50 protein-coding genes, 3 rRNA genes and 1 riboswitch (2 of these 54 running past the window's edge) are annotated in these 57,671 nt (G+C 45.5%); of the genes, 19 read left to right on the top strand and 34 right to left on the bottom strand.

Going from position 1 to position 57,671, the window contains the following annotated elements:
- Together MHI14_RS26590 and MHI14_RS26595 are read right to left on the bottom strand one after the other, a co-directional pair.
- On the bottom strand, positions 1 to 478 hold the 5' portion of the coding sequence (locus tag MHI14_RS26590; RefSeq protein WP_249913841.1) for an ABC transporter ATP-binding protein. Its footprint begins 1,094 nt before the window's first position; the window shows 478 of its 1,572 coding nt (coding positions 1-478); it begins with the start codon at positions 476 to 478; its stop codon lies beyond the left edge, outside the window.
- On the bottom strand, positions 479 to 1,072 hold the full coding sequence (locus MHI14_RS26595) for an ECF transporter S component (RefSeq protein ID WP_341131628.1): 594 nt from the start codon (positions 1,070 to 1,072) through the stop codon (positions 479 to 481). It lies immediately after the preceding gene.
- A 691-nt stretch (positions 1,073 to 1,763) separates the two neighbouring features.
- Here MHI14_RS26595 and MHI14_RS26600 point away from each other — a divergent pair.
- Positions 1,764 to 2,717 carry a copper amine oxidase N-terminal domain-containing protein gene (locus MHI14_RS26600; RefSeq protein ID WP_341131629.1) on the top strand — a complete coding sequence of 318 codons (954 nt, stop codon included), beginning with the start codon at positions 1,764 to 1,766 and terminating at the stop codon, positions 2,715 to 2,717.
- Positions 2,718 to 2,897: 180 nt separating this feature from the next.
- Here MHI14_RS26600 and MHI14_RS26605 read toward each other — a convergent pair whose 3' ends face one another.
- Positions 2,898 to 3,566, bottom strand: coding sequence for a pectate lyase (locus tag MHI14_RS26605; protein ID WP_341131630.1), 669 nt, complete (start codon positions 3,564 to 3,566; stop codon positions 2,898 to 2,900).
- A gap of 349 nt (positions 3,567 to 3,915) precedes the next feature.
- Positions 3,916 to 4,791, bottom strand: a complete 876-nt coding sequence (locus MHI14_RS26610) for a radical SAM/SPASM domain-containing protein (protein WP_133386456.1) — start codon at positions 4,789 to 4,791, stop codon at positions 3,916 to 3,918.
- Between the two features lie 181 nt (positions 4,792 to 4,972).
- Positions 4,973 to 5,075: riboswitch (TPP riboswitch) on the top strand.
- A gap of 157 nt (positions 5,076 to 5,232) precedes the next feature.
- Between MHI14_RS26610 and MHI14_RS26615 the strand changes: the two genes are divergently transcribed.
- The 7 genes from MHI14_RS26615 (at position 5,233) to MHI14_RS26645 (ending at position 12,605) form a co-directional block, all read left to right on the top strand.
- The gene (locus MHI14_RS26615; protein WP_341131631.1) at positions 5,233 to 5,997 is read left to right on the top strand and encodes an ABC transporter ATP-binding protein; all 765 of its coding nucleotides are present in this window, start codon (positions 5,233 to 5,235) and stop codon (positions 5,995 to 5,997) included.
- Positions 5,987 to 6,817 carry an ABC transporter permease gene (locus MHI14_RS26620; protein WP_091034710.1) on the top strand — a complete coding sequence of 277 codons (831 nt, stop codon included), beginning with the start codon at positions 5,987 to 5,989 and terminating at the stop codon, positions 6,815 to 6,817. Before MHI14_RS26615 ends, MHI14_RS26620 begins: the two co-directional genes overlap by 11 nt.
- A 163-nt stretch (positions 6,818 to 6,980) precedes the next feature.
- Entirely contained in the window at positions 6,981 to 8,054 is a 1,074-nt protein-coding gene (locus tag MHI14_RS26625) for an ABC transporter substrate-binding protein (protein ID WP_341131632.1), read from the top strand.
- Between the two features lie 992 nt (positions 8,055 to 9,046).
- Positions 9,047 to 9,859: a hydroxyethylthiazole kinase gene (gene thiM, locus MHI14_RS26630; protein ID WP_341131633.1), complete on the top strand. Its 813-nt coding sequence runs from the start codon at positions 9,047 to 9,049 to the stop codon at positions 9,857 to 9,859.
- Complete coding sequence (gene thiD, locus MHI14_RS26635) at positions 9,856 to 10,668, top strand: bifunctional hydroxymethylpyrimidine kinase/phosphomethylpyrimidine kinase (RefSeq protein WP_133386451.1); 813 nt, start codon at positions 9,856 to 9,858, stop codon at positions 10,666 to 10,668. The genes thiM and thiD overlap by 4 nt, the downstream gene beginning before the upstream one ends.
- A complete protein-coding gene (gene thiE, locus MHI14_RS26640; RefSeq protein WP_341131634.1) occupies positions 10,668 to 11,333 on the top strand; it encodes a thiamine phosphate synthase in 666 nt (221 codons plus the stop codon). The genes thiD and thiE overlap by 1 nt, the downstream gene beginning before the upstream one ends.
- 528 nt (positions 11,334 to 11,861) lie before the next feature.
- Positions 11,862 to 12,605, top strand: coding sequence for a MerR family transcriptional regulator (locus MHI14_RS26645; RefSeq protein ID WP_133386449.1), 744 nt, complete (start codon positions 11,862 to 11,864; stop codon positions 12,603 to 12,605).
- Between the two features lie 566 nt (positions 12,606 to 13,171).
- On the opposite strand, the gene MHI14_RS26650 is transcribed toward MHI14_RS26645, so the two are convergent.
- The 9 genes from MHI14_RS26650 to MHI14_RS26690 form a co-directional block, all read right to left on the bottom strand.
- On the bottom strand, positions 13,172 to 13,654 hold the full coding sequence (locus tag MHI14_RS26650; RefSeq protein ID WP_289391195.1) for a hypothetical protein: 483 nt from the start codon (positions 13,652 to 13,654) through the stop codon (positions 13,172 to 13,174).
- Positions 13,655 to 13,982: 328 nt separating this feature from the next.
- Positions 13,983 to 14,639: a deoxynucleoside kinase gene (locus MHI14_RS26655; RefSeq protein WP_036672670.1), complete on the bottom strand. Its 657-nt coding sequence runs from the start codon at positions 14,637 to 14,639 to the stop codon at positions 13,983 to 13,985.
- Positions 14,636 to 15,259 carry a deoxynucleoside kinase gene (locus MHI14_RS26660; RefSeq protein ID WP_091034729.1) on the bottom strand — a complete coding sequence of 208 codons (624 nt, stop codon included), beginning with the start codon at positions 15,257 to 15,259 and terminating at the stop codon, positions 14,636 to 14,638. Before MHI14_RS26660 ends, MHI14_RS26655 begins: the two co-directional genes overlap by 4 nt.
- A 184-nt stretch (positions 15,260 to 15,443) precedes the next feature.
- Positions 15,444 to 15,560 (bottom strand): 5S ribosomal RNA (gene rrf / locus MHI14_RS26665).
- A 74-nt stretch (positions 15,561 to 15,634) separates the two neighbouring features.
- Positions 15,635 to 18,562: ribosomal RNA gene (locus tag MHI14_RS26670) — 23S ribosomal RNA — on the bottom strand.
- A 316-nt stretch (positions 18,563 to 18,878) separates the two neighbouring features.
- Positions 18,879 to 20,431, bottom strand: a 16S ribosomal RNA gene (locus tag MHI14_RS26675).
- The 16S, 23S and 5S rRNA genes sit together here, the layout of an rRNA operon.
- Before the next feature lie 700 nt (positions 20,432 to 21,131).
- The gene (locus MHI14_RS26680; RefSeq protein WP_133387309.1) at positions 21,132 to 22,307 is read right to left on the bottom strand and encodes a YhgE/Pip domain-containing protein; all 1,176 of its coding nucleotides are present in this window, start codon (positions 22,305 to 22,307) and stop codon (positions 21,132 to 21,134) included.
- An 80-nt stretch (positions 22,308 to 22,387) separates the two neighbouring features.
- On the bottom strand, positions 22,388 to 22,807 hold the full coding sequence (locus tag MHI14_RS26685) for a MarR family winged helix-turn-helix transcriptional regulator (protein WP_341131635.1): 420 nt from the start codon (positions 22,805 to 22,807) through the stop codon (positions 22,388 to 22,390).
- A gap of 177 nt (positions 22,808 to 22,984) precedes the next feature.
- Positions 22,985 to 23,152: a DUF3934 family protein gene (locus MHI14_RS26690; protein WP_074093608.1), complete on the bottom strand. Its 168-nt coding sequence runs from the start codon at positions 23,150 to 23,152 to the stop codon at positions 22,985 to 22,987.
- A 313-nt stretch (positions 23,153 to 23,465) separates the two neighbouring features.
- On the opposite strand from MHI14_RS26690, the gene licT reads away from it, so the two are divergent.
- The 3 genes from licT (at position 23,466) to MHI14_RS26705 (ending at position 27,861) form a co-directional block, all read left to right on the top strand.
- A complete protein-coding gene (gene licT, locus MHI14_RS26695) occupies positions 23,466 to 24,326 on the top strand; it encodes a BglG family transcription antiterminator LicT (protein ID WP_133387310.1) in 861 nt (286 codons plus the stop codon).
- Between the two features lie 184 nt (positions 24,327 to 24,510).
- Positions 24,511 to 26,409 carry a beta-glucoside-specific PTS transporter subunit IIABC gene (locus tag MHI14_RS26700; protein ID WP_341131636.1) on the top strand — a complete coding sequence of 633 codons (1,899 nt, stop codon included), beginning with the start codon at positions 24,511 to 24,513 and terminating at the stop codon, positions 26,407 to 26,409.
- Positions 26,410 to 26,451: 42 nt separating this feature from the next.
- Positions 26,452 to 27,861 (top strand): glycoside hydrolase family 1 protein, encoded by a 1,410-nt coding sequence (locus MHI14_RS26705; RefSeq protein ID WP_074093605.1) that lies wholly within the window; start codon positions 26,452 to 26,454, stop codon positions 27,859 to 27,861.
- A gap of 100 nt (positions 27,862 to 27,961) precedes the next feature.
- Here MHI14_RS26705 and MHI14_RS26710 read toward each other — a convergent pair whose 3' ends face one another.
- The 6 genes from MHI14_RS26710 to pbp4 form a co-directional block, all read right to left on the bottom strand.
- Entirely contained in the window at positions 27,962 to 29,182 is a 1,221-nt protein-coding gene (locus MHI14_RS26710; protein ID WP_091019627.1) for an MFS transporter, read from the bottom strand.
- Between the two features lie 32 nt (positions 29,183 to 29,214).
- On the bottom strand, positions 29,215 to 29,814 hold the full coding sequence (locus MHI14_RS26715) for a TetR/AcrR family transcriptional regulator (protein WP_091038948.1): 600 nt from the start codon (positions 29,812 to 29,814) through the stop codon (positions 29,215 to 29,217).
- Positions 29,815 to 30,008: 194 nt separating this feature from the next.
- Positions 30,009 to 30,182 carry a hypothetical protein gene (locus MHI14_RS26720; protein ID WP_341131637.1) on the bottom strand — a complete coding sequence of 58 codons (174 nt, stop codon included), beginning with the start codon at positions 30,180 to 30,182 and terminating at the stop codon, positions 30,009 to 30,011.
- A gap of 39 nt (positions 30,183 to 30,221) precedes the next feature.
- On the bottom strand, positions 30,222 to 30,398 hold the full coding sequence (locus MHI14_RS26725) for a hypothetical protein (RefSeq protein WP_176873166.1): 177 nt from the start codon (positions 30,396 to 30,398) through the stop codon (positions 30,222 to 30,224).
- A gap of 151 nt (positions 30,399 to 30,549) precedes the next feature.
- Complete coding sequence (locus MHI14_RS26730) at positions 30,550 to 30,966, bottom strand: VOC family protein (protein WP_133387314.1); 417 nt, start codon at positions 30,964 to 30,966, stop codon at positions 30,550 to 30,552.
- 229 nt (positions 30,967 to 31,195) lie between these two features.
- Positions 31,196 to 33,283, bottom strand: a complete 2,088-nt coding sequence (pbp4, locus tag MHI14_RS26735) for a penicillin-binding protein PBP4(5) (protein WP_341131638.1) — start codon at positions 33,281 to 33,283, stop codon at positions 31,196 to 31,198.
- Between the two features lie 177 nt (positions 33,284 to 33,460).
- Between pbp4 and MHI14_RS26740 the strand changes: the two genes are divergently transcribed.
- The gene (locus tag MHI14_RS26740) at positions 33,461 to 33,865 is read left to right on the top strand and encodes a CBS domain-containing protein (protein WP_047840578.1); all 405 of its coding nucleotides are present in this window, start codon (positions 33,461 to 33,463) and stop codon (positions 33,863 to 33,865) included.
- A gap of 114 nt (positions 33,866 to 33,979) precedes the next feature.
- Here MHI14_RS26740 and MHI14_RS26745 read toward each other — a convergent pair whose 3' ends face one another.
- The 7 genes from MHI14_RS26745 to MHI14_RS26775 form a co-directional block, all read right to left on the bottom strand.
- Complete coding sequence (locus MHI14_RS26745) at positions 33,980 to 34,420, bottom strand: hypothetical protein (RefSeq protein WP_133387315.1); 441 nt, start codon at positions 34,418 to 34,420, stop codon at positions 33,980 to 33,982.
- Positions 34,417 to 34,866 (bottom strand): hypothetical protein, encoded by a 450-nt coding sequence (locus tag MHI14_RS26750; RefSeq protein WP_339312213.1) that lies wholly within the window; start codon positions 34,864 to 34,866, stop codon positions 34,417 to 34,419. Before MHI14_RS26750 ends, MHI14_RS26745 begins: the two co-directional genes overlap by 4 nt.
- A gap of 25 nt (positions 34,867 to 34,891) precedes the next feature.
- On the bottom strand, positions 34,892 to 35,368 hold the full coding sequence (locus MHI14_RS26755; protein ID WP_133387317.1) for a GyrI-like domain-containing protein: 477 nt from the start codon (positions 35,366 to 35,368) through the stop codon (positions 34,892 to 34,894).
- A 216-nt stretch (positions 35,369 to 35,584) separates the two neighbouring features.
- The gene (locus tag MHI14_RS26760) at positions 35,585 to 36,652 is read right to left on the bottom strand and encodes a hypothetical protein (RefSeq protein ID WP_133387318.1); all 1,068 of its coding nucleotides are present in this window, start codon (positions 36,650 to 36,652) and stop codon (positions 35,585 to 35,587) included.
- Positions 36,649 to 37,512, bottom strand: a complete 864-nt coding sequence (locus tag MHI14_RS26765; RefSeq protein ID WP_341131639.1) for an ABC transporter ATP-binding protein — start codon at positions 37,510 to 37,512, stop codon at positions 36,649 to 36,651. The genes MHI14_RS26760 and MHI14_RS26765 overlap by 4 nt, the downstream gene beginning before the upstream one ends.
- Complete coding sequence (locus MHI14_RS26770) at positions 37,505 to 38,353, bottom strand: hypothetical protein (RefSeq protein ID WP_133387320.1); 849 nt, start codon at positions 38,351 to 38,353, stop codon at positions 37,505 to 37,507. Before MHI14_RS26770 ends, MHI14_RS26765 begins: the two co-directional genes overlap by 8 nt.
- Positions 38,328 to 38,900, bottom strand: a complete 573-nt coding sequence (locus tag MHI14_RS26775) for an RNA polymerase sigma factor (RefSeq protein WP_240768323.1) — start codon at positions 38,898 to 38,900, stop codon at positions 38,328 to 38,330. Before MHI14_RS26775 ends, MHI14_RS26770 begins: the two co-directional genes overlap by 26 nt.
- 274 nt (positions 38,901 to 39,174) lie before the next feature.
- On the opposite strand from MHI14_RS26775, the gene MHI14_RS26780 reads away from it, so the two are divergent.
- Positions 39,175 to 39,741, top strand: a complete 567-nt coding sequence (locus MHI14_RS26780; RefSeq protein ID WP_133387321.1) for a hypothetical protein — start codon at positions 39,175 to 39,177, stop codon at positions 39,739 to 39,741.
- Between the two features lie 240 nt (positions 39,742 to 39,981).
- A complete protein-coding gene (locus MHI14_RS26785; protein WP_165980440.1) occupies positions 39,982 to 42,222 on the top strand; it encodes an S-layer homology domain-containing protein in 2,241 nt (746 codons plus the stop codon).
- A gap of 143 nt (positions 42,223 to 42,365) precedes the next feature.
- Here MHI14_RS26785 and MHI14_RS26790 read toward each other — a convergent pair whose 3' ends face one another.
- From MHI14_RS26790 to MHI14_RS26800, 3 genes are all read right to left on the bottom strand, one after another.
- Positions 42,366 to 43,352, bottom strand: a complete 987-nt coding sequence (locus MHI14_RS26790; protein ID WP_133387323.1) for a phosphotransferase enzyme family protein — start codon at positions 43,350 to 43,352, stop codon at positions 42,366 to 42,368.
- A gap of 405 nt (positions 43,353 to 43,757) precedes the next feature.
- The gene (locus MHI14_RS26795; RefSeq protein WP_133387324.1) at positions 43,758 to 44,306 is read right to left on the bottom strand and encodes a hypothetical protein; all 549 of its coding nucleotides are present in this window, start codon (positions 44,304 to 44,306) and stop codon (positions 43,758 to 43,760) included.
- Positions 44,307 to 44,310: 4 nt separating this feature from the next.
- A complete protein-coding gene (locus MHI14_RS26800; RefSeq protein ID WP_133387325.1) occupies positions 44,311 to 45,894 on the bottom strand; it encodes an ArnT family glycosyltransferase in 1,584 nt (527 codons plus the stop codon).
- A 173-nt stretch (positions 45,895 to 46,067) separates the two neighbouring features.
- On the opposite strand from MHI14_RS26800, the gene MHI14_RS26805 reads away from it, so the two are divergent.
- The gene (locus MHI14_RS26805) at positions 46,068 to 47,519 is read left to right on the top strand and encodes a CAP domain-containing protein (protein ID WP_133387326.1); all 1,452 of its coding nucleotides are present in this window, start codon (positions 46,068 to 46,070) and stop codon (positions 47,517 to 47,519) included.
- Positions 47,520 to 47,669: 150 nt separating this feature from the next.
- Here the strand turns inward: MHI14_RS26805 and MHI14_RS26810 are convergent, their stop codons facing one another.
- Positions 47,670 to 48,068, bottom strand: a complete 399-nt coding sequence (locus MHI14_RS26810; protein WP_133387402.1) for an iron chaperone — start codon at positions 48,066 to 48,068, stop codon at positions 47,670 to 47,672.
- Between the two features lie 184 nt (positions 48,069 to 48,252).
- Between MHI14_RS26810 and MHI14_RS26815 the strand changes: the two genes are divergently transcribed.
- Together MHI14_RS26815 and MHI14_RS26820 are read left to right on the top strand one after the other, a co-directional pair.
- Complete coding sequence (locus MHI14_RS26815) at positions 48,253 to 48,573, top strand: ArsR/SmtB family transcription factor (protein ID WP_430982072.1); 321 nt, start codon at positions 48,253 to 48,255, stop codon at positions 48,571 to 48,573.
- A gap of 99 nt (positions 48,574 to 48,672) precedes the next feature.
- A complete protein-coding gene (locus tag MHI14_RS26820) occupies positions 48,673 to 49,755 on the top strand; it encodes a saccharopine dehydrogenase (RefSeq protein ID WP_341131640.1) in 1,083 nt (360 codons plus the stop codon).
- Positions 49,756 to 49,901: 146 nt separating this feature from the next.
- Here MHI14_RS26820 and MHI14_RS26825 read toward each other — a convergent pair whose 3' ends face one another.
- Both MHI14_RS26825 and MHI14_RS26830 read right to left on the bottom strand, forming a co-directional pair.
- Positions 49,902 to 51,830, bottom strand: coding sequence for a flagellin (locus tag MHI14_RS26825; RefSeq protein ID WP_341131641.1), 1,929 nt, complete (start codon positions 51,828 to 51,830; stop codon positions 49,902 to 49,904).
- A gap of 111 nt (positions 51,831 to 51,941) precedes the next feature.
- Positions 51,942 to 52,604, bottom strand: coding sequence for a M48 family metallopeptidase (locus MHI14_RS26830; RefSeq protein ID WP_105602145.1), 663 nt, complete (start codon positions 52,602 to 52,604; stop codon positions 51,942 to 51,944).
- 149 nt (positions 52,605 to 52,753) lie between these two features.
- On the opposite strand from MHI14_RS26830, the gene MHI14_RS26835 reads away from it, so the two are divergent.
- Positions 52,754 to 53,521 (top strand): GNAT family N-acetyltransferase, encoded by a 768-nt coding sequence (locus MHI14_RS26835; protein ID WP_341131642.1) that lies wholly within the window; start codon positions 52,754 to 52,756, stop codon positions 53,519 to 53,521.
- A 112-nt stretch (positions 53,522 to 53,633) separates the two neighbouring features.
- On the opposite strand, the gene MHI14_RS26840 is transcribed toward MHI14_RS26835, so the two are convergent.
- Both MHI14_RS26840 and MHI14_RS26845 read right to left on the bottom strand, forming a co-directional pair.
- Entirely contained in the window at positions 53,634 to 56,012 is a 2,379-nt protein-coding gene (locus tag MHI14_RS26840; protein WP_341131643.1) for a GH36-type glycosyl hydrolase domain-containing protein, read from the bottom strand.
- 129 nt (positions 56,013 to 56,141) lie between these two features.
- Positions 56,142 to 56,561, bottom strand: coding sequence for an ester cyclase (locus MHI14_RS26845; RefSeq protein WP_341131644.1), 420 nt, complete (start codon positions 56,559 to 56,561; stop codon positions 56,142 to 56,144).
- A gap of 303 nt (positions 56,562 to 56,864) precedes the next feature.
- Here MHI14_RS26845 and MHI14_RS26850 point away from each other — a divergent pair, with 303 nt between their 5' ends.
- Positions 56,865 to 57,671, top strand: the 5' portion of a protein-coding gene (locus MHI14_RS26850; protein ID WP_341131645.1) for a transglutaminase domain-containing protein. 1,716 nt of this gene lie beyond the right edge of the window; 807 of the gene's 2,523 nt are visible here — the first part of the coding sequence; it begins with the start codon at positions 56,865 to 56,867; its stop codon lies off the right edge, out of view.

The following is a 57,671-nucleotide window of genomic DNA, read 5'->3' on the forward strand; positions in this document are numbered from 1 at the left end:
ATACCTCCGGGTCCATGGCAAGCATCGAAGCAATCGCAAGACGCTGCTTCATCCCCTGAGACATGGACTGGATCAATACACGATTCTGTTCAAAGGATAACCCCACTTGTTTCAGATAATATTCAATCAGAGCCGGCATCTTTTCACGTGGAATATTTCGGTTTTCCAGAACAAATGCGATCTCTTCATCCGTAAAGGACATACAGAACTGGGTATCCGGATCTTGAAAGACCACTCCTGCTTTGGCGGGAACCTGGATATCATCACATTTCATCGGAATCTCAACCGAACGTGGTATCAGACCGCTCAGAATTTGCAATAACGTCGATTTACCGGAGCCACTCGGGCCAAGCAACAGCACTTTCTCTCCTTGACGCACAGAAAGAGACAAGCCTTGAAATACCAAGGCTTTCTCTCCCGGGAACTTGCATCTTAGATTTGTCACACTTACCGCTTGCGAATTCCCCTCTCCGCTCATCTAATCCAACGCCTCATAATCCTGTTTGGATACCGGTCTGAGGGAGCGTGTTACACCGGTCAGTTCCAATGCTTTGGCGAGATAATAAGCAAACACTCCGGCAATCAAGATGCTTCCAATGAAGCGGAATCCGATAAATAACGTATAATTCCAGGCCGAGAGTGAATCAATATACCCGTATTGATAATCCAGCAAAAGCGAAGCCGCTGCGGCTCCTATGGCTGCAAGACAGGTGACAAACAGATTGGTTTTTCGATACAAAAATGCTGCGAAGAATATCTCGGCTCCCAATCCTTGCAACAGACCGTATACAAGTGTGGACATGCCCCATTCACTGCCCAGAAAGGCACTTACCGTTGAAGCCGCAACTTCGGCAAGAATAGCCACGCTTGGTTTACGAATGATAACAAAAGCAAAAGTGCCCGCCATAAACCACATGCCGTAGATCATCTGCTCCGCATGAACGCCAAATGGTTTCATCAAGTCATATGTAGGTCCCCATATCTTGTAAATCACCCCAAATACCACTGCGATCACGATGGTTACCAGAATATCCGTTAGTTTCAATCGCTTGTTGCTTACTGTTGTTGCCATGTTCTCTACGTCCTTCCTCTGTTCCCTGTGAGGGTTGTAAAAGTGTGTGTTCAAAAAGACTGGTTTTCAGTACCAAGAAGATGGGATGAAGCTAGAAATGGAGTAGCGGAGCGTAGGGAAAACTACGCGAGCAACGGACATTTCGGCTGAATTCCATCTTCGATGCTGATGATGCCGTCAGGCATCCTTCGTAATCAAAAGCAGACTTTTTGAACAACCTCTAAAAATAAACGAAAAAGCCTCCCCGGTTCCGGGAAGGCCTTACGTACAGTGTACAATCCTCACAATGATGTAATGGATGGATGTCGAAAATACGGAATATCAACCAGCACCCCTCCGCCCTGGCAGCTACATCACCACAGTTCAAAGAGTCAGATGTTCATCCACGTTCATTCCCCACAATTCACCCTTACATATCGCAAATCCATGTTCTCTACGCTGGCATTACCCAGATCAGATGTACGGTCAGCGGCACAAGGCCACTCTCTCAGCCCAACTTCATTGAGCTCCCGGTTCACTTATTTCATTGCTTCTAATGTACATCAGATGGGTATTTGTGGCAATCCCTTGAAGAATCATCATGCTTCTTTTGGGGTAAATGGGAAGGGAACATCTGATAATTCACTTTCCATAATATGAAACATTTAGGTTATGTAGTCCGTCTTAAACATTAGAAGGGAGATTGATAGTGATGAAAGATTACAACTCTGTTTGGCAGCTTAAAACATGGAAAATGGTCCTTGCCGCTTCGATACTCACCGCAGGCACGGCACCTGCCTTACTCTCATCCACTGTGGCGGAAGCCGCAGCAACCAAACCTAAACCGACAGCTTATATTAACAATGTTCAAGCTCAATATGATGTTGTCATACGGCAGGGTATTACGTACGTGGCATTGACGGAGCTTCAATTCCTCGGCAACTATACGTTTGGTTACAATAACAAAACAAAAGAGATCAGCATTAACACAGGCAGCGATAAGTATGTCCTTACACCTAACAGCAAAACAATGAAGAAAAACGGTCAGAATGCGACATTATCCTCCGCGCCGATTCTGGTGAATGGTAAAGCGATGCTTCCGCTCCGTGCCATCGGTGAAGCTTTTGGTGCCAAGGTGCAGTGGAACCAGAAGGCCAAGGAAGCCTACATTTACACTACCGATGCTACGATTGTAAAAGAATATAACAGTTCCGATCTGACTGTGGCGCGTGAAGCCGCACTGCATCTGCCCCGCTTTTCTGAACTGGGACAAGCACGTCTGGACATTCGCAACCCTTTGGGTCCGGTGGATTCATCCATTGAATACATTTTTGAACAAGACAAAAAAGATCGTTTCTTCGTTGTTGAGGATAACGATCTGATCAGTTATTATATCCTTAAAAATGGAAGTGCACTGCTACAATGGCAGGCTAACATCAGCAAAAATGCCGGAACCATCGGTGACCTGTTCTTTATTAAAACCAAAGCCGTTGCTGAAGCAGGGACTCGTCCTTCCGTAACAGGTCAAACACTCGTATCATTCAAGTACTCTCGCATGCTTGAAGAAACCTTTTACGAAGTCATGAACAAATTGGGCTCTATTGATACCGGTTCTGTTGTCCCCGAGAAAGGCAAAGTCATCGTTGAAGTTCCGGGAGAGAAATAATTTGAGCATCCTCTATAAAACATCACTCAGCAAAACTATACTATGACATCTGCATTACAGAGAGCGCCCTCTAAGTCATTGTCGCAATGACCTTGGGACGCTCTTTTTGGCGTTATATTTTAACTTCGAGTTACAAGCAAAGCTTAAACTTTAACCTACTCCAGCGATTCAATCTCCTGTCTAATATTGCGTGTTCCCAGACTGGCTCGTTTTCCCTGAAGCAAACCCCTTGAACAACGTTGGTACTTTGGAATAACGGGTATTCGTAATTTTGCCTTGTGATGTACTGCTGTCTGTACGCATAATCGAATCTTTCACATTGGAAATGTTAGAGTTATCCAGCGTCATGTTAACTGCGAAGGAAGTCCCACCATTTTGGCGAACCAGTTTGCCAATATCATCTGCACGGAAATTTTTGATGTTAATTGTTCCAGCTGCATTCATCTGGAACACTTTATCATAAGCCTTATACGCTGCCCCACCGGTTATGTTAACCGTTCCGGCAGACTTCAATGTCAGTGCATCCTCGCCCACGTCCTGCCAGACTACATTCGATATATTACAGTTGCCATAACAGTGAACACCATCGGCAGCAGGTGATCCAATATTTACATTTTTGAGTGTGGCCCCTGCCTCCAGGCGGAAGACTGGTTTCTGACCCTCAGCTTGAGATCCGTCGCCCAGTGTGGAAGGATTGGCTACAAATGTTTTACCTTGGCCGTCATAGGTCGTGCCCTTTGGAACCACAATGGTTGAATTTACAACGGTAGGTGCAGCCGCAGCCGGAACGGCACCAAATATAGAAGCAACCAAACCAGCGGACAGCAACAACGTCAATATTTTTTTCATAACTTAATTCCTCCCTTATTCTCTCGTTTTTTGGTAGTGTACAAGTCTGGGCTTGTACTGGAAGTTCGCCAGAGGTGCACCTCTGCCCAAATCACAACCTAATCCTACCAAATAAGGAAGGTAACTAGAATAATCATTAGATCAGATATATCATGACATCGCACAATCCCTGTCATATCGGCATTTTTTGCATACCAGGTCCCTCAAGCAATATGCTGATATCAACCTCAGGTATGCTCATTTGTAACGTTTGTATCCCTAACTTTAATCCCCGATAACAAAGAAAGACCACTACATTTATCTCCAAATGTGTGATCTTGAATGTCTTCTGGCTTGCTGATATAAGATATCAGGCTCCGAATCTCTGACGATAACCGCACTTTCGACACAACTCTTCCACAGCTTCCCGCCTGGAGAAGCCATATACCAGATTGTTCGCTCGCTCACCCTCAATAATCTCCGAGAATGACTTCTCGTGCACGTTACCCAGGTTAATTACACCCTCGCCATCGAGACAGCATGGAACCACCGTTCCATCCACAAGCACAGCTGCCTGACCACGCAATGCATGGCAGAAGCCTTTGCCATCATCTTCAGGTGCATCCAGACTTGGCCACTGGAACTCGTGGTCCTGATTCAGGTATACATTTGGGGCAATTTTGACCCCGCTGCCTGGAACCACTTTTTCCTCAATGCGGAAGTCCAGATTGAACTCACGTTCCAGCACTTCAAGGGTCTCCCGATTTCGATTCATCTGAGCATTCGTGAAGTTATCCTGCGTCAGATTCCACAGTCGGAAAGAGATGATGACATTGTGCTTAACGGCCTCATGTACAAAGGACAAAATATGACGCAGATATCCGTCACGGTCGGTTGAACCTTCATGCCCATCGAAGCTGTGCAGGGAGAAATTCATCTGCCGCAGCGCCGGTTTGCCAAGCAATTTATGCTGAGTCTTGGGCAGCAGTGTACCATTCGTTGTAATGTTCACCTTGAGTCCCTTCTCATGTGCGGAATCAAGCAACAGATCTATTTTGGGATGCAACAAGGGTTCGCCTTTGACATGTAGATAAATATGATTGGTGTGTGGTTTAACTTGTTCCAGTATATTGTTGAAGACTTCAGGGTCAATGAATCCTTTGGCACGCTGCGTCTGCGGACAGAAGCTGCAAGCCAGATTGCAGATACTCGTGATCTCAATATATACTTTTTTGAACGTTTTCAACTCGGGTCCCCATTCTGCCTAGGAGGGAGAACATCCCACCTGCATTTTGTGATCCGGCCAATACGGGCCATCCCTATTATATCGGGTTCATGAGCCGAGGTAAATTGTTCAGTTATCATGCTGCCTCTTTACAGTTCATGTTCAAGTGATATATGCTGAACACACAACTGCATATCTTGAACTTTTGCACTAGGGGAGCCTTGCGGCTGAGACGAATATGACTATTCGGACCCTTTGAACCTGATCTGGATCATACCAGCGGAGGGAAGTGGAGCGGCCTTTTAGTAAGCGGAATTTTTTCATGTATGTGAAGATAAATTGCGGATTTAACTTACAGACCCACTCATTTCTCCGGAAATGGGTGGGTCTTTTTTGTTCTTTTGCAGAGTACAGGATGCCGTTGTTATTCCAGCAGTCTGACATCAAGGGGGTGAGGATCAGATGAGAAACCATGTAACCATTGAGAACGTTAGCTTCGCTTTTCCTGAAAAAAAGGATTCACCCGTGCTCGCCAATGTGTCGCTTCAGGTCCAACAAGGAGAATTTGTCTCGCTCATTGGCTCCAGCGGATCAGGTAAAAGCACGCTTTTCAAGCTGCTCGCAGGCTTGCATGAGCCTACCGTCGGCACCATCGATATTGCTGATGTACCGCAAGGACAACGGCTCGGACGAGTCGCCTATATGCCGCAGAAAGACCTGCTGTTATCCTGGCGTACCGTCATGGAGAACTGCATGCTGCCTGCCGAGCTGGCACCAGGCCGACAGGACAAGGACAAACTACGAGCCGATATCATCGCAGGATTGGCAAGGTTCGGCTTGTCCGGTTATGAGCAGGCCTATCCAGATGAGTTATCCGGCGGCATGCGGCAGCGGGTGGCATTGCTGCGTACCTTGCTTACAGGCGGGCAGCTCATGTTGCTGGATGAACCCTTCGGTGCACTCGACGCCTTAACCAAACGACAAATGCATCGCTGGTTATTGGAGCTGTGGGAGGGCTTTGGCCAAACCGTGCTGTTCATTACACATGACATCGAAGAAGCCCTGCTGTTAAGTGACCGTATCATTCTGTTAACTCCAGGGGGGCAAGGCCAGCAGTTGCGGGAGATGACGGTTCCCTTACCACGCCCAAGGCATTCGGACATGATCTACGAACTGGCTCTCGTGCAGATGAGGCAACAACTGGAGGAACAATTGCATGCAAATTGATAGAGCTGAGGTTAGCGTTTGGACGTGGTGTTCAAAGTGGCTCTCGAGGTCGTTTTCCCAATATGGTTTGTTTATTATGCTCATGTTCTTATCACTGGCGATCTGGGAAGTGATTGTGCGTATGGAATGGGTGCCCTCCTTCATCATTCCAGCACCCACGGCCATCATAGGCTCACTGGTCGAGCATCGTCATCTGCTGTTGACCATCCATCTGCCTGCAACCTTTATGGAGGTTGCCGTAGGTTTTGGATTATCCATAGTGACCGGAATTACGCTAGCGACAGGCATGCATATGAACCGATCGATTGAAAAGGCCTTGTATCCCTTCATCGTGATCAGTCAGACCATACCGCTGATTGCCCTGTCCCCCGTATTTATCCTGTGGTTTGGTTACACGTTGTGGAGCAAAGTCGCGGTGGTATTCTTAATCGCATTCTTCCCCATTGTGGTCAGTACCTACGATGGACTCCGCCAAGGCGATCCAGAGCAGCGTGAACTGCTGCTCACCATGGGCGCCAGCAAGTGGGATATTTTTTGCAAACTCCAGGTTCCGCTGGCACTTCCCTCTTTTTTCTCGGGGTTAAAGATGTCTGTGGTGTACTGCGTGGTTGGGGCAACGATTGGCGAATGGCTCGGTGGCAGCAAAGGTCTCGGATACTTCAGCCGCCGCATGTCCAGCAACATGAACACGGATGCGATGTTTGCTGCTATTGTGCTGTTATCCTTACTTGGGATCGTTTTGTTTGTACTGATTGCCTGGCTGGAGAAACGGTTTAGCATACGGCGTCATCGTCATGGAGGCAAAAGAAAAGTTGGATAATACTTAGACAGAAATTAGAGGTAAATACAGGAGTTACAATCTTCAAAACATACCTTATGCACAATTTCAGCAGCATCTTCAATCAGTTCATTGTCACATTGTCCGTTAACATGCTGCTGTCCATTTTCTACAAACCAAAACGATGAAATGAGGAACTTCATTTATGAATAACAAAGGTATATACTCCCTGCTTCCCATCATGCTCATTAGCCTTTTGCTGATCGTTAGCGGATGCAGCACCACGAATACTAGCAAAAACACGCCAACAACAGACTCTGCAACCAATGCACAACAGACAGACATGTCTGCAACCGAGCCAACATCAGACGCCAAAGATAAACTGTCCATCATGCTCGACTGGTACCCGAATGCAGTACACTCCTTCATCTACGTTGCTCAGGAAAAAGGATACTTTGCAGATCAAGGTCTCGATGTCGAAATTCAGATGCCTGCGGATACCAATGATTCACTCAAACTTGTTGCTGCTGGAAAAATTGATTTGGCTCTAAGCTACCAGCCCCAAATTTTGCTCGCTCGTGGTGAGAACATTCCTGTACGTTCCATTGCTGCTGTTGTTCGCCACCCACTTGTGCATCTGTTGACCGAAGCAAATGGCAACGTGAGCTCACCCAAAGGTCTTGAAGGGAAAACTGTCGGTTATTCTTCGATTCCGCTGTATGAAGCGATGGTTCGTACGATGATTAGCAAGGATGGCGGCAACCCCGACAACATGAATTTGGTCGACGTTGGGTTCGATCTGATTCCTTCGCTGGCTTCCGGACAGGCGGATGCAATTATGGGTGGTTTTATTAACCATGAGCAACTGATTCTGGAGAAAGAAGGACATGCCATGAAATCCATTAACCCCGTCGATTATGGTGTGCCTGATTATTATGAATTGGTTCTGACCGCGAGTGAAGCTGGCATTGAAGCAAAAAAAGACCAACTTACCCGGTTCGTCAAAGCGATCCAGGAAGGACAGAAATATGTAACGGAGCATCCAGAAGAAGCCTTGAATATTCTGCTCGCTCATGAGAATGAAACGTCTCCGCTTGACCCGGAGATTGAAACCAAAAGTCTGGCTATTTTACTGCCACTTATGAATGAAGATGGTCAGATGTTTGGTCGGCAGGAAATGGCGTCCTGGGAGAATGTACGCGCATGGCTCGTTGAACAGGATTTGATTCCTGAATCGGTGAAAGCCGAGGATGCTTTTATTAATCTGCAAGGAGAGTAAATAAAGGAGCGCAACGGGAATAAAGGAAAAGTGACTGAACGCAAGGGAATGAAAGCAAAGTTAGCAAGAACGTGAGGATCGGATGCATGAAGGTTTGTGAAATGGAATTGGCCTGAAGCAAGCATCCGAGGATCAGAATTTATAACAATCCTAAGTGGCTTGATGTGCATCTGGGCAGCTTGATATGCGTTTTGGTGGCTTGATATGCGTTTGGGTAGCTTGTTGATATGTATTTGGTAATGTAAATTTGCGCCTATCTTCAAGCCTACCATGAGCTGAATCGCGCCCTAATATGCCCAGAGTAGAACATGGAGCGAGCGCTAACGAATCTGAGGCGCCCTATTCAAGGATTTGGAGCGGTTGAAGAAATCTAAGGAACCTGAGACATATTATATCGGAAAAAATAGCAATTTATAGTGTTTCGGTCAGGGGAATTTGGGAAATAACGTGTCCTGTGTTCCTTACATTTCATAAAGAGGATCTGACAGCCATATAAGACGTCCTGTGTTCTTTAGAAACATCGTGTGACCTTCGTGCCCCGATCAGTCGGGTATCGACATCCAGGGCTTTAGGACTCTCTTTGAACGCTAACGTCCATCACCGTATCGCTTGCCTGAGTTTGGAGACATACCATGGCTCCACTTTCTTTATTCTGTCTTTTATACTGTTTCGTTTTTTACTGTTTCGTATTTGTACTGTTGCTTTTCGCGAATTTACATTTTATACGGATCCACCTTTTAGCTGTTTCAATCAAGGCTGGATATAGATCAAAGTGATTCAATTTGTCTATATCCATTTACAAAAATCCATTTTTAGGGAGTTATGAAATTGTTTTAGATTTTACGTTTCTGCTTTTCCCGTATTAATGCATCTGGCTGTAGTTATACTTGCGCCCCTACTCAACAAGGAGACTCATATCCTATTATTCTGCTGAGTGACTCCAGATATCAACTTCCGCCGATGGGGTTACTTCAAAACAAGGAGGAAATTATATGTCTTATCTGGAACGTGTTCGTACGCAAAATCCGCTGGTACACAATATCACCAACCTTGTCGTGGCTCCCTTCACAGCCAATGGCCTGCTTGCACTAGGTGCGTCCCCGTTTATGGCCTATGCTCATGAAGAGGTCGCTGATGTCGCCAAGATGTCAGGTGCTGTGGTACTCAACATCGGTACACTCGATGACAAAGTCGTTCAGGCGATCCGTCTGGCAGGCCAATCGGCTAATGCGCATCACGTGCCTGTGGTGCTTGATCCCGTCGGCGCAGGCGCAACCACTTATCGCACGGAAACCGTGCAGATGCTCGTTTGTGAGCTTCGCCTCACGGTACTGCGCGGCAATGTGGCGGAGGTCGCTAATGTCATCGGTGAGAGTTGGAGTATTAAAGGCGTGGACGCAGGATCAGGTGAAGGTGATCGGATCGGCATTGCCGAGCGGGCAGCGCATAAGCTTGGCTGTGTCGTGGTCATTACCGGGAAAGAAGATATCATTACTGATGGACAATCCACATTCCTCACGAGTAATGGACATGCCCTGCTCACTCAGGTCACGGGTGCAGGTTGTCTGCTAAGTTCGGTGATTGGTGCTTTTACAGCCATAGCGGAATCAGGAGCCGATCTTCTAGGCAGTGTTGTTGAAGCGCTTGCGTTTTATGGTATAGCAGCTGAACTGGCGGCAGAGCGGACAGCTCATCAGGGGCCGGGCAGCTTTCAGATTGAATTGTTGAATCAACTGGCACAAGTAACACCCGACCTTTTGGCAGAACGCGCACAGATCCGTCAGATCCGTGGAGGTGCAATATGAGCATTGCTCAAGCGCTAACCATTGCAGGTTCTGATAACGGGGGCGGCGCAGGAATTCAGGCCGATCTAAAAACATTCCAGGAGCTTGGCGTATACGGCATGACCGTTATCACGGCTATTGCTGCCCAAAATACAACAGGTGTGCAGGGCGTTTTTCCCATCCCTTACGATGGCATTGCCCAGCAATTGGACTCGACCGGCGAAGACTTTCAACCAATCGCAACGAAGACCGGCATGTTATATAGTGCCGAGATTATTCGTCTAGTGGCTGAGAAATGGCAGCATTACCGTTGGTCAAATCTGGTCATCGACCCTGTGATGGTAGCCAAAGGTGGCGCCCCCCTTCTCCAGCAGGAAGCTGTACAGGCTTTGGTTACGGAGCTGTTGCCCCATGCCCTGATCACAACACCTAATATTCCGGAAGCGGAATTGCTTACCGAGATGTCCATCACGAATCTGAGTCAGCGGGAAGAAGCCGCAAGACGGATTGTACAGATGGGCTCAACGTATGCTTTGGTCAAAGGTGGTCATGATGAAGGAAGTGGCATGATCGTGGATGTGCTCTACGATGGGCAGTCTTTTCATTATCTGGAGAATGTTCGTGTGGTAACACGTCATACACACGGAACAGGGTGTACATACTCTGCTGCCATCACCGCAGAGTTAGCCAAGGGTTCACCTGTTCTGGCTGCCGTTACGACCGCGCGAGCATTCATTCAGGCAGCCATCGAAGATGAGCTGGGGATTGGGGCCGGACATGGGCCGACAAATCATTTTGCGTATCAACGCAGACAGCGGGGTGAGCAGTGATGCGCCCTTGGGATGCAGAAGCAGTACGACGCGCGATGCAGGTGTATTTGGTGATGGGCAGCGTTAATACAACGCAAGACCCTGTGGAAGTGCTGCACCAGGCCATTGCTGGCGGCATTACGCTGTTCCAGTTCCGTGAAAAGGGAACTGGCGCCCTGGCTCACGAAGCTCGCATCACGCTTGCGATGCGGCTTCGCGAGGTGTGCAGCCAGCACGGGGTCCCGTTCATCGTGAACGATGATGTGGAGCTGGCTGTAGCGGTGGAGGCCGACGGCATGCATGTCGGCCAGGAAGATGCGGACGCCGCGCTAGTACGCGCCCGCATTGGAGATGGGCGGATGCTTGGCGTATCCGCCCACTCTGTGGAAGAGGCGCGCCGTGCCGTGCAGGCGGGCGCCGACTATCTTGGCGTCGGGCCCATGTACCCGACGCGCTCCAAAGCGGATGCCCACGCTGTGCTGGGCCCCGCAGGGGTGGCGGAACTGCGCGCCGCAGGCATCGCAGTTCCGATTGTGGGTATCGGCGGCATTACGCCCGATACCACGGCCGCCGTGATGGCGGCTGGAGCCGACGGCGTAGCCGTCATCTCCGCCATCGCGGGCGCGGCCGATGTGCGCGCAGCGGCTGCGCAGTTCGCTGCCGCAGTGCGTGGGATGCAGGCGTAGCCCTGCTCTCCCTGCCCCGTGGGCTGCACCGAATACATGGTGCAGCACACAACCGCTCACGCTCCTCTCCATAACAGAGGAGCCTCCAAACACCTGCGGCGCGGCAGTCTATGTCTTCGACTTAGAAGCGCATCCGCCCCCCTAAAGTGACTGTATGACACAATAATCTATATAAGTTGAACTAATCATTTACACGATAACGGAAAGGACAGAAAAAAACCTGAAAAAGCGAAGCTAAAAACTTTCTGAAAGAAAGCTGCATCGGAAGCATAGTCTCTCCTCCTTTATCCCGGATTTTCCCTTGAGAAAGGGGAACGAAAAAATCTGGGGACAACAGCGATTGGAATGTTATTCTGTCATCATAGTGTCTGTGTAAATAATCTTTAGTTCAACTTATATAGTCATACTTAGCCACCAGACCATAATCAAGATGCAGCTTCCATGCTCGCATCTTATTTTTTCATTTTCAACGGTTGACTCTCACGTAACGTGACACTGTACAATCGGTGTTGTAAGGTGGTTTCACACATGGCCATGAAGGTAAAAGAAGTTGCCGAGCTTGCCTCGATCAGTGTGCGCACACTGCATCATTATGATGAGATCGGACTATTAACCCCGGACGAAGTGACTTCTGCCGGGTATCGATTATATTCAGATGCCAACCTGGAACGGTTGCAGCAGATATTGTTTTTCAAAGAACTCGACTTCTCTCTGAAGGAGATCAAAAACATTATAACCAACCCCTCCTTCAATCCGGAAGAAGCACTTAAAATGCATCGACTTATACTACTGGAGAAGCGCCAACGCTTGGACCAGATGATTGCTACCATTGATAGAACGGTTTTACACGTGAGAGGAGAAATTAAAATGACAGCCAAAGAACAATTCGAAGGGTTTGATTTTAGCCAGAATCCGTATGAACAAGAAGCGCGGGAACGTTGGGGAGACCATGCCGTCGATCTCGCAAATCAGAAGCTGCACAGTAAATCAACCACAGATCAGAAGGCTCTATCCGATCAAATGAACGAAATCTACAAACATCTGGCTTCACTTCGTCACACAGAACCAGCATCTGCCGAGGCACAGGCCGGTATTCAAGAATGGTACACCTGTCTAAACCAAATGGGAAGTTACTCACCTGAAGCCTTCAGAGGACTTGGTCAGATGTACGTGGACGATGAACGCTTCACGCGTAATATTGATCAGTTTGGCGATGGTTTGGCAGTATTTATGAGAGATGCTATGGCTGTATTTGCTGACCAAAACAAATAATATAGCCCTGTCTTCAACCACATACAGTATTATTCAACTCTCATTGCCGTAAGATATGCGCTTTAAACGATAATCTGGAACTTAGAGCTCTGTCCTCTAGTGGTAAAAGTAATCTCTCATCATCAGCTTTATAGCTGTAAATGGCCATTCGGATATTTGAACCTACCTCCTGGGGTGACCCTATCTTTCTTGTAATTAACCTTATGAACATGCTGGATATTTACTAGGGTTACCTAAGTATACAATTTAAATCGATCCGAGTTATTACATCAGTTATGTGCAATATCCCACCTCCTACCTGGTGGATACACAAAAGGGACGTACACCCTCAGGCGTATCGTCCCTTTTATGTATGCAAGTAACTCAGCCGCAATGTGAACATGCCTAACTGCTGCTCACTCTGAGTACTTTATAAATATCTTTTAAAGCAGATGCTCTTTACTACGTTTTTCTTCTGCTCCCAGTCCTTCGATATAACCTTTTCACAAGTGCTTAGGATGATGAGCGTGAAGTTTCTTCTGTCAAACGTTCTTCATTTTGCTGCCAAGCGTCCACCGTCTATCCGATTAAGCTCTTGGCGCGTGATCCGATGAAGATGCATCCGTAGCTAGACTGGTTCTCGCCATCCGGCCAGGAATCTGCCATGCAGACACAATCGCAAGCACGATGAATAACAAATCAATCGGTTGACTGAAATAGTCCTGGAAGGTTTCTACAAACGCACTGATCATCTCGCTATCAAACACAAGTTCCATCACGCTTACATCACCAAACAGTTCGGAAGTAAAATAAACCACCGTCAGATATTTCCCCAACAAAATGCCTACGAGCGCAAACAGTACGGCAATAATCTTATGTACCGTCGCAATTTGTTTATTGGAGAACAACACAACTGCGTAGCCCGTGAGCGCTCCAATCAAAATCGCAATTAATCCCACCTCATACTCGGTCATTGCAGCAATAGCTGCCCATACGATGCCTCCCAGAATGGCTGCAATTAAGCCACCAATGATGGGCATACCGATTTTAACTCCTTGTTTCTCTTCCACGTTGTCTTTCCCTCCTGAGTCATGCATATGCTTCTTTTCCAGAATTCACCTTTCCTATGAAACCACAAAAAGACCTATTATTCAACATTTTTCTACTTTTGGTGAGCAAATATATTTATATAACATAAAAGATATATTAAGCATCCATTTCCTTATTCGCTCGAATATCATTTTAGTTCTGTCCACAAACAACTCATAATCATTCCCTTGGGATATAAAAAAACATCCCTCCAACAGCATAATAGCCGTAGAAGGGATGTTGTCTATATCTGTATCATAGATATAACCAACGTAACCCAGAAAACTACATCGGAAAGCTCGCTCTATCTTACCTTTGTACTTCCTTGGAAGGCTGAATGACAGCTGCAATCTGTGCCAAAATGGCATCCACCGATGCCGGATCATGCACATCATACTCATCAATGTTCAGACGCAGCACAGGGCAAGCCGTAAACTGATCAATCCACACGGAATAGCGCTCGTGCATATGCTCCCAGTACGAACGATCCGTCTGAATCTCCATCTCGCGTCCGCGTTCCGTAATTCGGTTTAAAATCGAAGGCAGACTGCCTTCCAAATAAATTAGCACGTCTGGATGTGGGAAATACGGTGTCATTACCATCGCTTCAAACAAACTGCTGTATGTCTCAAAATCTGTAGCAGACATGGTTCCTTGATCTGCATGCATTTGTGCAAAAATGCCCGTATCTTCATAGATGGAACGATCCTGTACGAATCCCCCACCCAGTTCAAAAATCTTTTTCTGTTCCTTGAAGCGCTCTGCCAGGAAATAAATCTGCAGATGGAAGCTCCAACGCTCGAAGTCATGATAGAACTTCTCCAAATATGGATTATGATCAACTTGTTCCAGAGAAGTCTTGAAATTCAAACGCTGTGCAAGCGCAGCCGTTAACGTGGATTTACCCACTCCAACCGTACCTGCTACCGTAATTAATGCATTCGTTGGAATGCCATAGTTATTCATATGATATACTCCTTTACGTGATTAACAATTTGCCTGAAGTGTTCAGGATGTTCCACAAAGTCGAGTTGCTCTGCATTGACCTTAATGATTACTGGCGGATTTGAGCTATTTGCCAGATAGTCCATGCCTGTTTTGTAATCAGCAATGAGTTGTTCCATATATGCCGGGTCCATATCCTGCTCAAATGAGCGTCCACGCTTGTTAATGCGGTACATCAACGTATCGAGTTCAGCTTCAATATAGAGCACCAGATTGGGCTTTGGCAGATCATCTGTTAACAGATGATAGATTTGACGATATTTATCCCGCTTCGTTCCCTTTAAGGTACGATCGGCAAAAATCATATTTTTATAAATATGGTAGTCCGAAATGACTGGGGTATTCTGCTCTACATAATGAGCACCCGTGTCTTCCAATTGTTTAAACCGATTACACAGGAAGAACATTTCCAATTGGAAACTCCACTCGTCGATATCCTGATAAAAGGAAGCCAGAAATGGATTCTCTTCTACGATTTCTTTAACTAACGGAAGATTCAATTCATGGGAAAGCATCGTTGCCAGCGTTGTTTTCCCCGCTCCGATCGGACCTTCCACGGCAATAAACGGGGCTGATTTCATCGTGTTCACTGTTCCTCCTCGTACTTATGCGTGTTTCCGTTTTCTATATAGACCTCACCTATTGTATCACAGCTTTAAGGATTGGAACGCCAGTATTTTATGTATATAACAAGTCAAATCGGAACTTATGAATTACAATAAAATAAAAAAAACACACTCGATATCATCAAGTGTGTCTTCTATTGCTTGGCGGCGTCCTACTCTCCCAGGACCCTGCGGTCCAAGTACCATCGGCGCTAGAGGGCTTAACGGTCGTGTTCGGGATGGGTACGTGTGGAACCCCTCCGCCATCGCCACCAAACGCGTAGCTTACATTTCAGAGATCGTTCTCTGAAAACTAGATTCGAAACGAAACATGCGAATTACAACTTGCTATTGGATAAGCCCTCGACCGATTAGTACTGGTCAGCTCCATGCATTGCTGCACTTCCACCCCCAGCCTATCTACCTCGTCGTCTTCAAGGGGTCTTACATACTGGGAAATCTCATCTTGAGGGGGGCTTCACGCTTAGATGCTTTCAGCGTTTATCCCGTCCGTACATAGCTACCCAGCGGTGCTCCTGGCGGAACAACTGGTACACCAGCGGTACGTCCATCCCGGTCCTCTCGTACTAAGGACAGCTCCTCTCAAATTTCCTACGCCCACGACAGATAGGGACCGAACTGTCTCACGACGTTCTGAACCCAGCTCGCGTACCGCTTTAATGGGCGAACAGCCCAACCCTTGGGACCTACTTCAGCCCCAGGATGCGATGAGCCGACATCGAGGTGCCAAACCTCCCCGTCGATGTGGACTCTTGGGGGAGATAAGCCTGTTATCCCCAGGGTAGCTTTTATCCGTTGAGCGATGGCCCTTCCATGCGGTACCACCGGATCACTAAGCCCGACTTTCGTCCCTGCTCGACTTGTAGGTCTCGCAGTCAAGCTCCCTTATGCCTTTGCACTCTTCGAATGATTTCCAACCATTCTGAGGGAACCTTTGGGCGCCTCCGTTACTCTTTAGGAGGCGACCGCCCCAGTCAAACTGCCCACCTGACACTGTCCCCGCACCGGATTACGGTACCAGGTTAGAACCTAGATACGATCAGGGTGGTATCCCAACGTTGCCTCCATGGAAGCTTGCGCTCCCACTTCAAAGGCTCCCACCTATCCTGTACAGATCGTACCCAAATTCAATATCAAGCTGCAGTAAAGCTCCATGGGGTCTTTCCGTCTTGTCGCGGGTAACCTGCATCTTCACAGGTATTAAAATTTCACCGGATCTCTCGTTGAGACAGCGCCCAAGTCGTTACGCCATTCGTGCGGGTCAGAATTTACCTGACAAGGAATTTCGCTACCTTAGGACCGTTATAGTTACGGCCGCCGTTTACTGGGGCTTCGGTTCACAGCTTCGGGATTACTCCCTAACCACTCCCCTTAACCTTCCAGCACCGGGCAGGCGTCAGCCCGTATACTTCGCCTTACGGCTTCGCACAGACCTGTGTTTTTGCTAAACAGTCGCTTGGGCCTTTTCACTGCGGCCCCCTCGTGCTATTCACACTACCGGGGCACCCCTTCTCCCGAAGTTACGGGGTCATTTTGCCGAGTTCCTTAACGAGAGTTCTTCCGCGCGCCTTAGAATACTCTTCTCGCCTACCTGTGTCGGTTTGCGGTACGGGCACCATCACCTGGCTAGAGGCTTTTCTTGGCAGTGTGAGATCATGACCTTCGCTACTACAATTTTCGCTCCCCATCACAGCTCAGCCTTACAATGTGCGGATTTGCCTACACATCAGCCTTACTGCTTAGACGGACATCCATCAGTCCGCGTCACTACCCTACTGCGTCCCCCCATTGCTCATAACGGCTTACGGTGGTACAGGAATTTCGACCTGTTGTCCTTCGACTACGCCTTTCGGCCTCGCCTTAGGTCCCGACTTACCCTGAGCGGACGAGCCTTCCTCAGGAACCCTTAGGCTTTCGGCGGATCAGATTCTCACTGATCTTTTCGTTACTCATACCGGCATTCTCACTTGTATAATGTCCAGCGCTCCTTACGGTACACCTTCAACCCTTATACAACGCTCCCCTACCCCTGATGCAAAGCATCAAGCCATAGCTTCGGTGGTGTGTTTAGCCCCGTTACATTTTCGGCGCAGAGTCACTCGACCAGTGAGCTATTACGCACTCTTTCAATGGTGGCTGCTTCTAAGCCAACATCCTGGTTGTCTGTGCAACTCCACATCCTTTCCCACTTAACACACACTTGGGGACCTTAGCTGATGGTCTGGGCTGTTTCCCTTTTGACAATGGATCTTAGCACTCACTGTCTGACTCCCGGAAGTAAGTCTATGGCATTCGGAGTTTGACTGAGCTTGGTAACCCTTGCGGGCCCCGCACCCAATCAGTGCTCTACCTCCACGACTCTGTTTTCCGAGGCTAGCCCTAAAGCTATTTCGGGGAGAACCAGCTATCTCCGAGTTCGATTGGAATTTCTCCGCTACCCCCACCTCATCCCCGCATTTTTCAACATGCGTGGGTTCGGGCCTCCAGTGCGTGTTACCGCACCTTCACCCTGGACAGGGGTAGATCACCCGGTTTCGGGTCTACGTCCACGTACTAAGTCGCCCTATTCAGACTCGCTTTCGCTGCGGCTCCGGCTCTTCACCTTAACCTTGCACGGGAACGTAACTCGCCGGTTCATTCTACAAAAGGCACGCCATCACCCCTAAAACGGGCTCTGACTTTTTGTAAGCACACGGTTTCAGGTTCTATTTCACTCCCCTTCCGGGGTGCTTTTCACCTTTCCCTCACGGTACTGCTTCACTATCGGTCGCTAGGAAGTATTTAGCCTTGGCAGATGGTCCTGCCGGATTCATACGGGGTTTCACGTGCCCCGCACTACTCGGGATCCGTCTCGGAGGGAACAGACTTTCAACTACAGGGCTTTTACCTTCTTTGGCGGGCCTTTCCAGACCTCTTCGCTTAACCGGTTCCTTTGTAACTCCATGTGAGACGTCCCACAACCCCAAAGAGCAAGCTCTCTGGTTTGGGCTTCTCCGCGTTCGCTCGCCGCTACTGACGGAATCACTATTGTTTTCTCTTCCTCAGGGTACTTAGATGTTTCAGTTCCCCTGGTATGCCTCTACATAACCTATGTATTCAGTTATGAGTAACTGGAAATTACCCCAGCTGGGTTTCCCCATTCGGACACCCCCGGATCAAAGCTTGCTTACAGCTCCCCGAGGCAGTTTCGTTGTTCGCCACGTCCTTCATCGGCTCCTAGCGCCTAGGCATCCTCCGTGTGCTCTTAGTAGCTTAACCATTTTGTTCCGGTTTCGGTCGCTCGCTTCCCTTGGTTTGCTTGCGCAAAGCCAAAAGTCGCTCTCACCCGATACCATCACAAAAGCAATTTGACTACCGTTTTTATTGAAACTTGTTTACACAAGTTCAGCTAAAAAGGAATGTTCTAATTCGCGTTTGTTTCGTTTCGATATCTAGTTTTCAAAGAACAAGCTCCATGCAAAAGCAAGCTGTTTGAGAGTTTGAGCTCTCAAAACTGAGCAACGAGTGAGTAACTAGCCGACCTGGCTAGATTTTATATTTGAATGTTTCCGTTGCAGGAAACGATTCTCCATAGAAAGGAGGTGATCCAGCCGCACCTTCCGATACGGCTACCTTGTTACGACTTCACCCCAATCATCTATCCCACCTTCGGCGGCTGGCTCCTTGCGGTTACCCCACCGACTTCGGGTGTTATAAACTCTCGTGGTGTGACGGGCGGTGTGTACAAGACCCGGGAACGTATTCACCGCGGCATGCTGATCCGCGATTACTAGCAATTCCGACTTCATGCAGGCGAGTTGCAGCCTGCAATCCGAACTGAGACCGGCTTTGTTGGGATTGGCTCCATCTCGCGATTTCGCAGCCCGTTGTACCGGCCATTGTAGTACGTGTGTAGCCCAGGTCATAAGGGGCATGATGATTTGACGTCATCCCCACCTTCCTCCGGTTTGTCACCGGCAGTCTATCTAGAGTGCCCATCCGAAATGCTGGCAACTAAATATAAGGGTTGCGCTCGTTGCGGGACTTAACCCAACATCTCACGACACGAGCTGACGACAACCATGCACCACCTGTCTTGAATGTTCCGAAGAAAAGGTACATCTCTGCACCGGTCATTCAGATGTCAAGACCTGGTAAGGTTCTTCGCGTTGCTTCGAATTAAACCACATACTCCACTGCTTGTGCGGGTCCCCGTCAATTCCTTTGAGTTTCAGTCTTGCGACCGTACTCCCCAGGCGGAGTGCTTAATGTGTTAACTTCGGCACCAAGGGTATCGAAACCCCTAACACCTAGCACTCATCGTTTACGGCGTGGACTACCAGGGTATCTAATCCTGTTTGCTCCCCACGCTTTCGCGCCTCAGCGTCAGTTACAGCCCAGAGAGTCGCCTTCGCCACTGGTGTTCCTCCACATATCTACGCATTTCACCGCTACACGTGGAATTCCACTCTCCTCTTCTGCACTCAAGTCACCCAGTTTCCAGTGCGATCCGGGGTTGAGCCCCGGGATTAAACACCAGACTTAAATGACCGCCTGCGCGCGCTTTACGCCCAATAATTCCGGACAACGCTTGCCCCCTACGTATTACCGCGGCTGCTGGCACGTAGTTAGCCGGGGCTTTCTTCTCAGGTACCGTCACCTTGAGAGCAGTTACTCTCCCAAGCGTTCTTCCCTGGCAACAGAGCTTTACGATCCGAAAACCTTCATCACTCACGCGGCATTGCTCCGTCAGGCTTTCGCCCATTGCGGAAGATTCCCTACTGCTGCCTCCCGTAGGAGTCTGGGCCGTGTCTCAGTCCCAGTGTGGCCGATCACCCTCTCAGGTCGGCTACGCATCGTCGCCTTGGTGAGCCGTTACCCCACCAACTAGCTAATGCGCCGCAGGCCCATCCCCAAGTGACAGATTGCTCCGTCTTTCCAGTTTCCTTCAGGCGAAGGAAACAACTATTCGGTATTAGCTACCGTTTCCGGTAGTTGTCCCAAACTTGAGGGCAGGTTGCCTACGTGTTACTCACCCGTCCGCCGCTAACCATCAGAGAAGCAAGCTTCTCATCAAGTCCGCTCGACTTGCATGTATTAGGCATGCCGCCAGCGTTCGTCCTGAGCCAGGATCAAACTCTCCAATAAAGTATTGAAAAGAGCGATAAGCTCATTTTGAATCTGACGAGATTAAAAATCTCATTTGTGCTCCAGTCGATTCAAGCCAAGGCTTGTTTCCAACTTTCGCGTTCATTCTGCAAGCAGAATGCTTACTCACTCGTTGTTCAGTTTTCAAAGATCAAACTTGTTTCGTTACCGAATGTTGTTCTCTTCAGCAACTCTTATATAATATCATGTCCGAACCAACTTTGCAAGCTCTTTTTTTAAGTTTCTTTCGAAGCTTATTTGATTTGCTTACCGCACCGTGTAAACCGTGTTTTCTTGGCCGGACTAATAATATATCACGTATAGATATTAATTACAATACTTAATTTAATAAAATTCATTTACTACAAATCAACTACCTTTACTGTGTAGCTCTCCTCTATCCCCGTGTAAAGTTTTTATAGCTTAAACGACACTCTTTCTATTCATACATCGCCATACATGTCTAATTGATTTTAAACTTATTAGCCTACATCTCCTCTCATATAATTCAGCTTCATTAATATGCTCAATTTAGGTTGTCCTTTTATCAACGTCTTTCAAGATTACCGGGGTGCTCTGTAAGTTACCACGAGTATAAGTAGAATTACTATAGAAGATAAACAAAAAAAGTGATGCACGCATATTGCTATACGTGAACCACTTTCTTGGGTGTTATTACATTATATATAGAAGGAAACCCTTAATGTTGTGCCTGTGCTGATGCTGGAGGCGTCATCGTCATTTGTCCATTACCTGCTTTTTGCATGCCAACTCGCAGCAACGTAATTCCCCACGTAATAATCGAGATCAACAGAAGATGAACCATGTATCCCCCCACTGCTTCTCCACTATAGATCAAACGCATAAATCCCTGTACCCCATTGGAAGCGGGCAGAAAGTTTCCGATATAACGGTAGAATGGCGCCAGCATCTCGGCTGGAATGATATTTCCTGCAGTCATCAACTGGAGTGGAACCATCGCTACATTAAATAGAGGGCCTGCATTGCCAAACAGGGCAAAACTCATTTGTGTAAAACAGATACAAGCCAGACTCACAAGCACATGATACAGATACAAAGCGCCGAAGGAGCTCGCAACATCCGTGAACTGAAGAGCTACTGTATCCACAATCAGAGGAACGATCACAGCTATACACAATAACAGCAATTGCCGTCCCCAGAAGATCTCCCATTTTGAGTGGTTACGTTTCATGATATTCGACGTAATATTGAACTGAATGTTCATAGTCATCGAAGCAATATAGGTGATAAAACCCAGAATCATGGGCAGCATCGATGTTGCAAAATCACTTACGCTGTTCGTTTTATTAATTTCAGCCTTCACAGGCCCTTCATTCATCTTCGCCATCGCTTGTCCAATGGCTGCACTCAGTTCATCGCTGTTTGTACTATCGTCATTGAGTGTCACTTGAACCTTGGATTCCAGAATCCCTTGTCCCATTTGTGCAGTCATTCCAGTCGCCGCGTGTTCCACAATCGATTTGGCTACATCAGCATTTCCCTGATTGATATAAAAGGACAAGCTTGCGTCTGTACCGCCGCCAATCTGGTCAGCAAACCCATCTGGAATCACAATAACCATCGCGTAATTACCTGCATTCATCTGTTGCTCAGCTTCCTCGGCAGATTCCAGTACATTAACATGGAAAGGCGCGAGCGTTTCAATCTGCTTCTGCACCTCTGTTCCCTGTGTCCCGTCTTCGTTCACCAGAGCAACTTGAAGTTGATCCACTCTCTCCGTGGCTTGATGATAACCCGTCATCCAGATCACAACAAATAACAGCGGAACAATCAATGCAAAAACCAACCCTATTTTTGTCTGTGGCACTTTAAGAAAATCTTTGAAGCTTTTCATTCGTTCACGACTCCCGTTAGTTAAAATTGAAATAATTGCACTACACATATATGCACGTGCACATATTTGCCCAAAAAAATTTATTTCATCTTTTCATAGATGCGATTCATCACATTCATGAATGCTTCAAGCTCTTCAGGGGAACATTCAGCGAGTGCCTCTTGCTCTTGCTGTTTTGCCTTTGGTGTCAGAACGTTATTCATTTCCAGTCCTTCCGCCGTCAAACAAAGTAAAACCGCTCTGCGGTCCTGTGGATCTTCTTCTCTTGTCACCAGACCTTTGCGAATCAACTTGTCTATAATTTTGCCTACCGTTGTCTGGTCCCGCACTGTTAATTCAGCCAGTTTTTTCTGTGATATATGGCTTCCAGCCTTGCTCAATTCATTCAAGACTGCAAATTGTTCCGGCGTAATATCCTGTTCGCTCAGATTTCTGGTTGTTGTTTTTTTGTATGCCAGATACGTCCGTGACAGAATCAGTCCAAGTGGATTTTCATCCATATTAACAGGCATGCTGATGCTCCTTTCTCTATATAGTAGCACTACCATCTAATTTGCGTAAGCTCTATATTATTACCATATCTACAATACTGTCAATTTAATTTTTTATCTTTTCAAGCAAAAAGAGACCCACCCGTTAGTCAGGCAGCTCTCTCCTCTGGCATCGTCAAGCCATACTTACTCGGGCTTGCCACTTGAAGTTTCGGTATCGTCCTTCTTCTTTGTGCCTTTACTTTTATAAGGCTTCGGTGCACTTTTCGCCCGGTTAGCAGCGGCTTGCCAACGGTTCCAGCCTTTTTTACCCGTACCACGGCCGGTGCCGCCTTTTCCTTTTGCATTGCTCATGTTATCACTCCAATAATCCTGTATATGCTTAAAAATGACCGTCCTCGGTAACTTATTATGCAACCCAGCCCATCTAATTCACTTCCAGCATTTCTTATTATACCAAAAATCCACGTCTTTACGTCCATTTCCATAAATCATTGTATTGTTATTCTGTTATGAAAGCGGTATAGTGGACATAATTGAAAGAGGAAGCTGCGTCTTCTTCGGGATTGTTACTGGTAAGCAGGCGATACCCAAACCAAGGCTGTCTATTTAAGCCTTAGTTTGGGTTTTTTGTTATTATTACGACCAATTGAGGTGAAACACATATATGATCATCCGTCAGATTTTTAACAACAATGTCATCCGGGCTGAGAACCAGGTTGGTCACGAATTTGTTGTCATTGGCAACGGTCTTGGCTTCAAAAAGAAAAACGGACAACCCGTGGATGAGGATAAAATTGAAAAAACTTTTGTGCTGAAATCGGATAAAATACCGCAAAAACTCATTGATCTGATTGGAGAAACGTCGGTCGAATATTTGAAGTTGGCGGACGAAATTGTAGGCCATGCCAAAAAGGAAATGGGCGATATTTTTAGTGATAATATCTATATATCATTGATCGATCATATTCAGTTTGCCATTACCCGGTACCGTAAATCCGTCGGGCTGAAGAATTCCCTTTTGTGGCAGATCAAGAAGTTTTACAAAAAGGAATTTGGGATTGGAATGAACGCTGTGGAGCTGATCCAGGAGCAATTCGGCATCCAGATGGATGAACATGAGGCAAGTTTTATTGCCATGCATTTTGTAAACGCACGCCAAGATGCTCAAGGCATGAAACAAACCGTTGAAATTACCGAAGTTATTGATGATATCTTCAATATTGTGACTAATCATTACCAAATTGCCCTGGATGAAAATTCGTTTAATTATTCCCGGTTTATTACTCATCTGCAATACTTTGTCCAGAGAATGCTGAGTAATGAACAGGAGCAATTTGCTTCAGGAGATAACTTTCTGTATGAACAGGTGAAGGACAAATACAGCAAGGCTTTTGAGTGCACACAACGGATCAATCAGTACCTTGAGGAAAAGTTTGAAAGTGCCATGTCCATTGATGAAAAGGTGTATTTAACGATCCATATTCAACGTGTCACTTCCCGTAACGAGTTGCTGGACACGGAATAAAAAAAGCTTGCAAACGATTTCGGCGTCATATATAGTAGGTCTCACAACTTAACGACAAGGATTGTTACTGCTTAAGCAGGCGATACCTAAATGATTGGCAACAGGTCATCTTTCCGATGATCATAGCCATTCGTTTAGGTATTTTTTTGTTTTCAGGCAATCTTAACAACAAAGGAGAATGAACATGGATCATAAAAAAATGGGGGATGACATCGTTCGTCTCGTCGGCGGAGAAGCCAATATCAATGGTCTTGTCCACTGTGCGACCCGGCTGAGATTCGACCTGAAAGATTCGAAAAAGGCCGAACGTGAAACGCTTGAGAAGCATGAAGGCATTATTACCGTTGTCGAAAGCGGCGGCCAGTTCCAGGTGGTCATCGGTAGTAACGTGGCTCATGTATATGCGGAGATCATGAAAAACCGGGATTTCGGAGGAGATTCCTCCTCATCGGCTGAGTCCACAGGAGAAAAAACCTCGCTATTATCCAAAGTTTTTGAAATTATATCGGGAAGTTTCTCGCCGTTAATCCCGGCTATGGCAGGATCAGGTATGCTAAAAGCTTTGCTGACTGTCTTGACGATGCTTGGGTGGATGTCTGATACAAGTGACACATACTTGATTTTGTCCGCTGCCGGCAACGCTGTATTTTATTTCTTGCCCATTTTCCTCGGCATCACACTGGGTATGAAGCTGAAAGCCAATCCTTATGTAGCTGGTGTAATTGGTGCCGCTCTGATGGAGCCGAACTTCACCGGACTGATGGATAAAGGCTCAGATGTATCGTTCCTGGGCATACCGGTTGTCATGATGAATTATTCAGCCAGCGTATTCCCAATCTTCATATCAATTAGCATCTACGCTGTTCTGGATAAGTTACTTAAGAAAATCATTTTGAAAGACCTGCAATTGTTCCTTGTACCGATGATTGCTTTGATGATTATGGTTCCTCTATCCGCTATGGCCTTCGGACCGTTCGGTACTACGGTAGGTGACTGGATCTCCTCCGGCGTAACTTGGCTCATTGGCGTCAGCGGTATATTATCAGGGGTTGTACTGGGTGGATTCATGACCTTCATGGTTGTATTCGGACTCCACTGGGGCTTTACTCCAATCACGATTCAGAATATCGGGCTTGGCGGCGACCCGATCGAAGCCATGGCTGCTGCAGCCGTATTTGCACAAATCGGTGTAGCGTTCGGTATTTTCCTGAAAGCCAAAAAGAACAAAACCCTGCGAACCCTTGCTGGCTCGACCAGCCTTACCGGTTTACTTGCAGGTGTCACTGAACCAATCGTATACGGCCTGATCCTACGTTATAAACGTGTGATTCCTATCGTGGTTATCGCAGGTGCGATCGGCGGTGCCATCAATGGTCACTTTGGTGTTAAAATGAGTGCTTATGTGTTCCACAATATATTTGCCATTCCTGTCTATACACCAACGGTTGTCTACGTAATTGCGATTGCCTGCTCCTTTGCGGTAGCTGCGGTATTAACCGTGATGTTTGGTTATGAAAGCAAAACGAAAGACACAGTTTCCGAGAAAAATGAATCTGTCTCCAGCACATCTGCTGAAAGTACGCCGGTAGAGCTTCCTGTCGTACCTGAGACCAAAACAACAGAAATCAAAAAGGAACAAATATATAGCCCACTTACAGGTAAAGCCGTAGCACTGAGTACCATTAACGACCCAGCTTTTTCGACTGGTGCTATGGGCAAAGGATTGGCGATTGTCCCTGAGATTGGTGAAGTTGTCGCTCCGGTGGATGGTGTTATCACTTCCCTCTTCCCGACTGGACATGCCATCGGGTTAACAACAAACGCAGGAACAGAAATTCTGATTCATGTTGGCATCAACACAGTAGCGCTGAAGGGAAAACATTTCTCTCCTGTCGTTCAGGAAGGGGATATCGTCAGACAGGGCGATCTGTTGATCCAGTTTGACATCGATAAGATCAAGGAAGCCGGATACGAAACCGTAACACCTGTCATTGTTACCCTAACGCAGCAAGAAGTGGATGTGTTCGAAACAAATCAAGAGCAAGTACAGAAAAATGATGTCCTGCTGACTCTCGTTGTCTGACACAACTTATATATTATGAATTCAACTTAGGAGGAACTAACCATGAAACATACTCAACTGAAACCATTTCCTAAAGATTTCTTCTGGGGAGGTTCAACCTCTGCCTATCAGATCGAGGGAGCCTGGAATGAAGATGGCAAAGGTCCTTCTGTCATCGACATGGGCAATCATGTGGAAGGCGTAACCGACTTCAAGGTAACCAGTGATCACTATCATATGTACAAAGAAGATGTGGCGTTGCTCGCCGAAATGGGCTTTAAAGCCTACCGCTTCTCCATCGCATGGACACGCATCTATCCGCAAGGAGCGGGTGAAGTGAATCCGAAGGGGCTCGCCTTTTACGATTCTCTCATTAATGAGTTAATTAAATACGGTATTGAACCCATTGTGACGATGTATCACTTCGATCTTCCTTATGCACTTGAAGAAAAAGGTGGCTGGTCCAACCGTGCAACGATTGATGCTTTTGAACAATATGCCAAGACCCTTTATGAGAACTACGGAGATCGGGTCAAATATTGGTTGACCATTAACGAACAAAATATGCTGATCCTGCATCCCGGCTCTCTGGGTACACTGGATACAACACTTGTTGATCCGCAAAAAACACTATATCAGCAAAATCACCACATGCTGGTTGCTCAAGCTAAAGCCATGGTCCTGTGTCATGAAATGCTGCCTGAAGCCAAAATTGGTCCAGCGCCCAACATCGGCGTAATCTACCCAGCGAGCTCCAAACCGGAAGATACGCTCGCAGCTGATAACTATGCTGCCATTCGTAACTGGCTCTATCTCGATATGGCGGTATATGGACGTTATAATCATATTGCCTGGAGTTATCTCGAAGAGAAAGGATATACACCTGTCATTGAAGACGGAGATATGGATATCCTGGCGCAAGGAAACCCTGACTTTATTGCGTTTAACTACTATACTTCTCAAACGGTTGGTGAAAGTCTGAACGATGGTAATGACTTCTCCCATACAGGAGACCAGCATGAAATCGTAGGTGAACCGGGCGCATATAGAGGATCTGTGAATCCCAATCTGCAAAAAACGGAGTTTGGCTGGGAAATTGATCCGGTCGGCTTCCGCTCCACCCTGCGTCAGATCTACTCCCGTTATCATCTGCCATTGATCGTTACGGAAAACGGTCTGGGTGCCTTTGATAAACTGGAGGAAGGCGACGTGGTTAACGATCCATATCGTATTGAATTCTTCAATAAACATATCGAACAGATTCAACTGGCGATCACGGACGGCGTGGATGTATTTGGCTTCTGCCCTTGGTCTGCGATCGATCTGGTTAGCACACATCAAGGATCAAGCAAACGTTATGGCTTCATCTATGTGGATCGTGAGGAATTCGATATTAAGGAATTGAGACGTATCCGCAAACAGAGTTTCCACTGGTATCAAAAACTGATTGAAACGAATGGAGAAATTCGTTAATACCGTACTATTAAAAAAGTCGACTGCACATGTTTCATGTGCAGTCGACTTTTTTGGTGTTGATGCATTGATATGGATGCTTTCTTTTCCAATTATAAAATTACATTTCAGCCTTCGGTTGTTTTACCGCTTTGGCCCCTCTGAGTACTCGTAGGGATAACAGGAAACAGATCGCCAGAACGGCAGCTGCCGAAACATAAGGATAGTTAATATTCACATCGAACAGTGCTCCAGCTACGATTGGACCTGCGATATTCCCCAAACTGGTATACGCCGAGTTCAGTCCGGCCACAAAGCCCTGTTGTTCTTGTGCCAGTTTGGACATCTGTGTACTGATCGCCGGACGTAAAATATCCATACCCAGAAAGACGATAAACGTTACGACGAGAATCATCCAGTACGTACTTACAAACAAGGTCAACAATACAAATACGGCTACAAATAACAGACAGACCGAAATGACCATCTTTTCACCAAACCGGTTGAGCAACCAACCGATCAGAGATACTTGTACAACTGCACCCGCGATGGAACCAAAAGTAATAATGAATGCAATGTCTTTGGTCGTGAAGCCAAATTTGTGATCCACAAATAGTGAAAATACCGTCTCATAGTTCGCCAGACCAAATGCCATAACAAACACGATAATCAAGCTGAAAAAGTACGGTTCACGATATGAATTGAGCAATTGGGATACCATACCCGGAGCTTTGACCTTCTCTGCGCCAGCTACAGGTTTAGTTTGCTCTCCTGTGCTTCGCGTGGATTCAGGCAAAATAATCAATGTGATAATTGATGCCAGCAACCCGGCAACCCCTGCGGCGTAGAACGGAATTCGAATGCCAAAGTCTGCGATGTATCCACCAATTCCCGGGCCGATGATAAATCCGGTTGTAATCGCTGCATTAATCAATCCCATACCTTTGCCGCGTTCTTCCTCTGTTGTAATATCTGCGGTGTAAGCCATAACCGCCGGGAAGATCATCGCCGCACCAATACCACCAAGCATGCGGGCAGCGAAGAGCAAGACTGGTGCATTGACGGCACCAAACATAAACTCCGATACGGCAAAGATCAGCATACCGCCAACGATAATTTTTTTACGTCCCCACGTATCCGACCATCGACCCGCAAGCGGGGAGAACAGAAACTGAGTGAAGGAAAATGCCGCTACCAGCAATCCAACCGTGAATCCGGTGATCTGCAGGAGATCCATATACGCAGGCATGATCGGCACAACCAGACCAATACCCGTAAAAACAAGAAAAATATTAAACATTAACAGCAGCAATGCGCCCCTGTTCCGTGTTAGTAATGCCATGATTCCATCCTCCGTAGTTGTCAAAATGTTGCTTAAGCTTTATCTTTTGCAATCCCATGTAAGAATACACTGGCGGCCTGGCGGTATAACGCAAGAGCCTGATCAGGCTCCATCCCCCGTGACATCTGGCTAAGACCAATAATGGTACTTTCTAATATGAGCGCGAGATGATCTACATTGTCTGCTTTGAACTCACCGCTCTCAATGCCTTGCTCTATCATTTGTTTATTAAATTGAATATGCCGCTCAAACATTAAGGAGATCCGCTCCTCAATATCATTTTCTTTCTTTTCCCCTGTGAAGAACTCATCAGCTGCCTTCGTCAGCGGGTGATTCATGTCATCCATGACGAGTTGTTCAGCTAGTCCGTAAATCTTCTCCGTGGAGGTGCGATACAGATGTTCTTTGGCCGCCCAGCTCTCTTCCCACTCCCGGTCCCACTCATCAATTAGATAGAGGAACAGACCTTCCTTACTTTTAAAATGGTAATATATATTGCCCTTGCTGCTGCCCGTCGCAGCTACAATATCCTCAATGGACGTTGCTTTATAACCTTTTTGTACAAAAAGGGCTTTGGAAGCATCCGCAAGTTTCTTCTTGGTCTGCTCGGTTTGAAGTTGCTTTTTATTCATATTCATTCCATTTCACTCCGTTCCATACATACTGAACATTCGTTCTGTATTTTAACAGATGTATCGAATATAAGCAATGAAAAAGGAGAATTGGCACATTGGCCAACTCTCCCTCCACAATCATTTCACTTTTTTACCTTTACCATGCAATATCTTCAACTGACCATCCTCGTATGGTACCTCGATCTAGTTTATTATTGCTGTCCTGCGCGCACCCGGATGTTGCCCAGTTCGTTGGCATTGATCGCAAATGCATTACCGCCCTGTCCAACCGAAGCTTTGGCTGACTGTCGTGCCTGGAATTTCAAACGGCTTTTGTCCACGTCCACCCGGTTAACCTGTTTTGCTTTCTTTCTGCGTGTACTCATTATTCATCCCCCTCCCTACTTCTCTTCTTTGCTGCCAGACTAACGTCTGCGAGAAGAACGGCGACCTTTCTGTTTCATGATCTGCACGTTGACTGCATTACTTGCAAGTACATTCCCTGAATCGGCATAACCCTTCGCGGTTTGGTGAATCTGGATTACGATATATTGCTTTTTTCCAATACGATAGCGATAACTTTTCACGTTTGAACGAGTCATGGTCATCTCCCTGTGATCGTTTTTAACAAGCTCGGGTTATCCTATTCATGTCCATGTACATGGGGATGTGTGAATGCATACTTCCGATAATAAATGGATGCAAAAAAACCTTCCTATAAACTATAGGAAGGCTCTACTTATTTTCATTTTGTCACGCCGAAGGAAAAGCGCTTAGATCCATATAGGAGACTTCCCACAGATGATCATCCAGATCCTGAAAACTCCATCCGTACATGAATCCGTGATCTTGTGGTTCGTTGGATGGCTTCGCTCCTGCATCAAGGGCAGCTTGTACAATCACATCTACCTGCTCACGGCTATCTACAGACAGGGCAACGATGACTTCGGTTGTATCGGCAGCATTGGAGATTTTTTTCGAGATGAAGGATTGGAAACGTTCCTCCACCAGAAGCATGGCGTAAATATTTTCCCCGATGATCATACAAGTAGCAGACTCGTCCGTAAAATTGGCGTCAAACTCAAACCCCACCTTGGTAAAAAACTCAACGGATTTCTTCAAATCTTGAACAGGTAAATTGACAAAAATCTGCTTAGCACGAATAGCCACCATCGATCACCTCGAACTCATAGAATAGATTCCACCTCAAAATAACACCTCGCGAATACGCTGTCAATTGAATACAATTAGTGATATTCCAACTTGTGATTACTGCTCGGAATTAAATGATTCCATATTGAATAAAATGAAACAAAAAAGGCCCAGTCTCATGTTCGAACTATAACATGGTGACCGGGTCTTTTCATTATGTTTGCGGAGGCTATATATTAAATCAGAGTTACTGCGCAATCTCCAACTTTTCCAAGAAAGGCTTTAATTTATCCACGACATAGTGGCTTCCGCCCCGGCCGTTCACCTCTTCAATTACAGCGGATAACAGGAAGGTCGGAGAGTCGGTATCAAATACTACGAAAAATCCGTTTTCCTGTCCCTTCTCTCCCTTCTTCGCTTTCAGTTCTGCTGTTCCTGTCTTGCCCGCGAGTCCCCCAGGAATTGAGTTCAAGGAGTGGGCGGTACCTCCCTGCCGGGAAACAACTTCTCCCAATGCATCCTTAACCGTATTTGCGGCTTCCGGAGTAATGATTACCTCAGGCTCAGTGCTTTCTTTTCCCTCGATCAGAACAGGTTTCACCAGTTTCCCCTCATTAATAAAAGGTGTAAATGACGATGCCAGATGAATCGGGGACATCAACATCTCCCCTTGCCCGTAGGACGTATCAGCGAGTAATACCTCAGACGACAGATCCAGATGTGCTTCATTGGCATATTGGCTTGGCTTCAGATACAGTTCATCCAGTCCAAAGTTATCGCCAAAACCAAACTTCTGGATCCCATCAATAAACTTGGCGCTGCCCATCTCGATCGCTTCCATGGCAAAGTAAATATTGTCCGAGTACACCAGAGCATCGACCATGTTAACCGGGGATAAACTCTTCACACGCTTAACATAGTAACCGCCCCAGCTATCATTTTTGCGCCATTGCAAGCCAGAGATATCATGTGTTTTGTCCGCTGTGGTCACCTTCTCCATCAGTCCCGCTGCGGCTGTAATCGCTTTGAAGGTTGATCCTGGTGCATACCGGGTAGTGACTCTGTTGATAAAAGGAAGCTTCTCATTCGCCGAATAAGCATCCCACTCTGCCTGAGTAAGCCCTGTAACCATCTTGTTCGGGTTATAGGAAGGCGCACTAACCAACGCCAGCAGGTTGCCGTCCGTCGGATTCATCAGAACCATCGCACCTGCGTCTCCTCCGCTGGATAATGTCTGATACAGTTTCTTTTGCTGTTTGGAGCTAATCGTCAGCTGAACATTCTGTCCATCTACAGCATCCTTACGAATAAGCTCAGAACGGGAGTTACCGGATTCATCGGTGATTTCGATCAGACCACCACGTTCACCACGCAGCTGTTTCTCCATGGACTGCTCCAAACCCGCTTTACCGATCCAATCCTCGGCACGATAATACCCTTCCGTATCCTTATCCAGATCTTCCTTGGTGGCTTTGCGCACGTAACCAATCAGGTGCGCAGCCGCCTCGCCGAGTGGATAATAACGGATTTCCTTGCTTTGCATCGTAACCCCGCTTAAAGATTCTGGCACGTCAAACTCCTCCGTTGAACCAATCGGGACAAAATACTCCGGCTTCACCCATGTCTGAGCAAGCGCCTTATGAATGGCATCTTCCGAAACCTGATAATGGCTCGCGATTCGGGTAATCATCTGGTCCGGGTTATCACCAAGTTTCTCCGGTACAATGCCCCATTCATTCATCGTTCCCTTGGTAGCGAGTGGCAAACCATCACGATCTACAATGTCTCCACGATCCGGGAACAGCGTCCTCACTCGTACCTTACTGCCCTTAACCATGTCATTCAGGATCAGCGAAGGCTGCCAGTTTATTTGCCAGTTTTTGCCTCCGTCCTCAAGCTCTTGCCGGACCAGTTTCAATGTATGCGTCTCACTGACTTCTCCCAAAAAAGTTGTCAGTTGCAGATTATAATCCACCTCATACGTATCCGGGTTTTGTTTATCTGTATCAGTCTTACTGCCATCGGAAGCCGTTTCGGCAACATCCACAGGCTGAACCTCCGCTTTGACGGTGGATACTTCCATACCCGAATAGATCGCATTGTATTTCTCAACAAATTGTTCCTTGTTCATGCCCGACTCTTGCAGCGAAGCAGGTGTCATCAAGCTGTACAACTGGTCAAATTCTTTTTTTTGCAGATGCTCTATGTATTGATTCACGGTAGTCTGGGGTTTAGCCTCTGCTTCTTTGTTATTCTGCATGTATAGATACATTCCGATTCCACCTGCAAACAAGATGGGCAGCAGTCCGTACATTAATTTACGTTTGGATTTCATGGTTACATCACCTCTAATATACACTATAGATTTCCAGAGTCATTTAAACAATGAAACAAATCTGACGAATTTATCATTAAAAATAGCCGAAAGCTCACATAATATGTTTAAATAAGAAGAGTGAGATTACATACTAAAGCTTTTTTGCTATGCAAAAGGCTGAAAAGGAGCCCGATGATGGAAATCAGCTATTTTTTACTCCCCAAAGCCGAAGTGGCCTATATCAAGTCTACCGCTTCCATGAAAGATGCTATTGAGCAATTGGAATCGCAACACTACACCGCCATTCCCGTGATTGACCAGGATGGAAAATATGTTGCTACCCTGTCCGAAGGCGATTTGTTATGGAAAATGCGAAATACACCCGGATTGACTTTTGATACGATGGATCAGGTTCAAGTCCATGAGATTAACAATCGGGTATATAATGAATGTGTATTCATTGAGGCTGAAATGGAGGATATGCTGACACTTGCAGCAGACCAAAATTTTGTGCCCGTGGTGGATGTCGATCGTGTCTTCCTCGGTATTATCCGTCGTAAGGATATTATTGAATACTATACGCGTAACATTTCGGATTAGATGAAGTCGAACATCCTGTAATAAACGAATATTCAACTCGAAAGGGTACTCCTGTGGTCATATTTTGGCCAAAACGGGGTACCCTTTTCGTTTCATGGTATGGTCGGAATCACTCTAGGTACGCTTGGCGCGCTCTTCCTTATAATAGTTCAACACGTCCCTTGGGCTTCCCTGGAATGCCCGCTCTTTGCCGAACTCATACGCCTGATGCAAATACGAATACGCCTCGTCATGCTGTTCAAGTCTCATGCAGATCATGCCGAGATCGATCAACGGACTCGTACTTCTATCCGAACTCCGCGTACTTAACGATATCTCAGCCCACGGCTTCGCCAGTTCATACTGCTTCAGATCGATATGTGCATTCGCATGACAGGATGCGATCCAGCTTGCAATCTCCCATTCCATCTTAGGCTCGGGCAACATGCCCCATGCCTGATCATAATAGATAAGTGCTTGTTCATGTTGTTGCGTCTCATCCAGCACATTACCGGCTTCTACCGTTTCTACAATTTGTCGCTCCAGTTCGGCATGTTCCGGTGTTAGATCTTTCATTGCACCGTCTCCTCCCCCAGGACGAAATACCACTCCAGAAAAGCATTGAAATCAGCCCACTGCGGCTCACTCTCGCCATTAAGAAACCGTTCAATCGATTCGCCCAGTTCCACCAGCACCACTTCTCCCGTCTGACGGTTGTAGAAAAATCCACCTTCACCTTCAAAACTGTCCAGTGGAATATACGCCTCGGGAAGTCCCAGTGTAAGCTGTGCTACATTCATGTCTTCCATATATACAGTGTTCTCCATAAACCAGCAGATCTGATACAACTCCTGATGCCTGCTGTAAAAAGTCGGTCCATCCTCTGCATATAGATAAAATTGTGCGAAATCCGATTGAAGATCAATCTCAAGCTTCCGCAATGCTTCTTCGTATGCTGCTGGAACATCTTCATGCCACCAGCCTTGCTCCTGGCAATGATCAATTACTTTATTAGATAACATCGTAGACCTCCTAATTCAATTTTGCTCACACAGATTTTACAGGTATCCAGACTTGGGGAGGTGTGCCGTGACCTCTATACACTTCAAGTTCCGGAATCCCTGCATGCTGATATGAAGTGGAGGGAAACCAATCTGTCATAATATGGTGCCACAAGCGTTGTATCGCCTCCGGCTCTAATTCATCGGCCTCAAATACAACCCAATGGGACGCGGGAAGTTCGATGGAAACCAAACCTTCAGGCACTTCACCTGAGTGAGAGGTAGCAATCCAATACTCCATTTGATTGTCCTGCAGCTCTCTCTGATCTACACAGATGCCCACCAGACCGGGAATGGCTCCGTTATTGAACCCGTTTAAACGTTCCTCAATTCCGTCTGCCAAAGCATCCTGCCACATCTTAGGAATTTCTCTTAAATTCTCACCATCCACACAAGAGAACGTTCGTTTGATGCCCACAAAGGTAAGGGACTGCTGTTCGATCACCTTATCATTCACATTCATTAGATGGACTCCTCTCGAGAGCGATATGGGGCACGGTTCTCCATGACCCATTCATGAAAACATTGTTCCATACATAATATATACCTCCGATATGTCCTACAGATACTGTATCAAAAGAGTAAGTAGATTGGAAATAGTGCCAGTATACCTGCAAATAAAAAAAGTCCGCAGTGACTGCGAACCTTATTTCTAAAAAGGAATTACTCATAGCTTCACTCAAGAAAACACTTCCCGGCCGTGGAATATACGATATGTGGCAAGTATAGTCGAAACAGTCATGAAAGCCATCACAACTATATATAACGTTAAATAAGACATATTCAGTCCGAATAAGGAATAGTTTATTGGTGTTTGATAAAGCCCTGTTACCCGTATCATTGTACTTATCGAAAATTTCTCGACCCAATTTAATGACCCGGAATTCAAATTTAATACGTCAAAGGCCAAGTATGGCAGACCTACTATCACGGTATTCACAATTATAGCTATAAAGGATGTAGAACTGAGGACGGATACCAGTAAAACAACAGATGCAAAGACCAAGCTACCTGCTATATGAGTAAACAATTGAACTAAATAATATTGAAAAGCAGTAAACGTATATGGTGAGAACTCATAATCAAAGCTGTAAACATACATGCCCACGCTCTGTATGGAAGTATCCGCCCCAGCTAGATTACCAAACCTTAACCAATATAAAACCAAGTTTACCCCAGTAAATAAAACGACACACATCACAACGTACAATATGGAAGCAATGCATTTTGCTGATACGAGCTTGCTTTTGCCTCTTTTGCTGCTACGCAGTAGTGATGCTGTACCTAGTACATATTCTTCGGTAAATACTGGAGCCAACCCTAGCAGAATCATAATCATCATAAAAACTACACCGAATTGATCAATGTATTCCAGAAGGTAGCCCCAAGGTTTATTATAATAAATCTCGGATACATTCACTGTTCGCTCCAAAATGTTGCCACGATCATCATATCGTGTGCTGTTCTTCATCGTTTCTGGAGAAAAAAACACAATATCGTAAAATGCACCATACTGGTATCTACCTTTGGTACTATCCCAAATGGAATCATATTGATTATGTGCGATTTTTACCTTCTCTGTTGTAATAGGACCTTCATAAGGTTTGTAAAAAGCGGAACCATCCATTATCCCAGGATGCCTCCAAAAAGAGTATACGACTAGAAAAACAATTAACATAGACATTGCTATACCAATACTTTTACGCGTTATAATTTTATAAAACTCGAATTGAGTTAAACGAATCAAGACTTCGTCTCCTCTCCAAAATAGTGCATATACACATCTTCAAGCCGAGGTGATTCTGGTACGGCTTGCGGAACAGGCTGTTCTTTGGCCAGAATTCGGGCTACGATTCCATCTGACTCATAAGATAAACCACTTACTTTGAAATGAGAGGTAAGATCAGCAAGTTGCTGCGAATTCAATTTCGCTTTCCATACGGTATTTTTCATCCGGTTTATAATCTCTTGCGGAGTATTATGGGCGATTAGCTGCCCTTCATTCATCAGAATCATCTCCTTACATGAAAACTCCAAATCAGAAATGATATGCGTAGATAACATTACAATACGATCTCTTCCCAGCTCGCCGATAATGTTACGAAATCGAATTCGCTCTTTGGGATCCAATCCAGCTGTAGGTTCGTCAAGAATCAAAATTTGTGGATCATTCAGCAAAGCTTGGGCAATTCCCAATCGCTGCTTCATTCCTTCGGAGAATGTGCGGATTTTATGTTGTGCTTGATTTTCAAGGCCCACCATCACTAACGTTCCCTGCACACGTGCTGAAGCTTGATTAATACCGATCCCTTTCAAAGAGCACATATACATGAGAAACTTATAAGCACTGAATCGGTTATAAAATCCAAATCGTTGCGGCATGTAGCCTAACAAACTTCGATAACTGTCTCCCATGTTTTGGATAGACCGCCCGTTCAACAAAATTTGTCCAGACGTGGGCTTGGAAATGTCTACAATCATGCGAAGCAATGTTGTCTTCCCTGCTCCATTCGGCCCAAGGAGACCGTAAACACCACCACTGGATAGTTCCAGTGAGACTTCTTTTACCGCCAACTTGTTCCTGTATTTCTTAGATACGTTATCCATGGTCAGTATCAAAGGAGTAACCTCTTTCTGTCTGTAATGTATATTTTCTTGCCATCTCATAGATCTGACTGATTAATAGTAGGACTCCGCATAGAGCCATCGCTATAAGTACTGTGGGCTGGATCGTTTGAAGTAGAGTCTTCAATTCGGGATTACTTAGTACAAGCCAAACCAGTGCGAACCACACAATTAAAAAGATACTGACGGCTGTCCCACCTCTGATACGCATCGCGAGCCATAGACTTGTACCTGCTGCGATCATAAGCTGTGTATACGAAAGGCTGATAGCACTCCATGATATGGAAACACCTGTTTCGTTTGATATAAGTAAATTAAGCAAAAAAACAAACGCCATGTTCCCAATGAGCACTACGATTAGACGGGTAAGCATCAGTTGCTGTGCTGTAATTTTGCAGGTCAGCTCGATTTCCATTAATCCTTGATCTCGACCTTTGAAAACTTCTAGCAAACCAAGTACAAATGGGACAGGAACTATAAAGAACACACTCATGTACGGGTCTGTCGTACTGTGGGTACCTAGCCAATAGCCGAACAACAAGAGCATTGAACAGACTAACCAGTAAGATTTGTGGAAGACAGCGACCTCACCATAAACTAACTGAAACAATTCCTTAACTGAATTCCCAGATGATTTTTGTTTCAGGTGAGCATTCATGTGATCTGGCATATATGTATCCAGTATTCTAATTGTCTTGTCAATCTCCATCTCGGATGGAAACTCAACCGGATACTCATCCAGGTATGAGGCAATTTCGTTGTACTCTTCTATTTCCAACTCTGCTACAGGATTCGATTCATCTCCGTTTCCTCTGCTTTTCATCACGTTCACCTCCCACAATAATCTCCTTTAATTTCGTTATCCCCAATCGAATGCGTGACTTCACGGTCGATTCGTTGGTTCCCGTAAGTTCAGCAACTTCCCTGATCTTCAATCCATTGTAATAGTTTAGAATGACTGCATCTCGCTGGTGATCAGGCAAACTTAATACTGCCCGCCTGACTTGCTCGTTCTGAAATTGCTTATGAAAAATATTCCAAACATTCTGTTTTTCACTGGCAGGGAACGCATCCTCAGTTAATTCACTCTCTCTTTGTTGCTGCTTGAACTCCCGGCCACGATAATAATCTCTACAATGGTTCACTGCAATCTTCAGTAGCCAGTGACTGAATTGTCCTGTGTTCTGATACTTGTTCAGGGAATTCATCATTTTTACAAATACCTCTTGAGTGAGATCATAAGCAGTATGGTACTCTCCAGTTTTTCGGTAAACATAAGCAAATATCGACTTATAATGCCGTTTCACCAGTACTTCCATGGCAGCTCGGCTACCTTCACGAATTTCTTGAATAAGCTCTTCATCATTCAACGCTCCCTCACCCCCTCTACAAACAATTAACGAAATTTGGATTGTAAAAGATCAAAAATATAGAGTATATTTTTCTGAATATAACAAAATCTCAAATAAAGAAGTATTAATATACTGACTCTGATCTAAATTTTCTCAGGAGTGTGAACTACTGGCTCGATCTTTCATTTCCTTATTCTGTTGCAACTTTATTCTTACTCGTTCGTCTAACTACTGATCAACAACTAAGGAGATGACTATGCGAATAACTTGCAGCCCCGGTTTCCCATGAAGCATGATTGGATCAATTGATCTTCAGCCATCGAAGTATTACACCCCACCTTCCAGTAACAGCCAAATTACAGATCATGTTGATCCTGAACTCGTTACCATTCCCTATGTGGAAGATCCGGAATTCGGATCACACTTTGACAACATGAAGGTCATGAACGGATCTTATAAAGATGAAATGCATGTGAGCTATGATGTGGAGTTTACGATTGATGTGGACAAAAAAGGTTACATTACGCAATTTGAGCATACGTTCCAGTTGGAACGTTATCTGGATCTGGTTCGCACACAGTCCTATAAAGTGATCAAGACAAACTGGCGCGGACAAACATTTCACGTGATGACATACAGTTACCTGGAGGAAGTCATTCATCCGAAAAATGTTCTTTTTAAATGTAACAATGCCGAGGATGTCTTCGTCGTGGCTGAACTTATGCCCCATCGTGTTGGTAGCATTGTGGTACAGCACAATAATCTTTATCTACATTTCCGTGCATTAATCTCGGCCCGAGATGATCTGTACCCATTAGATTATATGTGTGAGCCTGATTTCGACCTGAGTCTTGACTGAAAAAGTAGATACATATGTAGAAAGAGCATAAGCTGTCCCGAATCAGCGGGGTAGCCTGTGCTCTTTTTTTTCACAAATGAATCACCAATTTCACTTATTTAAACGCCCTCCTTCACACGCTCGGCCTTATGCTCCCCATGCCTGGCTCTAAGCAAAACAAGCTGTAATGTCGATGAATATACCATAATGCTGTACATGCATATGTTCTTTGTACGTTCAGATATGAGAGGGGTTGGAAACATGATTTGTCGGAAAAATAAAATGCATTCGCTGTTCGCTCTGCCCTTGGCAGGCCTGCTGTTTCTGTTATGGGGTGCTCAAGATGCACATGCGGAACAGGTCGACAGTTTGTTGCCTGAGCGAAGTCAGCAGGAGATCGTTCAAAAGTGGAATCAGTGGATGAATGGCAATGATACATCTCCCCTGTATATAGAGACACCTTCGACAAGTGCTCCCTACTCTGCTGGTGTGGTAAGTGATGCCTATCTGGAACAAGGGCTGAACGCAGCCAACTTTTATCGTTTTATCACAGGGCTACAAGGCGATCTTGTCCTTGATCCGGCATTAAATCGTCAAGCCCAGCATGGGGCTGTTGTGGTCTCCACGGGTGGATACCTGTCCCATTATCCAGAGCAGCCAGGAGATATGCCAAAGGATTTCTTTGACACCGGTTCAAAGTCTGCCAGCAGCTCCAATCTGTACCTTACCAGTAGTGCCAAGGATAACGTCCTGACAAAAAGCATTCAGGCCTACATGAATGATTCAGACGCCTCCAATATTGATCGACTCGGTCATCGGCGCTGGATTTTGAGTCCACAACTGCAACGAATCGGATTTGGACTCGCCACTCGTAGTGGAGCAGGCAAGACATATGATCAGTACTATAGTGCCATGCAGGTATTTGATAAAAGCAGAACTGGGGGAACTTCGTTCAACTACAGCCTGTTCCCGAATCAGGGAGCTTTTCCAATCGAAGCCTTTGGCAGTACACAGGCCTGGTCTGTTCAACTGAATACAAATGTATTCGCGAAACCATCACTATCTGAGGTACAGGTCGAGATGACTCGGACTTCCGATCAACGTACGTGGACCTTTAATGCCAAGAATCAGAACAGTGGCTTTCCAACCGGTTATTACAACGTGGACCCTGCGGATAAACAATGGTTTAATCAAGCCTATTTCAATGTAGAGACAGGTGGATATGGATATGGCTACGCCATCATCTTCCGTCCCGACGATGTGCAATTGTTAAAGAACGGCGATACGTTCAACATTCGAATTACAGGTCTGCAAAAGAAAAACGGTACAGCAGCGGAAATCTCATACTCCACACGTTTCTTCCATGTTGACGGTGTTCAAGATACAACACTTACCCGTATAACGCCAGGACAACGGGACCTCAACGTTCGAGCAGGAGAACAGATTGATCTGCCCTCGATCACTGCCGTGAATGATAACGGAACATCCTATGTTCCACAGTCTAACGTTTCCTTCACCACAACGTCAGATCGCATTGCCATCAAGGATGGGAAAATCATTGGACTTCAGGCTGGTAAAGCCGAAATTCGGATTCGTTTTGAAGGGAAAGAAGCGGTTGTCTCAGTTACGGTAACGGGAATTCCCCAATTAACTGATGTCCGTACACATTGGGCGAAAGATGCCATTCAATGGGCCGTTCAACAGGAGATGGTCAGTGGATACGAGGATGGAACGTTCAAACCCAACAATCAGGTGAGTGAAGCCGAATTCCTCTCCATGTTGTTTAAGCTGTATGCGAATTCCCATGTCATTCAGAGCATCGATGCTGCACAGGGACAAGCTATCAAAGGAAACATCTGGAGTGATCGTTATTATACCTATGCTTCCGCGTTGAATCTAAATCTGGATGCCAGCAAACAGAATCCGAAGCTGCGCAATCATGCCTTGAACCGAACAGAAGTAGCCGTAATCGTGGCGGGGCTTGGCGGTAAAAATTATACCCAGGATGACGATGCCATCCGGTATCTGCTGAACATGGGATACTCTTCAGGAAAAACAGCAGCTACGGTGCAAGGTTATGCGGGACAAGAATCCTTGACCCGGGCAGAGGCCGTTGTATTTCTCCAGAACCTGAAGGAAAAAGGCTTCGAACTATGGAGCAGACCTAAGAATGCCACTGAAGCTACCGAGAATGAAAAGAACGGCGGATTACCGGATCAGACCATGAAAGCTGTATATTCTGCCGATCACACGCTGGTCCTTCAAGGTACGTTCCCGGCGTATGCCAACCAGACGATGCCGATCAAAATCCATGGTCCTTCGCCTGCTGTAGAGTATATCCAAACGCAGCAGGTTACAACAGATGCCTATGGCAATTTCAAATTAACGGTAAGTAACCTTGATGCAAAGGAACTTAACCTCTATGTGGACGTGCGCGAAGATTATGCCTACTGGATCAGTGTAGAGGCGGGGCGAACTGCGATAAGTGATTATACCGAGTAACATGTAAAAACCAGCTTAGGAATTCTACATTGAATTCCCAGCTGGTTTGTTTGTTATGAGGACTGATTTTGATATGAGACATGACATACGTTCAATGTTCAGTGTTCAATGTGTTGGTGGATATAACTTTTTACGTGTAGACTTTATATCGGATGACCAAATTGCCCTGCTTGTTCTGTCATCTTCCGACTCAATCTTGCTCTTAATCCATTCATCCAGTCCGGCTCATGCGAAAACTGCTCTGCAGCAGACCGAAGCACACGCACATATCCATATAGATTGGCAAAACGGCGACAAGCGGGGAACATACTCTCCAGATCATAACATTCTCCCGCCTTGGACCAATACCCGTTCAGGAACAATTGCTTCTTCTGCTCCCATTGTTCAGGCTCGATCTCCTCACGTAAACTATCCAGACTCTGTTCCACGTCCATCGCGTACCAGTGATACATCGAGTCATCAAAATCAATGGCATAACAAGACTGGCTACCTTCATCATAGAAGACATTATCCAGTTCAAAATCGTAGTGGATGAGTCCGAAATTTTGCTTGTTCACAGACCAGGCTGCAAAATATGTTCGGAGAAACTCCACCTCATTCAGAGCAGACGTCTCACCAGGAAAACCCTTCAGGATCTCCTGCATCCAATTCAAAACGTCTGTATAGGTCCAACGTTTCTCCTTCTGCTCAGGCATGAATGTGCGCGATAGATGATGCAGCTCACCCAATGCCTGACCATAGCTGTACAGGATGGAGTCATTCAAATCAATACTTCCTAACTGCGATCCGGGTACTCGCTTGAATACGGAAGCAAAGTACGTTCCCCATGGCGTGTGAGCCTCTACGAGTTCTGCCCCTGAATGGGCAGGTACAGGCTCCATGGCTCCATACTGATTCGTTCGAAGATAACGGAGGAACTCCAGTTCAGCGCTGAGGTTGCTTCGATTTTTTTCCTCTACCGGGGCAAATCGAAGCAATCGCACTTCCCCCTGATCTCTGAACGGATACACGGCATTGGAGGATATACGATAATACTGAAACATGTCCAGCGATTCAGGATCATAACTCCAATTCTTTAAAATCATCTCGGCAAGATCATTATGTTGAAATAAATATTTTAATGTTAACATGGGCATTTCTCCTTTTTGATCATTTCATGTGGATTGCTCGTAGCCATCGAGTGCCTATTTTGGCGCGCAAAAAGCCGCAGGCTATGCCTGCGGCTTTTAAAAATTCTGAGTGTATGAGAAATTTGCACAAGCAAATAAACCTCGCATACGCCAGAAAAAATGAGCAGTTATATCCCTATATATCAGCAGATCTCAGATCGACTGGGAAACCGGATGTGTCCCACACTGCATCTGAATTATCTGCCGGAATTATTCAGTTTATGCTTACCTTCATTGTAGTGATAGAACATACCATCTTAGACCGTCGTTTCATGACGCTCACTCCCTTCAAAAAACCAGTTGTTACCATAATAGCCGATAAGCCAAATGTAAGCAATTACAAAATGACGATAATTCCATCATTTTTTACTGGACAACCATCACCCGTTCCACCGTCTCGGTGTTGTCCTTATACCACACCATCACGATGTTTTCTTTTTGAAGATCAGACACTTGAATGGACGAATTCGCACGTGGGCTGGAATTGCCCGAGCGCGGCGTCCCCATGCCTTCCGTGATAGCAACATCATCACTTATATTTAATTTCATCTCCATTCCGGTATCCTTCCATTCCATGCTTGGGGATGAGGTGTCCTGCACCTCAAGTAACGCTAACGTGACTGTGTTTCCATTCACAGAAATGACTCTACCTATCATGTCGGCATTCATCATCCCCTGCGTCATGTCTGGACTGCCTGTACGGTCATTCATACCCGTGCCACCCCTTCCACCTCTAGGCGTTCCTCCATTCATGCCCAGGCCACCGCCATTCGGCATGCCGAATCCATTCATGCCTTGCACAGAACCGGTGTTGGTAATATTCTGGGCGGTTATAACATCGCAGGCCGTCAGCATAACCAAACATCCCATCAGCAGGAGTGACGTAACCGATGTGAAATATTTATTTTTTCGCATATGCTCACCTTTTTCTCAGGGAATATTGCTCCAAGGTACCTTTACGATGGAATATGAAGTCATACGTATCTTTGAACCCCATATAGGACAGAACAACCAACAGCGGATATACAGGATAGATGTATCTGGACTTAATCTCCCACAGAATATAAAACCCGATGAATCCGAGAATAACCAGGATCAATGAAACTTCGTCATACCGTTTACGACGAATACCACCGACCAACCGGATGAGAATAAAACAGTACATCAAGAAATTCATCACATATACGATCCAGAGTAACCCCGTCCGATAAGCCGAATCCCCTTGCAACAGTTCTGTTATCACATTCGTGTAACTATAGGAGCCTGCGATTCCACCTCCCCTTCCTCTTCCGGCACCGATGGAACTTTCATTGCCGATTCCGTAGCGGTCCATCTGGTATGTCCCTTCGGTCCAGGTCCATATGATCTTTTTGTAATACATCTGCACCAAGTCACTCGCACTTGCTTCAGACAGCTTGTTGCCAATCTCTTGTTTGAATAAATCTGCGCTCTCAGCCTTATTGTAGTCGGCCTGCCTCTGATAGATCTGATAACTCTCCATATTGTCCCAGAAGCCAAAACGCTCCAGATTAATCCCCATGTTCAGCCACATATAGACCGGTGCAGAATTCTCTCCAACAGGTTCGCTCACTACCCCAGAGGATTGAAGAACCGCATTCTGAGTCCAGGTTGGTACATTAAACAACATAGCCAGCACACCGATGGAAATGACAACTTTCTTCGCTCCGATGCTCCGCATATTCAGCAGGATAGTTATGATGGCAGCTATTAGCACGATCACGCCAATGCTTCGGAAGTAATTACCCATCGCGAGAAAAACGGCGGCAATGACGATTGTTTTCCAAGACTTTTCACGTACAAAACGAATAACAAAGTATAAACAAGATGTCAGAAATGCTGTAGCAATCACATCGTTATAGATCAGGTTGTTAAGGAATAAGGAAGGCAGGTACGTTGCTGCAAAGATCAACACACCGTAATCACGTTCCGTGGATCTGTCATTCACTTGTTTATAGATAAGATAAATCATGAACGTTGTTAACGTTGAAAACAAAATATTAAATAGTTTGATGACCAGATAGTTATCCGGGAACAGGTACAGCAACGTCTTCAAGTACAACACGATCGAGTAGTTAAACGGGAACATGTGCAGATAACCACCCGTTTCAAACGAGGAGTAGTCTTGGTCATACAGCATGTTCATGGCCAGTGAAAGAACGGTCTGCGAATCATCGGTAGGCACTCTCGGAAATACGAAAATGATGATGATCTGAATGACCAGAGAACATAACAGCACAATCGGAATAACAACCTTCGGGCTGTATTTGTTCAGTTTCAGACACAGAGCATATAACCCGACACCTGAACCAAGAAGCAAAAGAATGACCGGAAGAAAAACACTCCACTGCTGCATGCCCAAAATGGGATTGTCCCCATACAAGGCGTAGTTGTACTGTGCCCGAACCAACAAGGACGAAGCAATAAATACCGCCACAAACACGAGCAAAATGGGATAAAACGACTTATGCAGCATCTTAGACATGCGAAAACTCCTTTTCGATTACAGGATTCCGTGAGTATTATAATGGCTCTGGCTGAAAAAACGCTGAATTCGAACAAACAATGGCATTCATAAAACTAACGAATTATACCTTTAATGTCGATAATATACATCGAATACATAATATTATTTTTTTACTAGAAGGAGATTAGAACATGTTTATTCAAAAAAGGGACATCCGCTCGTTACTCTCTCTTCCTCTGGCAGGTCTGTTATTCATGCTGCTGGGGACCCAGCAGATCGCTGCTGCCCCTGTCGACAGTCTGCTGCCTGAGCGAAGTGAGCAAGAAATCAGTCAGAAATGGACGCAATGGATGAGTGGTAAGAACCAAACTGCCACATTCACAGAGAATCCCTCGACCAAGGCACCTTACGTCGCTGGTGTAGTAAGTGATTCCACATTAGAGCAGGCTCTAGGTGCAGCCAACTTCTATCGTTATCTTTCCGGTTTGGAGGGAGATCTCGTTCTGGACTCTGCGCTTAATCGTCAAGCCCAACATGGAGCAGTTGTTGTCTCTACCGGAGAATTGACTCACTTCCCGGCTCGTCCGGCAGATATGCCGAAAGACTTTTTTGATCTGGGAGCCAAGTCGACTTCTAGCTCCAACCTGTACGCTTCCTATGGTGCTCAAGGAAACCTTGCAGTCAAAAGCGTAGAAGCTTATATGGATGATTCGGATGCCAGTAACATTGCTGCACTCGGCCATCGTCGCTGGATTTTGAGTCCGCAACTGAAGAAAGTCGGTTTCGGGATTGCATCCCGGGACAACAAAAACTATGCGAGCCACTTCAGCACCATGCAAGTGATGGATACGAGCCGGTCTGGAAAACTCAATTACAATTACAACTTGTATCCGAATAAAGGGGCATTCCCGATTGAAGCATTCAATGTGTCACAAGCCTGGTCTGCACAGTTGAATCCGGACATCTTTGCGAAGCCTTCCAACTCCGAAGTACAGGTGGAGATCGTCCGTTCATCCGATCAGAAAACTTGGGTACTGGGAGCAAAAACACCGGTTAGCAGTGATCCTGCAAAAGCCTTTTTCAATGTAAATACCGATGGTTATGGATATAACTACGCTGTCATTTTCCGCCCGGATAACTTAAAATCCCTGAAGGCAGGTGACACGTTCAACGTTCGCATTACCGGTTTGAAAAAGAAAGACGGGTCCAAAGCAGAAATTTCATATCAGACACGTTTCTTCTCGGTTAGCAATCCTTCACAAGAACCTGTAACCGATCCACAGAATCCTGGGACAGAACCACAAGACCCTGGAACAGAGCCGCAAGAACCGGATACCGGGAACGAGGATTACCTGGATAATCATCTGATGCAGTTCGAATATACAGCGGATCGTACGCTGAAAGTACGGGGAACACTCACGGCTTATGCAGGCAAAACATTCTCATTCCAGATCCACGGTCCTTCACCTGACGAAAAACATATTCGCACTGAAACGGTGAAGCTGGATGCTAATGGTCGGTTCAGTCTGACTGTCCCTAATCTGGGTGTTTCCGACCTGACCATATACTTGCAAGTGGACCCAAGCTTTATGTATCTGATTCCTACAGCAAGTAATTCAGACGTTACGTATTCCTTTGAATAGAAGCGAAGCAAGAGCATAGGAATAAACTAAAGTAAAATGAAGTACGACCAGAGTAAAACCTAGAATCTAAAAACAAAAACAGTCGGAATGCATAGGCATCCGACTGTTTTTTATAGTTTATGATACGAGCTTTTGTGATAGGAGCTTTAATTACTTCGGTGCTCCTTTTTTGCGTTTCTTTTCCAACGCGATCTCCACATTTTCTTTCACACGATACTCCACAATCCGGCGGATCAGATCCACGGGCAATGGCTGATCCAGCGGAAACTGGACAGACCCCTTTCCCCCTTTATACTTGGAGAGTTCCTCCTGGAAAGCTTGAATTCCCCTGGGAGCAGGGTAAAACCCAATATGATGCTGGTATGCGGCAAAATGAACCAAATTCCCATGCTGTGCATACGTAGGCATCTTGTAACTGATCTTCTCTTCGGCGTTCGGAGCCGCTTCACGAATAATCTGTCTTATTGCCTGTAATCTCACCTGTACATCAGGTGCAAATTCCGAGATATATTCATCTACCAGCACCGAATAATGGTTACTCTCAGCCATCTTGGACTCCTTCCACCACGGATACATCAATGGATTCGTGGTACGGGCATATTTGCTTATATTGTACTTCAAATGGACAAGCGGAACAGCTATTTTCCTGCAACTTGGAATGTTAAATTTGATTTTTAAGTGAACTAAGCCTTATAATACGTTTAAACAATTAAACATTATAACGGAGTGAGCCATGAACGAGTCGATGGGTAACCAAAAAGTTACTGATATTTTCGAGAATCTAAGTCCTTATCTTCAAGGTTTGGGAGATCCCGTTCGCCAGCGAATCATATCGCTGCTCATTGATCAAGAGAGCATGAACGTATCACAGATTGCAGAGCATGTCCCCATGTCACGCCCTACGGTCTCTCATCACTTGAAAATATTGCGTCAATCCGGGCTGTTATCGGTTCAGAAAAAAGGTACGGAGATGTATTACAAGCTGGAGTTCAACGATGCGATCGAATTACTCAAACAGCTCGTTCATCTCGTGGAAGTGGAATGTCAGAGCTAGCGCATACCGCGCTGGTGTACTGCATTCCTTTTCTTCACTCTTATATGTTTAATAGTTTAAACATATAAGTACATAAACATATCAACGGAGGTTTATCGAATGAATAGAAAAAGAGTTCTTATCGCTGGAGGTTATGGTGCTGTAGGTGCACAGCTTGCCCGCATTTTGCATGACAGGCATCCTGATCTGGAATTGGTACTGGGAGGCCGTTCTGCGGGTAAAGCAGCACCTTTTCCATCCAATCGTGTCCAAACGGTTGTTGTTGATACCAATGCAGACGATCCACTGATTCACGCAGGAGAGAATATATCGTTAATCATTAATGCAGTGAACGATCTGGATGATCGGCTACTGGTATCGGCAGTGCGGAGAAAAATTCCACTTATCGATGTAACACGCTGGACTGAGGTGTTCAATCAAGCGATCCGTTCAGTAGCGCAGGAGGAACTTCATGCCCCTGTAGTGCTATCCTCTGGATGGATGGCAGGAACAGCTTCTTTATTTGCCATGATACTTTCTAAATCGCTGCAACATGTCGAAGTAAACATTCATGCCTTGTACTCGCTGCGAGATAAAGCCGGGCCTGACTCAGCTGCCTTTATGGATCGGATGAGTATTCCTTTTCAGGTAACCGAATCCAACACGAACCGGCTTGTCTATCCCATGACAGATCCGATTAAAGTACATTTCCCGAACGGGTATACGACCCCATGTTACAGACTGGACACACCCGATCACGTCACTTTGCCTCATACGAGTCATATTGATTCCGCCAGTTTCCGTATTTCATTCGATAGTAAAGTATCTACCTATGCACTCGCCGGATTGGTCAAAACCGGAGTATGGAGGATGATCAGTGGTGAACGTTTCCAGCCATTCCGGCGGAAATTGCTCTATAATCCGGGAACCGGGAGTGCACATCATCTCGTCATTCAATTGAAAGGGCTGGATGCCAAAGGGAACAAGGTTGAACGAACGATAACAGTCTCTGACCCACTCGGTCAAACTCATATGACTGCACTCGGCGCTGCGGTGCAAGCCGAGAAGATACTCTTGATGACAACGGACAAGCCTATGGCTCCAGGCATCTATTATCCTGAGCATCTGTTCGATGACCGAATGGACATGTATGCAGTTACTCATTTTTTCAAACAATACGGCGTTCAAGTAACCCACTCCTGATCCAGTCATAACAAAAAATCCGCGAAGCCGCTCACTGCAAACAGTGGGACCATCGCGGATTTTACGAATAATAATGGAGAAATGTATCTTTTTAAGTACAAGCTTGTGTCTGGCATTATAGCGTCACGGCTCGACCATTTGATTTTTCATCTCAACAGTTGCAATATATCTGATGATTTTTGATTGGCTTGAGCTAGCATAGCTTGTGTCGCTTGTAAAAGAACAGTTTCTTTCGTATTTTTCATCATTTCTTTCGCAATATCTGCGTCTCTTATCTTGGATTCTGCAGCGGACAAGTTAGAAGAAGCGTTCATAACATTGTTCAATACATGCCCAAGAGCATTTTGGTAAGCGCCAAATCTAGCTCTGTGTGAAGACACATGTTCAATGGCTTTATCAATCTGGACGAGTGATCTGTTGGCATCGTGCTGTAAAGAAAGGTTAATGTTCTCTACTCCAATTGATTTCGTTCTAACATCTGCAAGCTGAACTTTGTAAGTTGCTCCTTGATTAGCACCCACTTGCAAACCTAAATATGTTTGGTCAGAACTTGAACCATTTTCATTTCCACTGATATCAGTTATCTTAAAATCAGTTATCTGGTAACTACTACCGTTCATTTCTCTTTCAAATTTGAGCATACCATTATCATCAACAGCAATAATTCCCGCACTTTTTTTTTGAAATTCATTGTTCAGATAATCTATAAATTCTGATGAAGAGTAACTACCCTCATCTAAAATAAATGTTTTATTTATTGAATGTTCAAGACCAATTTCCCATCGGTTACTATCTCCATTAATAACAATACCATTAGTTAGATCAAGATTTGTCGTTAAAGAACTCTTCGTTTTGGGATTCCAAACATCACCTGGAATCACTGGACGCATAAAAAGGGGATTAAGTGCGTTACCTGAAACTAGTTGAATTGCGTTCGGAGAAACACTTGTTTTGTGTGTCAATATTAGCATGTAGTGTTTATTACCCGGTCCAGCACTCACATTCACACCAGTAGCAGATGAAAAACTAGCTGAGATATCGGCTCCGACACTATCGAACTGGTTATTTAACTGTTCAATAAGTTCATCTCTGCTATACGTTCCTTCTGCAAGAATTATGGTCTTGTCAACACCCGAATCCTTAATATGAAGAGTATCATTCACACCACTTTTAACCGTATAACCTATAGAAAAATCAGCTTCCCTGCCCCAAACCTCATATCTTGCTCTATATGTAAGCTCTTCGGTGAAAATTTCATTAAACGCTGTTCCTTCAACTTCTATCTTGTGATTCCCTGAAATTGTGCTGGTCAATAGCGTTCTCATATGTGTATCATCCCAATGACTGTAAGCATTGGAGAGTTCTACTGGAGCCCCTATAGCCCTTAGCTTTGAGTTAATATCATCATATAGTGCAGTAGAGGATCCACGATACACACCTGCACTGATATTAATGGTGTATGCCGTATCGTCAAATTTTATCGTTAACTGATCATTAATTCCGGATAAGATTTCAACTCCAATAGCATTCTGAATATTTCCACTATTACCAATCAAGGTGGATCGACCGAGAGTGGATATATTTTCTCCCACATACGTAATGAAACTTACTGAGCCTGGTTTAATTTCTCCATCCTGATTAACAACTTCATTTGATCCATTATTCAACAAATTAATCCCGTTAAAATATGTATTATTGGCAATATCATTAATGCCCTCTTTAATCTGTCGAACTTCTTCCTGTATAATCAAACGATCCGAATCTGTTAAGCTACCATTTGCTGCTTGCACAGCAAGCTCTCTTAATCTAATTAATAATGGATCCTGTATATTACCTAGTCCTGACTCAGCAGTTTGAATTAATGATATCCCATCTTGTATATTTCTTTCCGCCTGATTCATACCACGAATCTGAGCCCTCATCTTCTCAGAAATACTCAATCCTGCTGCGTCATCTGCCGCCTTGTTAATTCGTAAACCAGAAGATAATTTACTTGTTGATTCGGAGATTGATTTATTAGTATTTTTTAATCTATTGGTAATATTCAAGCCAAGTATATTATTCTTTACTATCAAATTCTCACCTCTTAATCTACTCTTTAACTAAAATGTATAGGACTTACTATCCATTATACTAGAGAAACATGAAATCTGATAACAAATACAATAAAGTGTTGAAAATTATATTTACAACGTCATGGCTCGACCATTGCGCATCAGGTAATCTTCTTTTGTTTTGTAATCCGGCATGATGCTGCCGATCCGCCGCCAGAAAGAGCGGTCATGATTCATGTGGTGAATATGGCAAAGTTCATGAATGATGACATAATCGATCACTTCCAGTGGCGCCATCGCCAGCCGATAATTGAACGTCAGCTTTTTGTCCCAGCTACAACTGCCCCACTTGGTGGGAGAATCTACGATCTCCACCGACTTCGGTTTCACCTTCAACTCCTGCTGATAACGTCCGATGCGCTCCCCAATCATGCGTTTACACTCCGCAAAATAAAACTTCTTCAGATTCGCTCGCAGCTCCTCTTCTGTAAGTCCCTCTACAGGGATTAATTCATGCAGTGCATGCTCCTTGCCAAAAAGCAAAAACTTCCCTTTGCCCTCATCTTCGTATTCCTTGGCTTGAGGACCGTCAAGCGCCCGCTGCATCAGAGCGGATTTCTTCAAAATCACATCCCCGTGCTGCTCTACAAGTTGCCGGATCATGTCTTCACTGGTACCATTCGGTGCTTTGATCGTTACCATATAAGGCAAGTCCATCGTGATGGACACTTTCTTGCGTTTGCCGTATTGGATATGACAGTTAATGCTGTGATTATTTAATTCTATAGTTAACATAATGCTCTCCGCTTCTGAAGTTATTCAACCAAATCAAATTGTATACCATCTCCGGCTATAATGCATACTGTTCGGCGATATATCTGTTTTTGTTGTATTTTTATACATTATTATGTATTATTATTTAATTACAAAATCGGAGGTTGGATATGACTTATACAATAGATACAGAACACAAAACCATTGAAGAACTATCGCTTAACCACTGGCAGCCCTTGTCCACCTTACTATATGACGGTTGGGTACTCCGTTTTGCCAAAGGATATACCAAACGTGCCAACTCCGTTCAACCGATCCACTACTCCACTCTGGATGTGCATGAAAAGATTGAGGAATGTGAGCGTATCTATGCTTCCAATCAATTAAGTACCATATTCAAAATCACGCCGTTTATTCAGCCGGATCATCTCGACCAGCTTTTGCAAGACAAAGGGTATGGCGTTGTTGATCTGACCCGTATCCAAACTCGGAGTCTGGAAGAGATCAAAGAGCCTGTGCACCAAGTTGTACAGATCGACGAACAGTTGACCACAGCTTGGCTGGATCACTTTTGCCGATTGAACAAGGTGAATGATCTGCAACGGGAAACGACGGAATTAATGTTACATAATATCCGCACACAGGTAGGTTTCATCTCGCTGTTAATTGATGGGCAAGTCGTCGCTTGTGGGTTTGGTGTCATCGAACGTGGCTACATTGGATTGTATGACATCATTACAGACGCTAACTTCCGGAATCAGGGACTTGCTGAACAGATGATCCTGCATCTATTGCATTGGGCAAAAAAACAAGGTGCTACTTCTAGTTATCTGCAAGTCGTTGCGAATAATGCGCCTGCCTTGAAGCTCTACGCCAAGCTGGGTTATTCAGAGATTTATAGCTATTGGTACAGAGTCAAAGAATGGAATGAGTCCTGACTATGCTGAAACCAAAAACTGCCCTCCTCTTATAAAGGAAAGGCAGTTTTTAATTCGGCTTCGTGATCGTCCAAAACTCTTCACATCGTTCAGCAGTACTCCTTGCGCTTTTCTACAATGGCAACTTCACCAGCACCTCATATTTCATACCGGCTTGTATGTTCTTGATGATGTCACCTGCAATCCGTTGACCGTCAACATGCACCTCAATCTGCTCGACAGAAGCATCCTTCTTCATGTTTACATTCAGCTCAGCTCCGCGGAACAAACGTGTGACCGATACCTCGTTCCAGTCTTCAGGTAGTTGCGGACTCACTTGAAGTCCTTGTGCATGACCTTGCAGTCCAAACAATCCGTCGATCAGGCAACGATACACCCACGGCACCGTGCCGGTGTTGAACAGATGACTGGAGCGCCCGGCTGTACGTGGGAATTGACGATAAGCTCCGCGATAATAATTCGGAATAAATACGGGGAGCTGACCCCGCTGGAGAATATCCTCGGCATCGGGGCCAGGAATCATTTTACGCAACAGACGATACGCCTTCTCCTTCTCGCCCACCAGATACAACGCATAAATATAGAACGCCGCCGCGTGATTGTACACGGCACCATTCTCCGCACTTCCCGGATGTTTCTGCGTGACACGACCTACATCTTCCCGCATAGCTGTGAAAGACGGCGCGAGCTTCTCGACACCATATGGTGTCTCCAATTGCTCCTCTACCGCACGAATCAACTTCTCCTGTTTATCTTGATCCGCAGCACCGCTCATAAGTGCCCAGCTCTGAGGATTGATATAGATGCGTCCTTCCACGTCTTTGCTTATGCCAAACACTACGTTATCATCCGTAATTCCGCGCGCATACCAGTCCCCATCCCACAGATACTCATTGGCTACCGCATTGGTCTGGTCGGCTTCCTGACGGAATTCCGCTGCGACCTCGGCATGCCCTGCCTGTTCACCAATATCTGCCCACACATTAAATGCATATGCCGTCGCAATGGTCAGCCAGCCGGATACGCCTTTGCCTTTGTACCCCACCATGTTCATCGGATCACACCAGTCACCCTGATTGATATAGTTCAACCCACGCGCATCACGCTCATGGATCAACCAGCGCATCGCAAGATTCATATGCTCCAGTACAGAAACCTTTTGTTCACTGTCTGTAAAAGCAACCTGTTCCTCCAAAATGCTATAGTCATTCGTTTCATCCAAATAGGTCTTCATACAGACAGGAAGCCAGATGCAGTGATCGGTATGAGGAACCTGGTTAATATATTTCAATTCTGCGTCCGGGTGCAAAATAATGCCGTCTGGCATCGCGCCGCTTATATGCTGTTGAGACAAAGCAGTCAAGAACGCAGCCCGCGCAATCTGTGGCTGAATGTAACTCATGCCCATGTTGTCCTGCAAATAATTCCGCGTCTGCGGATCGGTTGTCAGACGATTGGTTTTGCCATGATAGTACATCTGGCGAGGTAACCAGTGATTCACGACATTATCTAGCCAGCTGTCCGGTGTCTCAATCTGGATGTTCCCTTGCCCTTCCGCAATATACTCAGCATACTCCTGCTCGGCTGCGGTGAAACCATCCTGTCCTTCCTCATTCTGCTTCACAAAATAATGCTGACGAATGCCCTCAATCTCTGTCTCATCATGAGCCGGACCAAAGATGAATCGATACGCCTGCTCCGCTCCCGCTTCCAGCTCTACTCTGTATTGCAATACAGCCACAGGTGTCTCATAGCGCGCATCTCCACCTGCGAGTGTCTCCGACTGAAGGGCCGAAGGATTATGAAGTCCGCCTTCGCCTTCAAAGCTCTCATGATTTACTTCCCACGCGGTCGGCTGGTGATCTGCAAGCAGATAGGTCTTGTCACTATAGTTTTTGATTTTGCTATAATCCTGATATTTCTGATACGGTGTAACCGCCGAGCAGACAATGCCCTGCAAATCTTCCACATATGAACCGGACTGGTTCATCCATGACATATAGCCGACCGTATAATACGGGTAGATACTCAGCTTGCGTTTTCTCGAAGACAGGTTGGTTACCTTCACACGCCATAGCTCCATGACATCTTCCTTCGGCAAACGCAGGGACATCTCGATGCAAATGTCGTCCTGAATCACTTTCCAGTGAATATCGTGTTTACCGACAGCGAACGTATAACTTTCCGCCTGCTTGCGAACCGGTTCATACGGAGCTGAGAAAATTTCGCCACTTACTTCATCTTTAATATAGACAAACCGTCCCGGATGATGGGCATAATATGGCTGCTCCGGTTGCATAAACGTCTTGGCTTCCAGGTTGGGCGCATACGAGTATTTAGCAGGTTCGGGCTGCATGAATTGGGCCACAGCGTATCCCCTGCAATTCACATGAATCATCATCTTTTCATTCCAAAGGAATCCGGATGCCTTCGGTAAACTTGTCGGGCTTGTCAGTTCAACATATTGATTATCTTCCGTTGCTTTAATCATCACTGAACCTCACTTTCAGATAATGGAGTCAAAAGACAGAAAACGTTTTATGTAACTTGTATACAACTTTGTTCATTATAACACGGTAACGCTTACAAAGAACTGAAAACTAAAAAAGAGCTAAGAAACTCAGCTCCGATTACGTTCCAATTGTTTTTCGATGCCCAACCTGTCGATCTGAATCCAATACTCTGCAATTTGTTCGTTTTCCACTCGGTATACCGCACTGGCAATTTCAATCACCGGGAGGTTGGTTGGACTGTATCCGTCCACTTCGCCAATATGGGTACCTGTTTGTCTCCAGCGCACATAAACTTTATCACCTTGCGTCAGCAACTCCAGAATTTCGAGTGAAAATTCCCCGTATGCTTCAATCATCTCTCGCACATGATCCGCATAATTGGAAGGTGTTCGAGTCACCGTGACCTCTTCTTCAGATATCACTTGATGAGCCAGTACTTGTTCTGCCATCACGTTGCTTGCATAATCGGGATTCCGCCCTGTTCGGACCTCTTCAAAAAAGGTTCTGACAATCTGTTCTGCTGTCATACTCCACCCCAGCCTCCTCAAATTATTCTGTTATATATATAAATATGTAGTAACTCTTGTATTTTAACATGGTCCCCTCGCTACGGAATTACAACTGTTCTATTGTTCTACAGGACTTAAAACCTACCCTCACACCTTGACAATGCGTCAATATGACCATAAACTAGCAAAGGATATTAGGAAATTAATAGGAGGTTTGGCCGTTAAGAGGTTCGAGTAAGGGTTTTAACCATATCTGATAATCTTTCGGCGTATAGAACGTAGCCATTAGAGCAACTAAGAAAAACAAGAAAGCGGTGTATCATGAAACGTCTATTTTTCATTATGTTTGCGCTAACCCTGTTACTGGCTGGATGCCAGAGTACTGAGCAGGAAAGCAGTCCGTCCGAGAATAATCCTACAGAAGTAGTAGAAGGTTCTACCATTTTAAGTTTGAAGCAGAAATACGGCTCTGAATCGGAACAAGCGATTATGCCGATGTACAATGTAGCTCAGGATAAAGAATTTACGTTCAAGTTTAAAGCAGATTTAGGAAAATCTAATTGGTCCCTGAGAGATACCATATCCGTACATACCGATATTAAAGCACTCAAAGCAAGCGAAGTACCTTTATTATCAGATATTCATGACAATAGTATTTCTATTAGACCTCTTGGATGGGGCGTATTAAGTTCAGATTCCATGAAAAACAGGGGTCAAAGTTCTTGGGGCGGTGCCCCCATTTATTACATTCGTCTGAATTATGATCCAGATGCGGAAAATCTAACACTACTTGATCAGCCTATCATTATTCCGTTTACAGTAAAATCGGAGTTACCCGTACCTAACCTAAGATACGAAATTGACAAAGATAGACGGTTCAAGTTGGTCTGGGACAAGGTTGAAGGCGCCACCGAATATAAAATTTATAAACGTTCTGACCTAACCAACTTTGATACAAATGTACCTCTAACTGGCGCAGAGGACGCTTTCAGTAATAGTCTGCCTTTAGATATTGCGGTAACAACAGAGACGTCTTTCAATGATTTTATGAAAGACGGAAAAGGCGGGCTAGGCACTTATAATGAAATGATAACTACCACTCAGAACCATGGTATACGAGGAGAATAT

The organism is Paenibacillus sp. FSL K6-2393 (assembly GCF_038002545.1).
Lineage (GTDB): Bacteria > Bacillota > Bacilli > Paenibacillales > Paenibacillaceae > Paenibacillus.

Excerpts from the sequence above, each read along its gene's own strand:
- MHI14_RS26595 (WP_341131628.1), bottom strand. The coding sequence starts at position 1,072 with ATGGCAACAACAGTAAGCAACAAGCGATTGAAACTAACGGATATTCTG.
- MHI14_RS26600 (WP_341131629.1), top strand. The coding sequence starts at position 1,764 with ATGAAAGATTACAACTCTGTTTGGCAGCTTAAAACATGGAAAATGGTC.
- MHI14_RS26605 (WP_341131630.1), bottom strand. The coding sequence starts at position 3,566 with ATGAAAAAAATATTGACGTTGTTGCTGTCCGCTGGTTTGGTTGCTTCT.
- MHI14_RS26615 (WP_341131631.1), top strand. The coding sequence starts at position 5,233 with ATGAGAAACCATGTAACCATTGAGAACGTTAGCTTCGCTTTTCCTGAA.
- MHI14_RS26620 (WP_091034710.1), top strand. The coding sequence starts at position 5,987 with ATGCAAATTGATAGAGCTGAGGTTAGCGTTTGGACGTGGTGTTCAAAG.
- MHI14_RS26625 (WP_341131632.1), top strand. The coding sequence starts at position 6,981 with ATGAATAACAAAGGTATATACTCCCTGCTTCCCATCATGCTCATTAGC.
- thiM (WP_341131633.1), top strand. The coding sequence starts at position 9,047 with ATGTCTTATCTGGAACGTGTTCGTACGCAAAATCCGCTGGTACACAAT.
- thiD (WP_133386451.1), top strand. The coding sequence starts at position 9,856 with ATGAGCATTGCTCAAGCGCTAACCATTGCAGGTTCTGATAACGGGGGC.
- thiE (WP_341131634.1), top strand. The coding sequence starts at position 10,668 with ATGCGCCCTTGGGATGCAGAAGCAGTACGACGCGCGATGCAGGTGTAT.
- MHI14_RS26645 (WP_133386449.1), top strand. The coding sequence starts at position 11,862 with ATGGCCATGAAGGTAAAAGAAGTTGCCGAGCTTGCCTCGATCAGTGTG.
- MHI14_RS26655 (WP_036672670.1), bottom strand. The coding sequence starts at position 14,639 with ATGAATAACTATGGCATTCCAACGAATGCATTAATTACGGTAGCAGGT.
- MHI14_RS26660 (WP_091034729.1), bottom strand. The coding sequence starts at position 15,259 with ATGAAATCAGCCCCGTTTATTGCCGTGGAAGGTCCGATCGGAGCGGGG.
- MHI14_RS26680 (WP_133387309.1), bottom strand. The coding sequence starts at position 22,307 with ATGAAAAGCTTCAAAGATTTTCTTAAAGTGCCACAGACAAAAATAGGG.
- MHI14_RS26685 (WP_341131635.1), bottom strand. The coding sequence starts at position 22,807 with ATGGATGAAAATCCACTTGGACTGATTCTGTCACGGACGTATCTGGCA.
- MHI14_RS26690 (WP_074093608.1), bottom strand. The coding sequence starts at position 23,152 with ATGAGCAATGCAAAAGGAAAAGGCGGCACCGGCCGTGGTACGGGTAAA.
- licT (WP_133387310.1), top strand. The coding sequence starts at position 23,466 with ATGATCATCCGTCAGATTTTTAACAACAATGTCATCCGGGCTGAGAAC.
- MHI14_RS26700 (WP_341131636.1), top strand. The coding sequence starts at position 24,511 with ATGGATCATAAAAAAATGGGGGATGACATCGTTCGTCTCGTCGGCGGA.
- MHI14_RS26705 (WP_074093605.1), top strand. The coding sequence starts at position 26,452 with ATGAAACATACTCAACTGAAACCATTTCCTAAAGATTTCTTCTGGGGA.
- MHI14_RS26710 (WP_091019627.1), bottom strand. The coding sequence starts at position 29,182 with ATGGCATTACTAACACGGAACAGGGGCGCATTGCTGCTGTTAATGTTT.
- MHI14_RS26715 (WP_091038948.1), bottom strand. The coding sequence starts at position 29,814 with ATGAATAAAAAGCAACTTCAAACCGAGCAGACCAAGAAGAAACTTGCG.
- MHI14_RS26720 (WP_341131637.1), bottom strand. The coding sequence starts at position 30,182 with ATGAGTACACGCAGAAAGAAAGCAAAACAGGTTAACCGGGTGGACGTG.
- MHI14_RS26725 (WP_176873166.1), bottom strand. The coding sequence starts at position 30,398 with ATGACTCGTTCAAACGTGAAAAGTTATCGCTATCGTATTGGAAAAAAG.
- pbp4 (WP_341131638.1), bottom strand. The coding sequence starts at position 33,283 with ATGAAATCCAAACGTAAATTAATGTACGGACTGCTGCCCATCTTGTTT.
- MHI14_RS26740 (WP_047840578.1), top strand. The coding sequence starts at position 33,461 with ATGGAAATCAGCTATTTTTTACTCCCCAAAGCCGAAGTGGCCTATATC.
- MHI14_RS26745 (WP_133387315.1), bottom strand. The coding sequence starts at position 34,420 with ATGAAAGATCTAACACCGGAACATGCCGAACTGGAGCGACAAATTGTA.
- MHI14_RS26750 (WP_339312213.1), bottom strand. The coding sequence starts at position 34,866 with ATGTTATCTAATAAAGTAATTGATCATTGCCAGGAGCAAGGCTGGTGG.
- MHI14_RS26755 (WP_133387317.1), bottom strand. The coding sequence starts at position 35,368 with ATGAATGTGAATGATAAGGTGATCGAACAGCAGTCCCTTACCTTTGTG.
- MHI14_RS26765 (WP_341131639.1), bottom strand. The coding sequence starts at position 37,512 with ATGGATAACGTATCTAAGAAATACAGGAACAAGTTGGCGGTAAAAGAA.
- MHI14_RS26770 (WP_133387320.1), bottom strand. The coding sequence starts at position 38,353 with ATGAAAAGCAGAGGAAACGGAGATGAATCGAATCCTGTAGCAGAGTTG.
- MHI14_RS26780 (WP_133387321.1), top strand. The coding sequence starts at position 39,175 with ATGATTGGATCAATTGATCTTCAGCCATCGAAGTATTACACCCCACCT.
- MHI14_RS26785 (WP_165980440.1), top strand. The coding sequence starts at position 39,982 with ATGATTTGTCGGAAAAATAAAATGCATTCGCTGTTCGCTCTGCCCTTG.
- MHI14_RS26790 (WP_133387323.1), bottom strand. The coding sequence starts at position 43,352 with ATGTTAACATTAAAATATTTATTTCAACATAATGATCTTGCCGAGATG.
- MHI14_RS26795 (WP_133387324.1), bottom strand. The coding sequence starts at position 44,306 with ATGCGAAAAAATAAATATTTCACATCGGTTACGTCACTCCTGCTGATG.
- MHI14_RS26800 (WP_133387325.1), bottom strand. The coding sequence starts at position 45,894 with ATGTCTAAGATGCTGCATAAGTCGTTTTATCCCATTTTGCTCGTGTTT.
- MHI14_RS26805 (WP_133387326.1), top strand. The coding sequence starts at position 46,068 with ATGTTTATTCAAAAAAGGGACATCCGCTCGTTACTCTCTCTTCCTCTG.
- MHI14_RS26810 (WP_133387402.1), bottom strand. The coding sequence starts at position 48,068 with ATGGCTGAGAGTAACCATTATTCGGTGCTGGTAGATGAATATATCTCG.
- MHI14_RS26815 (WP_430982072.1), top strand. The coding sequence starts at position 48,253 with ATGAACGAGTCGATGGGTAACCAAAAAGTTACTGATATTTTCGAGAAT.
- MHI14_RS26820 (WP_341131640.1), top strand. The coding sequence starts at position 48,673 with ATGAATAGAAAAAGAGTTCTTATCGCTGGAGGTTATGGTGCTGTAGGT.
- MHI14_RS26830 (WP_105602145.1), bottom strand. The coding sequence starts at position 52,604 with ATGTTAACTATAGAATTAAATAATCACAGCATTAACTGTCATATCCAA.
- MHI14_RS26835 (WP_341131642.1), top strand. The coding sequence starts at position 52,754 with ATGACTTATACAATAGATACAGAACACAAAACCATTGAAGAACTATCG.
- MHI14_RS26840 (WP_341131643.1), bottom strand. The coding sequence starts at position 56,012 with ATGATTAAAGCAACGGAAGATAATCAATATGTTGAACTGACAAGCCCG.
- MHI14_RS26845 (WP_341131644.1), bottom strand. The coding sequence starts at position 56,561 with ATGACAGCAGAACAGATTGTCAGAACCTTTTTTGAAGAGGTCCGAACA.